This is a genomic window from Micromonospora sp. NPDC049204 (genome assembly GCF_040647935.1).
Taxonomy (GTDB): domain Bacteria; phylum Actinomycetota; class Actinomycetes; order Mycobacteriales; family Micromonosporaceae; genus Micromonospora.
In genome coordinates, this window is record NZ_JBEZDC010000012.1 from 1 (window position 1) to 57,343 (window position 57,343).

49 protein-coding genes and 1 pseudogene (1 of these 50 cut by a window edge) are annotated in these 57,343 nt (G+C 73.1%); 29 read left to right on the forward strand and 21 right to left on the reverse strand.

Features of this window, described 5'->3' with window-relative positions; translation table 11 throughout:
- Positions 1-100: 100 nt before the first annotated feature.
- From AB0A90_RS22125 to AB0A90_RS22140, 4 genes are all read left to right on the forward strand, one after another.
- Positions 101-604: a pyridoxamine 5'-phosphate oxidase family protein gene (locus AB0A90_RS22125; RefSeq protein WP_357250927.1), complete on the forward strand. Its 504-nt coding sequence runs from the start codon at positions 101-103 to the stop codon at positions 602-604.
- A 171-nt stretch (positions 605-775) separates the two neighbouring features.
- Positions 776-1,804 (forward strand): 6-phosphofructokinase, encoded by a 1,029-nt coding sequence (locus AB0A90_RS22130; RefSeq protein WP_357251422.1) that lies wholly within the window; start codon positions 776-778, stop codon positions 1,802-1,804.
- Positions 1,805-1,921: 117 nt separating this feature from the next.
- Positions 1,922-2,740: a pyrroline-5-carboxylate reductase gene (proC, locus tag AB0A90_RS22135; RefSeq protein WP_357250930.1), complete on the forward strand. Its 819-nt coding sequence runs from the start codon at positions 1,922-1,924 to the stop codon at positions 2,738-2,740.
- 112 nt (positions 2,741-2,852) lie between these two features.
- The gene (locus AB0A90_RS22140; RefSeq protein ID WP_357250933.1) at positions 2,853-3,203 is read left to right on the forward strand and encodes a DUF2203 domain-containing protein; all 351 of its coding nucleotides are present in this window, start codon (positions 2,853-2,855) and stop codon (positions 3,201-3,203) included.
- A gap of 151 nt (positions 3,204-3,354) precedes the next feature.
- Here the strand turns inward: AB0A90_RS22140 and AB0A90_RS22145 are convergent, their stop codons facing one another.
- Both AB0A90_RS22145 and AB0A90_RS22150 read right to left on the reverse strand, forming a co-directional pair.
- The gene (locus tag AB0A90_RS22145) at positions 3,355-4,059 is read right to left on the reverse strand and encodes a class F sortase (protein WP_357250936.1); all 705 of its coding nucleotides are present in this window, start codon (positions 4,057-4,059) and stop codon (positions 3,355-3,357) included.
- A complete protein-coding gene (locus AB0A90_RS22150; protein ID WP_357250939.1) occupies positions 4,029-4,898 on the reverse strand; it encodes a DUF4397 domain-containing protein in 870 nt (289 codons plus the stop codon). Before AB0A90_RS22150 ends, AB0A90_RS22145 begins: the two co-directional genes overlap by 31 nt.
- Before the next feature lie 300 nt (positions 4,899-5,198).
- Here AB0A90_RS22150 and AB0A90_RS22155 point away from each other — a divergent pair, with 300 nt between their 5' ends.
- Positions 5,199-6,800, forward strand: coding sequence for a glycosyltransferase 87 family protein (locus AB0A90_RS22155; RefSeq protein WP_357250942.1), 1,602 nt, complete (start codon positions 5,199-5,201; stop codon positions 6,798-6,800).
- A gap of 27 nt (positions 6,801-6,827) precedes the next feature.
- Here the strand turns inward: AB0A90_RS22155 and AB0A90_RS22160 are convergent, their stop codons facing one another.
- Positions 6,828-7,502 carry an NADPH-dependent F420 reductase gene (locus AB0A90_RS22160; protein WP_357250945.1) on the reverse strand — a complete coding sequence of 225 codons (675 nt, stop codon included), beginning with the start codon at positions 7,500-7,502 and terminating at the stop codon, positions 6,828-6,830.
- Positions 7,503-7,877: 375 nt separating this feature from the next.
- A complete protein-coding gene (locus tag AB0A90_RS22165) occupies positions 7,878-8,366 on the reverse strand; it encodes a glutathione peroxidase (RefSeq protein WP_357250948.1) in 489 nt (162 codons plus the stop codon).
- Positions 8,367-8,534: 168 nt separating this feature from the next.
- On the opposite strand from AB0A90_RS22165, the gene AB0A90_RS22170 reads away from it, so the two are divergent.
- The 4 genes from AB0A90_RS22170 to AB0A90_RS22185 all read left to right on the forward strand — a co-directional run bounded on the left by AB0A90_RS22170 (position 8,535) and on the right by AB0A90_RS22185 (position 13,476).
- On the forward strand, positions 8,535-10,166 hold the full coding sequence (locus AB0A90_RS22170) for a glycosyl hydrolase family 18 protein (RefSeq protein ID WP_357250951.1): 1,632 nt from the start codon (positions 8,535-8,537) through the stop codon (positions 10,164-10,166).
- A gap of 182 nt (positions 10,167-10,348) precedes the next feature.
- The gene (locus AB0A90_RS22175) at positions 10,349-10,873 is read left to right on the forward strand and encodes a hypothetical protein (protein ID WP_357250953.1); all 525 of its coding nucleotides are present in this window, start codon (positions 10,349-10,351) and stop codon (positions 10,871-10,873) included.
- Positions 10,874-10,941: 68 nt separating this feature from the next.
- On the forward strand, positions 10,942-12,348 hold the full coding sequence (locus tag AB0A90_RS22180) for a class II 3-deoxy-7-phosphoheptulonate synthase (protein WP_357250956.1): 1,407 nt from the start codon (positions 10,942-10,944) through the stop codon (positions 12,346-12,348).
- A 96-nt stretch (positions 12,349-12,444) separates the two neighbouring features.
- Entirely contained in the window at positions 12,445-13,476 is a 1,032-nt protein-coding gene (locus tag AB0A90_RS22185) for a GntG family PLP-dependent aldolase (protein ID WP_357250959.1), read from the forward strand.
- A gap of 122 nt (positions 13,477-13,598) precedes the next feature.
- On the opposite strand, the gene AB0A90_RS22190 is transcribed toward AB0A90_RS22185, so the two are convergent.
- A complete protein-coding gene (locus AB0A90_RS22190; RefSeq protein WP_357250960.1) occupies positions 13,599-14,480 on the reverse strand; it encodes a deoxyribonuclease IV in 882 nt (293 codons plus the stop codon).
- Positions 14,480-16,462, reverse strand: coding sequence for a Stk1 family PASTA domain-containing Ser/Thr kinase (gene pknB, locus AB0A90_RS22195; protein ID WP_357250963.1), 1,983 nt, complete (start codon positions 16,460-16,462; stop codon positions 14,480-14,482). The genes AB0A90_RS22190 and pknB overlap by 1 nt, the downstream gene beginning before the upstream one ends.
- Before the next feature lie 177 nt (positions 16,463-16,639).
- On the opposite strand from pknB, the gene AB0A90_RS22200 reads away from it, so the two are divergent.
- On the forward strand, positions 16,640-17,029 hold the full coding sequence (locus tag AB0A90_RS22200; RefSeq protein WP_357250966.1) for an Rv2175c family DNA-binding protein: 390 nt from the start codon (positions 16,640-16,642) through the stop codon (positions 17,027-17,029).
- A gap of 127 nt (positions 17,030-17,156) precedes the next feature.
- Here AB0A90_RS22200 and AB0A90_RS22205 read toward each other — a convergent pair whose 3' ends face one another.
- Positions 17,157-18,239 (reverse strand): polyprenyl synthetase family protein, encoded by a 1,083-nt coding sequence (locus AB0A90_RS22205; protein WP_357250969.1) that lies wholly within the window; start codon positions 18,237-18,239, stop codon positions 17,157-17,159.
- A gap of 58 nt (positions 18,240-18,297) precedes the next feature.
- The gene (locus AB0A90_RS22210) at positions 18,298-18,717 is read right to left on the reverse strand and encodes a helix-turn-helix domain-containing protein (RefSeq protein WP_357250972.1); all 420 of its coding nucleotides are present in this window, start codon (positions 18,715-18,717) and stop codon (positions 18,298-18,300) included.
- 244 nt (positions 18,718-18,961) lie between these two features.
- On the opposite strand from AB0A90_RS22210, the gene metF reads away from it, so the two are divergent.
- Both metF and AB0A90_RS22220 read left to right on the forward strand, forming a co-directional pair.
- Entirely contained in the window at positions 18,962-19,879 is a 918-nt protein-coding gene (gene metF / locus AB0A90_RS22215) for a methylenetetrahydrofolate reductase [NAD(P)H] (protein WP_357250975.1), read from the forward strand.
- Positions 19,880-19,923: 44 nt separating this feature from the next.
- Complete coding sequence (locus tag AB0A90_RS22220; protein WP_357250978.1) at positions 19,924-20,613, forward strand: CDP-alcohol phosphatidyltransferase family protein; 690 nt, start codon at positions 19,924-19,926, stop codon at positions 20,611-20,613.
- A gap of 10 nt (positions 20,614-20,623) precedes the next feature.
- On the opposite strand, the gene crtI is transcribed toward AB0A90_RS22220, so the two are convergent.
- The 6 genes from crtI to AB0A90_RS22250 are packed head-to-tail and all read right to left on the reverse strand — an operon-like array spanning position 20,624 to position 25,871.
- Entirely contained in the window at positions 20,624-22,111 is a 1,488-nt protein-coding gene (gene crtI / locus AB0A90_RS22225; protein ID WP_357250981.1) for a phytoene desaturase family protein, read from the reverse strand.
- Between the two features lie 11 nt (positions 22,112-22,122).
- Positions 22,123-23,247, reverse strand: a complete 1,125-nt coding sequence (locus AB0A90_RS22230) for a glycosyltransferase family 2 protein (protein WP_357250984.1) — start codon at positions 23,245-23,247, stop codon at positions 22,123-22,125.
- On the reverse strand, positions 23,244-24,080 hold the full coding sequence (locus AB0A90_RS22235; RefSeq protein WP_357250987.1) for a carotenoid biosynthesis protein: 837 nt from the start codon (positions 24,078-24,080) through the stop codon (positions 23,244-23,246). Before AB0A90_RS22235 ends, AB0A90_RS22230 begins: the two co-directional genes overlap by 4 nt.
- Positions 24,077-24,628 carry a GNAT family N-acetyltransferase gene (locus AB0A90_RS22240; protein ID WP_357250990.1) on the reverse strand — a complete coding sequence of 184 codons (552 nt, stop codon included), beginning with the start codon at positions 24,626-24,628 and terminating at the stop codon, positions 24,077-24,079. Before AB0A90_RS22240 ends, AB0A90_RS22235 begins: the two co-directional genes overlap by 4 nt.
- A complete protein-coding gene (locus AB0A90_RS22245; protein WP_357250993.1) occupies positions 24,625-25,386 on the reverse strand; it encodes a monooxygenase in 762 nt (253 codons plus the stop codon). Before AB0A90_RS22245 ends, AB0A90_RS22240 begins: the two co-directional genes overlap by 4 nt.
- Positions 25,383-25,871, reverse strand: coding sequence for a YbaK/EbsC family protein (locus AB0A90_RS22250; RefSeq protein ID WP_357250996.1), 489 nt, complete (start codon positions 25,869-25,871; stop codon positions 25,383-25,385). Before AB0A90_RS22250 ends, AB0A90_RS22245 begins: the two co-directional genes overlap by 4 nt.
- A 444-nt stretch (positions 25,872-26,315) precedes the next feature.
- Between AB0A90_RS22250 and AB0A90_RS22255 the strand changes: the two genes are divergently transcribed.
- From AB0A90_RS22255 to AB0A90_RS22295, 9 genes are all read left to right on the forward strand, one after another.
- A complete protein-coding gene (locus AB0A90_RS22255; protein WP_007463070.1) occupies positions 26,316-26,765 on the forward strand; it encodes an SAV_6107 family HEPN domain-containing protein in 450 nt (149 codons plus the stop codon).
- A gap of 108 nt (positions 26,766-26,873) precedes the next feature.
- Positions 26,874-27,599, forward strand: a complete 726-nt coding sequence (locus tag AB0A90_RS22260; RefSeq protein ID WP_357250999.1) for a hypothetical protein — start codon at positions 26,874-26,876, stop codon at positions 27,597-27,599.
- The gene (locus AB0A90_RS22265) at positions 27,596-29,323 is read left to right on the forward strand and encodes a DNA polymerase Y family protein (RefSeq protein ID WP_357251002.1); all 1,728 of its coding nucleotides are present in this window, start codon (positions 27,596-27,598) and stop codon (positions 29,321-29,323) included. The genes AB0A90_RS22260 and AB0A90_RS22265 overlap by 4 nt, the downstream gene beginning before the upstream one ends.
- Positions 29,324-29,365: 42 nt before the next feature.
- Positions 29,366-32,731 carry an error-prone DNA polymerase gene (locus tag AB0A90_RS22270; RefSeq protein ID WP_357251005.1) on the forward strand — a complete coding sequence of 1,122 codons (3,366 nt, stop codon included), beginning with the start codon at positions 29,366-29,368 and terminating at the stop codon, positions 32,729-32,731.
- Positions 32,732-32,824: 93 nt separating this feature from the next.
- On the forward strand, positions 32,825-33,001 hold the full coding sequence (locus AB0A90_RS22275) for a hypothetical protein (protein ID WP_357251008.1): 177 nt from the start codon (positions 32,825-32,827) through the stop codon (positions 32,999-33,001).
- An 18-nt stretch (positions 33,002-33,019) separates the two neighbouring features.
- Positions 33,020-33,769 carry a methyltransferase domain-containing protein gene (locus AB0A90_RS22280; protein WP_357251011.1) on the forward strand — a complete coding sequence of 250 codons (750 nt, stop codon included), beginning with the start codon at positions 33,020-33,022 and terminating at the stop codon, positions 33,767-33,769.
- A complete protein-coding gene (locus AB0A90_RS22285; RefSeq protein ID WP_357251014.1) occupies positions 33,766-34,932 on the forward strand; it encodes a nucleotide pyrophosphatase/phosphodiesterase family protein in 1,167 nt (388 codons plus the stop codon). Before AB0A90_RS22280 ends, AB0A90_RS22285 begins: the two co-directional genes overlap by 4 nt.
- Before the next feature lie 62 nt (positions 34,933-34,994).
- Positions 34,995-36,254: a DNA polymerase IV gene (locus AB0A90_RS22290; protein WP_357251017.1), complete on the forward strand. Its 1,260-nt coding sequence runs from the start codon at positions 34,995-34,997 to the stop codon at positions 36,252-36,254.
- 116 nt (positions 36,255-36,370) lie between these two features.
- Positions 36,371-36,769 carry a DUF3040 domain-containing protein gene (locus AB0A90_RS22295; protein WP_088988398.1) on the forward strand — a complete coding sequence of 133 codons (399 nt, stop codon included), beginning with the start codon at positions 36,371-36,373 and terminating at the stop codon, positions 36,767-36,769.
- Positions 36,770-37,060: 291 nt separating this feature from the next.
- Here AB0A90_RS22295 and AB0A90_RS22300 read toward each other — a convergent pair whose 3' ends face one another.
- The 3 genes from AB0A90_RS22300 to AB0A90_RS22310 are packed head-to-tail and all read right to left on the reverse strand — an operon-like array spanning position 37,061 to position 41,907.
- The gene (locus AB0A90_RS22300; RefSeq protein WP_357251020.1) at positions 37,061-39,538 is read right to left on the reverse strand and encodes a DUF3488 and transglutaminase-like domain-containing protein; all 2,478 of its coding nucleotides are present in this window, start codon (positions 39,536-39,538) and stop codon (positions 37,061-37,063) included.
- A 16-nt stretch (positions 39,539-39,554) separates the two neighbouring features.
- The gene (locus tag AB0A90_RS22305; RefSeq protein ID WP_357251023.1) at positions 39,555-40,853 is read right to left on the reverse strand and encodes a DUF58 domain-containing protein; all 1,299 of its coding nucleotides are present in this window, start codon (positions 40,851-40,853) and stop codon (positions 39,555-39,557) included.
- Position 40,854: 1 nt separating this feature from the next.
- Entirely contained in the window at positions 40,855-41,907 is a 1,053-nt protein-coding gene (locus tag AB0A90_RS22310) for a MoxR family ATPase (protein ID WP_357251025.1), read from the reverse strand.
- 403 nt (positions 41,908-42,310) lie between these two features.
- Between AB0A90_RS22310 and leuS the strand changes: the two genes are divergently transcribed.
- Entirely contained in the window at positions 42,311-45,151 is a 2,841-nt protein-coding gene (gene leuS, locus AB0A90_RS22315; protein ID WP_357251027.1) for a leucine--tRNA ligase, read from the forward strand.
- Positions 45,152-45,254: 103 nt separating this feature from the next.
- On the opposite strand, the gene AB0A90_RS22320 is transcribed toward leuS, so the two are convergent.
- From AB0A90_RS22320 to AB0A90_RS22335, 4 genes are read right to left on the reverse strand one after another with little or no spacing between them, the layout of a single operon-like run.
- Positions 45,255-46,040, reverse strand: a complete 786-nt coding sequence (locus AB0A90_RS22320) for a phosphotransferase (RefSeq protein ID WP_357251030.1) — start codon at positions 46,038-46,040, stop codon at positions 45,255-45,257.
- Positions 46,041-46,042: 2 nt separating this feature from the next.
- Positions 46,043-46,726, reverse strand: coding sequence for a VTT domain-containing protein (locus AB0A90_RS22325; protein ID WP_357251032.1), 684 nt, complete (start codon positions 46,724-46,726; stop codon positions 46,043-46,045).
- Positions 46,723-47,442, reverse strand: a complete 720-nt coding sequence (locus AB0A90_RS22330; RefSeq protein WP_357251035.1) for a glutamine amidotransferase — start codon at positions 47,440-47,442, stop codon at positions 46,723-46,725. The genes AB0A90_RS22325 and AB0A90_RS22330 overlap by 4 nt, the downstream gene beginning before the upstream one ends.
- Entirely contained in the window at positions 47,432-48,679 is a 1,248-nt protein-coding gene (locus AB0A90_RS22335) for a MurT ligase domain-containing protein (protein ID WP_357251425.1), read from the reverse strand. The genes AB0A90_RS22330 and AB0A90_RS22335 overlap by 11 nt, the downstream gene beginning before the upstream one ends.
- A 355-nt stretch (positions 48,680-49,034) precedes the next feature.
- On the opposite strand from AB0A90_RS22335, the gene mraZ reads away from it, so the two are divergent.
- The 7 genes and pseudogenes from mraZ to mraY all read left to right on the forward strand — a co-directional run.
- Complete coding sequence (gene mraZ / locus AB0A90_RS22340) at positions 49,035-49,466, forward strand: division/cell wall cluster transcriptional repressor MraZ (protein ID WP_357251037.1); 432 nt, start codon at positions 49,035-49,037, stop codon at positions 49,464-49,466.
- Positions 49,467-49,671: 205 nt separating this feature from the next.
- Positions 49,672-50,781, forward strand: a pseudogene (rsmH, locus tag AB0A90_RS22345) (16S rRNA (cytosine(1402)-N(4))-methyltransferase RsmH).
- Positions 50,771-51,376 (forward strand): hypothetical protein, encoded by a 606-nt coding sequence (locus AB0A90_RS22350; RefSeq protein WP_357251040.1) that lies wholly within the window; start codon positions 50,771-50,773, stop codon positions 51,374-51,376. Before rsmH ends, AB0A90_RS22350 begins: the two are co-directional and overlap by 11 nt.
- Positions 51,377-51,379: 3 nt before the next feature.
- The gene (locus AB0A90_RS22355) at positions 51,380-53,587 is read left to right on the forward strand and encodes a penicillin-binding protein 2 (RefSeq protein ID WP_357251042.1); all 2,208 of its coding nucleotides are present in this window, start codon (positions 51,380-51,382) and stop codon (positions 53,585-53,587) included.
- Positions 53,588-53,678: 91 nt separating this feature from the next.
- Positions 53,679-55,202 carry a UDP-N-acetylmuramoyl-L-alanyl-D-glutamate--2,6-diaminopimelate ligase gene (locus AB0A90_RS22360; protein ID WP_357251045.1) on the forward strand — a complete coding sequence of 508 codons (1,524 nt, stop codon included), beginning with the start codon at positions 53,679-53,681 and terminating at the stop codon, positions 55,200-55,202.
- Positions 55,199-56,596 carry a UDP-N-acetylmuramoyl-tripeptide--D-alanyl-D-alanine ligase gene (gene murF, locus AB0A90_RS22365; RefSeq protein WP_357251048.1) on the forward strand — a complete coding sequence of 466 codons (1,398 nt, stop codon included), beginning with the start codon at positions 55,199-55,201 and terminating at the stop codon, positions 56,594-56,596. The genes AB0A90_RS22360 and murF overlap by 4 nt, the downstream gene beginning before the upstream one ends.
- Positions 56,593-57,343, forward strand: the 5' portion of a protein-coding gene (gene mraY / locus AB0A90_RS22370) for a phospho-N-acetylmuramoyl-pentapeptide-transferase (RefSeq protein WP_357251051.1). Its footprint extends 374 nt past the window's final position; 751 of the gene's 1,125 nt are visible here — the first part of the coding sequence; the start codon lies at positions 56,593-56,595; its stop codon lies off the right edge, out of view. The genes murF and mraY overlap by 4 nt, the downstream gene beginning before the upstream one ends.

A 57,343-nucleotide genomic window follows, 5' to 3' on the forward strand; every position in this document is an offset into this window, starting at 1 on the left:
CCTTCGGAACCACCACGGGCAAGCAGCCATCAGCCACACCCCACCGCTCCGGGCATCCGAGACATCGATCCCGGACATCAACAATCTTATGGAGAGTGCCATGAGCAACCAGCCGACCAGCGCCGCCGAGGCTCGGGTCCGGGTCACCGAGCTGGCCCGGGCGGCGCGGATCTGCATGCTCACCACGACCGCTCTGGACGGGCGGCAGGTGAGCCGGCCGATGGGGCTCCAGGAGGCCGAGTTCGACGGCGAGCTGTGGTTCTTCGCCTCCGCCGAGTCCGCCAAGGTCCGCCAGCTCCGGGTCAACCCGGAGGTCAACGTCGCCTTCTCCGACCAGAAGCACAACGCCTGGGTGTCGATCTCCGGCACCGCCACCGAGGGGTTCGACCGGGAGCGCGCCGAGCGGCTGTGGAACCCGCTGCTCAAGGCGTGGTTTCCCGATGGGCTGGACACCCCGGGACTCACCTTGATCAAGGTGCACGCCAGCTCCGCCGAGTACTGGGACCCAGCGAACAGCGCCGTGGTCAACCTGCTCGGCTTCGCGAAGGCCGCCGTCACCGGGCGGCCTCCGAAGGCCGGGGAGAACCACGAGGTGACGTTCTGAGCAGCGCTCGTCGGCCCGCCGCCCCGGGGCGCGCTGTCGTCGTACCGGCGGGCCGACTACAGTGCGCAGTGACGGCCCGCCCCGGGCCGGCAACGGCGCCGATGGTCTGATCTGACACATATCCTGGGGCAATTCGGGCTTTACCTGATGCTCCAGGAGGATGAGCGGATCATGCGTATCGGCGTGCTCACCGGCGGCGGCGACTGCCCCGGTCTCAACGCGGTCATCCGGGCGGTGGTCCGCAAGGGCGTCGCCACCTACGGTCACGAGTTCGTGGGCTTCCGGGACGGCTGGAAGGGCCCGCTGGAGGGTCTGTCCCGGCCCCTCGGCATCGCGGACGTCCGCGGCATCCTGCCCCGCGGCGGCACCATCCTCGGCTCGTCCCGGACCAACCCGTTCAAGATCGAGAACGGCGTCGAGCGGATCAAGGACAACCTCGCCGCCCAGGGTGTCGACGCGCTGATCGCGATCGGCGGCGAGGACACCCTCGGCGTGGCCACCAAGCTCTACGAGCTGGGCGTGCACGTGGTCGGCGTGCCGAAGACGATCGACAACGACCTCGGCGCCACCGACTACACCTTCGGCTTCGACACCGCGGTCAACATCGCGATGGAGGCCATCGACCGGCTGCACACCACCGCGGAGAGCCACCACCGCACCCTGGTCGTCGAGGTCATGGGCCGGCACGCCGGCTGGATCGCCCTGCACGCCGGCCTGGCCGGCGGCGCGAACGTGATCCTGCTGCCCGAGCGGCAGTTCGACGTCGACCAGGTGGCCGGCTACGTCGAGAAGCGCTTCCAGCACCAGTACGCCCCGATCGTCGTGGTCGCCGAGGGCGCCCAGCCGCTGGACGGCCAGATGGTCCTCGCCAACCAGGAGCTGGACTCGTTCGGCCACGTCCGCCTCGGCGGCATCGGCCAGTGGCTCGCCGAGCAGCTGGAGGCCAAGACCGGCAAGGAGGCCCGCACCGTGGTGCTGGGTCACATCCAGCGCGGTGGCACCCCGACCGCCTTCGACCGGGTGCTCGCCACCCGCCTGGGTCTGCAGGCCATCGACGCGGTCAACGACGGCGACTGGGGCAAGATGGTCGCGATGCAGAGCACCGACATCGTCCGGGTGCCCCTCGCCGAGGCCACCCGCGAGCTGAAGACCGTGCCGCTGGAGCGGTACGTCGAGGCCGAGGTCTTCTTCGGCAGCTGATCGACGGTTGACGGCACGGCGGGCCCGCGGGTCCGCCGTGCCGCGACCAGACGTTCGACGGCGTACCGGGCTCGCGGCCCGCTGCGCCGCAGCGCGACGCGAGGGGGAACGGCCGACATGTCCGCCGGGGTGCACACGGTCGCGGTCATTGGCGCGGGCAAGATCGGTGAGCTGATGCTCTCCGGGCTGCTGCGCTCGGGATGGCCGGTGGACCGGCTGCTGGCCACCGCCCGCCGGCCGGCCCGCGCCGAGGAGTTGACCGCCCGCTACGGCGTACGGGTCGTCGACAACCTGACCGCGGTGGACGAGGCGGCGGTGCTCGCGGTCTCCGTGAAACCGCAGGACGCCGCCGCGCTGCTCGACGAGATCGGCCCCAAGGTGCCGGCCGACAAGCTCGTCATCTCGCTCTGCGCCGGCCTGCCCACCAGCTTCTTCAACCGCCGGCTGCCCGACGGCACCCCGGTGGTCCGGGTGATGACCAACACCCCCGCGCTCGTCGACGAGGCGATGACGGCGATCTCGGCGGGCGCGCACGCCACCGGGGCGCACCTGGCGTTGGCCGAGGAGATGTTCAAGCCCCTCGGCCAGACGATCCGGGTGCCCGAGTCACAGCAGGACGCCGTCACGGCGCTGTCCGGCTCCGGGCCGGCCTACTTCTACCTGCTCGTCGAGGCCATGATCGACGCGGGAATCCTGCTCGGGCTGCCCCGGCAGGTGGCGCACGAACTCATCGTGCAGACCGCCATCGGCTCCGCGGTGATGTTGCGGGACTCCGGGGAACACCCGGTCAAGCTGCGCGAGGCGGTCACCTCGCCGGCCGGCACCACCATCTCCGCGATCCGCGAGTTGGAGAAGCACGGCGTACGGGCGGCGCTGCTCGCCGCGCTGGAGGCCGCCCGGGACCGTGCCCGGGAGCTGGCCGCCCAGGCCGACTGACCGTCGCGCGCCGCTGTCCGGTTGGTCCGTCTCCGCCCGTGGAGCGCTCACCGTTCTGCGCCGGTGGCCCTCGGGGTGCGTCATGGGGCCGTGTGTGCCGCATACTGGCCCGGTGTTCACACTTGCCCAGGCCCGGCACCTGGTGGCCACCCTGCAGCCGCGCGTCGACGAGTTGATCCGGGTCCGGGCCGACCTGGCTGAGCTGCAAGTCGACCTGGCCGACCACGGCGTGAGCGCGCTCGGCGGGCTGGCCGAGGTCAAGGGGCTGGAAGCTCGACTGCACGCAGTCGTCGACGAGCTGCACCAGCACGACATCCAGGTCAAGGGCATCGCCCCGGTCCTGCTCGACTTTCCCGGCGAACGCGCCGGCCGCGCCGTGCTCTGGTGCTGGCTGGAGGGCGACTCCGACGTGCGCTGGTACCACCGCGCCGAGTGCGGCTTCGCCGGCCGCCGCCCGCTCTGACCCGGCCGTCACGCTGGGTCGAGCGCTTGATCCACTCGGGGTTCTGAAAGTCGCGGCATCAGGGCGCGCCGGACACCGCGACTTCCGGGAAACTGAGTTGATCAAGCCGCACGGCGGGCGTCGGGGCGTGCGCGGGCGTCAGGCCGTGTGGTCAGCCTGCGGCGGAGTCCGGCAGTACCGGGCTGGCGGCCTCGGTCACCGCGAACACCACGACGTTGTCGCGGTAGTGCCCGCTCCGCCGGTCGAAGTCACCCCCGCAGGTGACCAGCCGCAGCTCCGCGCCGGGCGTCGGCCCGTAGACCGCCTCCGTCGGGAAGTGGTCCTTGCGGGTCCGCAGCGAGCCGGTCACCCGGAACGGCAGCCGCTGCCCGCCGCGCCACACCTCGACGCGGTCACCGGGGCGCAGCTCACCGAGCCGGGCGAACACCGCCGGTCCGCTCCGCGAGTCCAGGTGCCCGGCGAGCACTGCCGGCCCGGTGTCGCCCGGGGCCGGGCCGCCGCCGTACCAGCCGGCGGTGCCGAAGTCACTCGGCGGGATCAGCGCACCGGCCTGGTCCAGGCCGAGCACGGTGAGGGTGGAGTCGACACCGATGCGCGGTACGCGTACCCGCGTGGGTGGACCGTGTGGCGCGGGCGCGGCGGCCGTCGGTGGGCACTCGTCGGTGCAGCCGGGGTGCCAGGTCGCCGCCGGGGGCGGCGGGTCGGCGTCGGCCAGCCCGATGCCGGCGCCGGCGGTCAGGCAGACCGCCGCGCCGGCCGCGACCAGCGCGGCCGGCAGTATCCGGCGGTCACGATGCCGCCGGATCGACGGATCGGCCCGGGTGGTCACCAGGTGGTGCGCCGCCGCCGGCGCCACAGCAGCAGGGTCACCGCGACGGCCGCCGCGGCCAACCCGCCGGCCACCAGGGGGTACGCGCCGAGCCCGTTGCTGGCGGTGCCGCCGGCGCCGGTGTCCACCCCGCCGGCGGGAACGACGGTGCCGCCCTCGGCGTCGCGGCGCAGCTCGGCGGTGAGCCCGCCCTGCTTCGCGTCGAGCACCAGCAGCGAGTAGACCGCGCCGCCGGTGAGCCGCACCTCGGCGTTGGTGCTCGGCCCGTCGGCACCCGCCAGCCGCAGCCGCCAACTGCCCGGCTCGACCTGCTCATACTCGGTCGTGGAGGCGAACTGCACGTCGTTGGCGATCACCGGGCCGTCCGCGGCGGCGACGTCCAGCACCGGGGTACGCACGGAAGCCTGCACGACACGCACCTTGGCGCGGCCCTGCGTGGGCGCGCTGAGGTCGTCGTTGAGCACCCGCAGGCCCAGGTCCGCGTGTCGGCCGACACCGGCCACGGTGTACGCGTCACCGCTGGTGACCGCGACTTCGGTGGTGAGCACCGCGGGTTCGGTGGCGGGAGCGCCGGCCTCCCGCATCGCCACCGCGTACCGGCCGGGCGCCAGCTCGAAGTAGTCGGAGACCACGCCGTAGCCGACCCCGGGGAAGACCCGCGGTTTCGCGGCGCCCGGCGCGGCCAGGTAGACGTCGACGGCCGGGGTGTCCGGGGAGAGGTGGGCGAGCCGGACGTAGCCGACGGTGTCCGCACCGGTCGCGGCGCTGGCCGGCATCGGCGTGCCGGCTGCGGCGAGGGCGGTGCTGAGCAGAAGAGCGCCGGAGCCGGCCAGCAGCCGGCGGGGGGCGGTACGGAGCGTGAGCATCTCGCCTCCGGGAGCACGTTTGGTGAGCGGGCGGCAACCCAGAGAACAGGGTCCCGTGTGCGGGACTGCAACGCAAGTTGCCGCATCGATGTTTTCTGTCGCCGTCCCGACCCTCGCTCGCGGGGGCTCAGGGCTGGCGGTCCGCGTGGGCGTCGTACGCCGGTGTGCTCGTCGTTCCCATCGGTCGATGCTAGGAAGCGGAGCCGTTCGTGCCGTGCCCGTTCTGCCGAGGGCAGAGACTGCCGGCGTCTGCCACCGCGGGGGCCGATGCGGGCGGCCGCGCTCGCCTATTCTCGGGCGATGCGGGATCGCCGGGTGGCGCTGGTGTGGACGGCCTTCGCCGTCGTCGCGTCGGTGTCCTGCGTGCTCGTCCTGCGGCGCGAAGACCGCCTCTCCGACCTGCACATCTACTACGGCGCACTGTCCGATCTGCTCGCTGGTCGTCCGCTGTACGAGTTCCGGGCGGCCAATGGCGGGCCGTTCACGTATCCGCCGTTCGCCGCGCTCGTGCTGGGTCCGATCACCGCCGTGAGTGAGGGCGTACTCCAGGGGATCTGGCTGGTCGCGACGTGCGCGGCGGTCGTCGCCATCGCCGGGGCGGTGGGTGTCGCGCTGACCGCCTGGCGGTCCCGGCGGCCGCTGGTGGTGGCGGTGGCCGCCACGGTGCTGATGCTCTCCGCGCCGGTGCAGAGCAATCTGCGCTTCGGTCAGGTAAGCGTCTTCATCGTGTTGATGGCCCTGCTCGACGGGATGGGCGTCGGCCCGCCCCGGCTGCGCGGGATGCTGGTGGGGGTCGCCGCGGCGATCAAGCTGACCCCGCTGCTGTTCGTGGTCTACTTCCTCGCCACCGGCCGCTATCGCGACGCCGGCCGCGCGGTGGCGAGTTTCCTGGCCGGTGCGGGTCTCGCCGCGGTGGTGCTGCCCGCCGAGAGTTGGACGTACTGGACCGAGGCCGTCCGGCAGACCTCGCGGATCGGCAACCTCGCCTCGCTGGGCAATCAGTCCCTGCACGGGATGTTGCTGCGCGTCGGTGTGGACGAGACGACGTTGCCCCTGCTCTGGGGCGCTCTGGTGGCGCTCGTGTGTGCGGCGGCGTTGCTGCGGGCGCGACAGTTGGCGGTGCGGGGCCGTCCGGGGCACGCGGCCGTGCTCGTCGGCTGCGCCACCGTCGCCGCGTCCCCGGTGTCCTGGACCCACCACCAGGTCTGGCCGGTGCTCGCCGCGATGCTGCTGATCGGCGCGTCCGGTGTCACCCAGCGGGCCGCCGGCGTGGGGTTGCTCGCCGCCATGGTCGTCTCGTTGGGTGCGGTCCTCAGCCCGGTGTCGACACGGCCGGGTGTGCAGTTCCTCTTCGAGAACGCTCGCGCGATCGGCGTGAGCCTGCTGTGTCTGGTCGGCTTCGGCGGTGTCGCGGTCGCCGCCAGCCGGACGGCTCGGCGGTCGGCCGGCGGGCGGGGCTGGGTGCGGGTGGGCGTCACGGCGACGGTGGCGCTCGCGTTCTTCGCCGTGCAGCCGCTGCCCGCCGGGGCGGACCCCACCTTCAAGGCGTACGCCCTCGACGACGTGGTCAACCCGCGTTACTTCTTCGTCTGCCGTGGCCCGGTCGAGTGCGCCGCCTACGGCACCGACGCGCCGGTCACCTTCGGCACCCGCGCCGAGAAGACCAAGGTCCGGGTCAACGGCGTGGTCTCTGCGCAGGTGACCCGCCTGGAATACTATTCCGCGCCCGGTGGGGCGCCCCGGGCCATCCCGCTGCTGGACGCGTACCCGGGCAGTCGCACGTTCTCGTTCCGCTCGGCGAACATGGCCCAGGGGCGGCTCGTCGCGTACGCCTCGGGCGGCCAGCCGATCGCCAGCTACGACGAGGAACTCGCCGCCGCCCTCCGGACGGCCACCCGGTAGGCGGTCGCGGGAGGGCGGCGGGTCAGCTCAGCGGGTCGCGGCGGCCAGGGCGGCGCGCAGCTTGTCGGCGTCACCAGGTGCCGGGTGCTCCCAGTCGGTCGGGCTGGCGGAGTAGAGCGTGCCGTACGCCGGGGTGTCCGGCTGGTAGCGCCACCCCTCGGCCAGCGGGCCGACGTCCACCGCGTCGTAGCCGATCCGGTCGAGGAAGGCGGTCACCTCGGCCTTCGCGGCGGCGTCGTCGCCGGCGATGGCGAGGGCGCTGCGATCGGCGGCACCGGACGGGCGGGGGAGCGCGGCCAGGCCCTTGTAGTAGATGTTGTTGAAGACCTTGACCACCCGGGAGTCCGGCAGGTGCCGCTGGAGCAACTCGCTGCTGGTGGTCTCGCCCGAGTCCAGCTCGGGGAAGGTCCCGTCGCGCTGCGGGTAGTAGTTGTTGGTGTCGATGACGACCTTGCCGGCCAGCGGCTCGACGGGCACCGCGCGGTACGCCTTCAGCGGCACGGTGACCACCACCAGGTCGCCGACCTGCGCCGCGTCCTGTGCCGTGCCGGCGCTGGCGTGCTCGCCCAACTCCTCGACCAGGTCCTTCAGCGTCTCCGGGCCGCGTGAGTTGCTCAGCACCACGTCGTAGCCGGCGTCCACCGCCAGCCGGGCCACGGTGCCGCCGATGTTGCCACTGCCGATCAGTCCCACAGTTGTCATGTTGGTTCCCAACTCCGTCCACCCACGACGCATTCCCGACCAGTCCGGTGGGTTATTTTCGATGCCCGCTGGCGGGTAGCCGCGCGGCCTTCGTCGTTCCGGTGGGTGCCTGGTCGCGCCGCGAGCCGCCCCGCACAACGTACTGCTCGCGCTTGTCGCCGACCGGCTTCCCGCAGACATGCCACCCGACGGTGACGGGCGGTCCGTGCGGCCGGGCGCGGTGATCGCCGGTCGTCCTGCGGCGCGGACAACCCGGCAACATCGCGCTGGATCCTGGATGTAGAGGCATCCGCACTCACGGAGGCCACTAGATCCAGGATCGAGCGTGATCAAGGCGGTGCCGGGCGAGCCGGGGCGCGCCCGGGCGCTTGGGCCTCAGGCGGGGAGGGCCTTGTCGATTGCCGCCTGGAGGTCGGTGTCCTCGGGGGTGACCGTGGGGGCGAAGCGGGCGGCGACCGTGCCGTCCGGGGCCACCAGGAACTTCTCGAAGTTCCACCGGACGTCCCCGGTGTGCCCGTCGGCGTCCGGGGTGTCCACCAGCGCGGCGTAGAGCGGGTGTCGGTTGGGGCCGTTGACGTCGACCTTCTCGGTCAGCGGGAAGGTCACCCCATAGTTGACCTGGCAGAAGTCGCTGATCTCGGCGGCGCTGCCCGGCTCCTGCCCGGCGAACTGGTTGCACGGGACACCGAGCACCACCAGACCGCGCTCGGCGTAGGTGTCGGCGAGTGTCTGCAGGCCGGCGTACTGCGGGGTGAGGCCGCAGCGGGAGGCCACGTTGACGACCAGCAGCGCCTTGCCGCGGTAGCGGGCCAGGTCGGCGGGCCCACCGTTGAGGGCGTCGATCGGAATGTCGAAGACGGTCATGGCCCGAGGCTACGCGCCGACCGGGCGGTGGCCCGGAGGCGGGCGGAGCGGGTGCAATCCACACATCAAGGGAAATCGAAACATGCACATCTTGACGAAGTGATGACGCCGTGAGTACCGTCTCACCATCTCTTTTGGAAAGTTTCCTAACAGTTCGGGAGACGCCTTATGAAAAGATCGCTCCGCCGGGCCCTCTGGGCCGGTGCCGTGGTCGCCGTGACCGTCGCCGCGGTGCCGATGACCACCGCGTTCGGCGCCGGCAGTGTCACCACCACGTTCACCAGAGCACAGGACTGGGGGACCGGTCACGAGGCGAGGGTGACGGTCACCAACGGGTCGAGTGCCACCGTCACCACCTGGCGCATCGAGTTCGACCTGCCGTCGGGCACCACCATCAGCAGCGCCTGGGACGCCGACGTGACCAGCAGCGGCAACCACTACGTCGCGGTCAAGAAGAGCTGGGCCGGTGGCCTCGCCCCGGGTGCCTCCTTCAGTTGGGGTTACAACGGCACCGGCGCGTACAAGGCGCCGCTGAACTGCACCGTCAACGGCGCACCCTGCGGCGGCGGCACCCCGACCAGCCCGCCGACCACGAGCGCGCCGACCACCGCCCCGCCCACCACGGCGCCGCCCACCACCGCGCCGCCCACCACGGCACCCCCGACCACCAACCCGCCGAACCCCGGTGGCAAGAAGGTCGTCGGCTACTTCGCCGAATGGGGCGTCTACGGGCGCAACTACCACGTCAAGAACATCCAGACCAGCGGCTCCGCCGCCAAGCTGACCCACATCCTGTACGCCTTCGGCAACACCACCGGCGGCCGCTGCTCCATCGGGGACAGCTACGCCGACTACGAGAAGGCGTACACGGCGGCGGAGAGCGTGGACGGCGTCGCCGACACCTGGGACCAGCCGTTGCGCGGCAGCTTCAACCAGCTGCGCAAGCTCAAGCAGCTGAACCCGCACCTCAAGGTGATCTGGTCGTTCGGTGGCTGGACCTGGTCCGGCGGCTTCACCCAGGCCGCGCAGAACCCGGCCGCGTTCGCGGAGAGCTGCCACAACCTGGTCGAGGACCCGCGCTGGGCGGACGTCTTCGACGGCATCGACGTCGACTGGGAGTACCCGAACGCCTGCGGTCTGACCTGTGACACCAGCGGCCCGAACGCGTTCAAGAACGTGATCGGCGCGCTGCGGTCGAAGTTCGGGTCCAGCGCCCTGGTCACCGCCGCCATCACCGCGGACGGCAGCAACGGCGGCAAGATCGACGCCACCGACTACGCCGGGGCCATCGGCAACCTCAACTGGCTGATGCCGATGACCTACGACTACTTCGGCGCGTTCGCCGCCCAGGGTCCGACGGCGCCGCACTCGCCGCTCACCTCGTACACCGGCATCCCGCAGCAGGGCTTCAACTCCGACGCGGCGATCCAGAAGCTCAAGAGCAAGGGTGTCCCGGCCAGCAAGCTGCTGCTCGGGATCGGCTTCTACGGCCGCGGCTGGACCGGTGTCACCCAGGCCACTCCGGGTGGCAGCGCCACCGGCGCGGCGCCGGGCACCTACGAGGCGGGCATCGAGGACTACAAGGTCCTCAAGAACACCTGCCCGGCCACCGGCACGGTCGCCGGCACCGCGTACGCCAAGTGCGGCAGCAACTGGTGGAGCTACGACACCCCGTCGACCATCAACGGCAAGATGACGTACGCGAACAACCAGGGCCTCGGTGGCGCGTTCTTCTGGGAGCTCTCCGGTGACACGAGCAACGGCGAGCTCATCGGCGCCATCAAGGGCGGCCTCGGCTGAGCCGAAGGTCGACGCACCACCCACACGGCGGGGAGGGGCCCGCACCGCTCCTCCCCGCCCGTGAGACGACGGCCCGGTCGACGCCCAGCGTCGGCCGGGCCGCCGTTCGTTGGGTCGGACCAGCTCGATGTGGCAGACTCGCGGCTCGGCAGGTCTCGATCGCACCGTCGACGGAGGTGGTCATGCGCCCGATCCGCCGCAGGCTGGCGCCAACCGCCGCCGGGCTGATGCTGCTGCCGGTCGTCCTGGTCGGCTGCGGGATCGGCGACGACGACGCCAAGGAGAAGCCACCGGCCAAAACCGCGCGTGCCCCCGCCGAGGAGGCCGCCGCCCGCTCCCGGGAGCGCGTGCAGGCGTACCTCGACGCGATGACCGCGAAGGACGTCGCCGCCGGCCGGAGCCAGCTCTGCGCCGTCCTGCACGACGGCTTCGACCTGGCCGCCACCGGTCCCAACGGCGACTTCGCCGATCACTTCCAGGTGCCCGAGGCGGCCATCACCGCCATCCGGTCCGGGCCGCTGGGGCAGGAGGTGAGCGTGTCGGTCTCGGTCACCTCCGGCAAGCGCACCGTCGCCCGGCCGCTGGTGTTCACCGTCACCCGCCAGGGCAGCGACTGGTGCATCGCCGGAGAGGCGCCGGGTGAGCCGGACGCTTCGTCGCCGAAGGCGTCGCCTCCACCCCGCCCTGGGTCGAGTCCGGCGGGTTGATCTCCCATCTGCCGGAACCGTCCCCCTCGCCGCCCGGTCACCCCGACCGTCGCCGTACGCTTTCTGTCATGCGCCATGAGTGGCATCAGCTGAGCCATCCCGCGGTGGGCAGCCCGGGCCTGCAGACCAGCCGACCGACAGTCGACTCCGCCGAGGACGCCGCGCTCGGCCTGGATCGATGGCGGGAGCTGCCCCGCGAGCAGGTCCCGCCGTGGTCCGACCCGGCGGCCGTGGCCGCGGTCTGCAAGGTCCTCGACACCGTGCCGTCGGTCGTCGCGCCCTACGAGGTGGACCAGCTCCGGCAGAAGCTCGCCCTGGTCTGCGAGGGCAAGGCGTTCCTGCTCCAGGGCGGTGACTGCGCCGAGACGTTCGTGGACAACACCGAGAGTCACCTGCTGGCCAACGCCCGCACCCTGCTCCAGATGGCGATCGTGCTCACCTACGGCGCGTCGCTGCCGGTGGTCAAGGTCGCCCGGGTCGCCGGTCAGTACACGAAGCCGCGCTCGCTGCCCACCGACGCGCGCGGCCTGCCCGCGTACCGCGGCGACATGATCAACTCGCTGGAGGCCGACCCGGCCGCCCGGATCGCCGACCCGCAGCGCATGATCCGCGCGTACGCCAACTCGGCGGCGGCGATGAACATGCTCCGGGCGTACCTCGCCGGCGGGCTCGCCGACCTGCACGCCGTACACGACTGGAACAAGGGCTTCGTGAAGAGCTCCCCGGCCGGGGAGCGTTACGAGGCGATCGCCCGGGAGATCGACCGGGCGCTGGCCTTCATCCGGGCCTGCGGCATGACCGACGACGAGGCGCTGCGCACCGTCACGCTCTACTGCTCCCACGAGGCCCTGGCCCTGGAGTACGACCGGGCGCTCACCCGGGTCTCCGACAGCCGGGCGTACGGGCTCTCCGGGCACTTCCTCTGGATCGGCGAGCGCACCCGGCAGATCAGCGGCGCGCACATCGACTTCATCTCCCGGATCGCCAACCCGATCGGCGTCAAGCTCGGCCCGACCACCTCCCCGGACGAGGCGATCGAGCTGTGCGAGAAGCTCAACCCGGACAACATCCCCGGCCGGCTCACCCTGATCAGCCGGATGGGCAACCACCGGGTGCGCGACGCCCTGCCGCCGATCGTCGCCAAGGTCACCGCCGCCGGCGCCAAGGTGGTCTGGCAGTGCGACCCGATGCACGGCAACACGCACGAGTCGTCCAACGGCTACAAGACCCGGCACTTCGACCGCATCGTCGACGAGGTGCTCGGCTACTTCGAGGTGCACCGGGGGCTGGACACCCACCCCGGTGGCCTGCACGTGGAGTTGACCGGCGAGGACGTCACCGAGTGCCTGGGCGGCGCCCAGGGCATCGAGGACCTCGACCTGCCCGACCGGTACGAGACCGCCTGCGACCCCCGCCTGAACACCCAGCAGTCGTTGGAGTTGGCGTTCCTCGTAGCGGAGATGCTCCGTGGCTGACGCGAGGAGTGAGCTTGCGAGCCCCGCAGTCGGCAGCCGAAGGGACAACAGTGGCTGAGCTTGCGGGCCCCGCAGTCGGCAGCCGAAGGGAAGATCATGGCTGATCTGTTCGTGGACCTGCGTTCCGACACGGTGACCCGACCTACGGCCGGGATGCGGGAGGCGATGGCCACCGCCGAGGTCGGTGACGACGTCTACGGCGAGGATCCGACGGTCAACGCGCTGGAGGCCGAGGTCGCGGCGCTGTTCGGGCACGAGGCGGCGCTGTTCGCTCCGAGCGGGTCGATGGCCAACCAGATCGCCCTGCAACTGCTGGTGTCACCCGGCGACGAGTTGCTCTGCGACGCCGACGCGCACGTGGTGACGTACGAGATCGGCGCCGCTGCCGCGTACGGCGGTATCTCCTCGCGGACCTGGCCCGCGGTCGGCGCGGACATCGAGCCGGAGAGGGTGGCCGCGATGATCCGGCCGGACGGCTACTTCGCCGTCCCCACCCGCGCGATCGCCGTCGAGCAGACCCACAACCGTGGCGGTGGCGGGGTGATCCCGCTGGCCACCCTGCGGGACCTGCGCGGGGTCGCCGACGACGCGGGCGTCGCGTTGCACTGTGACGGCGCCCGGATCTGGCACGCGCACGTCGCCGACGGGGTGCCCCTGATCGAGTACGGCCGGCTGTTCGACACGCTGTCGGTGTGTCTCTCCAAGGGCCTCGGCGCTCCGGTCGGCTCGCTGGTGGTGGGCAGTGCGGAGAAGATCGAGCGGGCCCGGATGATCCGTAAGCGGATGGGCGGCGGCATGCGTCAGGCCGGCATCCTCGCCGCCGCCGGCCGGTACGCGCTCGCGCACCACATCGACCGGCTGGCCGATGACCACGCGAGGGCGGCCCGGCTCGCCGAGGCCGTCGCGCCGTTCGGTGTGCTGGCCACCACGGTCCGCACCAACCTGGTCGCGCTGGACCTGACGAAGCACGCACTGGACGCGCGTGCCCTGGCCGCCGCCGCGCGTGCCGAGGGCGTACTCGTGTCGGTGCTCGGCCCCCGTACCGCCCGCCTGGTCACCCACCTCGGCCTCGACGACGCGGACATCGACCGCGCGGTAGCGGCCCTGCCCCGCATCCTCACCGCCTGAGCCCGCTCCTGGTGATCAAGAGGTTTGCGTCAGATTCCGGCTTCCGGATGACGCAAACCTCTTGATCAAGCCGGCGGAGGGCGGGGCGGCGGGGCGGCGGGGGCGGGCTTGGTGGGGCTTGGTCAGGTTGGCGGGGCCGGGCGGAGTCGGGTGAGGGTTTCGATGTCGGCCTCGTGGCCCTCATGTTTGTCGCCGCTCGGGGTCTCCACCACGATCGGGACGCCTGCGGTCGCCGGGTGGGTCATCAGCTCGGCGAAGGCGGGCTCGCCGATGGTGCCCTTACCGATGTTCTCGTGCCGGTCCCGGGTAGAGCCGCACAGATCCTTCGAGTCGTTGGCGTGGACCAGCCGCAGCCGGTCCGCGCCGACCGTGGCCACCAGGGTGTCCAGCGTCGCCGTCATGCCGCCCTCGGCAGCCAGGTCGTGGCCGGCGGCCCAGGCGTGGCAGGTGTCGAAGCAGACTCCGAGCATGGGGTGCCGGTCCACCGCGTCCAGGTAGGGTCCGAGCTGCTCCACCCGGGAGGCCAGGGACCGGCCGCCGCCGGCGCTCGGCTCGACGAGCAGCATCGGCCCACCGGCGTCGGCGGACCAGTCGAGAAGCGGCAGCAACTCCCGGCGGACCTGTCGCATCGCCGCCTCGGCGTGCCCCTCGTCCACCGAACTGCCCGCGTGGAAGACCACCGCCCGTGCGCCGATCGCGACGCCCCGACGCAGGGCGTGGGCCAGGGTCTGCGCCGACTTCTCGACCGTCGCCGGGGTGGGCGAGCCGAGGTTGACCAGCAGCGAGGCGTGGATGAACGCCGGAATGCCCCGCTCGGCGCAGCCGTCACGGAACAGGGCGTCCTGCACGGGGTCACCGCTGGGCAGCGCCCAGCCCCGTGAGTTGGAGACGTAGACCTGCACCACCTGGGCGCCGGTCGCGTCGACGTACGGCAGGGCGGCCTTGGCCAGCCCACCGGAGGTCGGCGTGTGCGCGCCCACCGGACGCGAGGTGACCGCCGGCATCAGAAGCACGTGAGGGTGACCGGGGTGCCCGGCGGCACCTGCGAATTCTCGCCCGGAATCTGGATCCGGACCACGGCGTTGGGGTTGACCGCGACCGTCACCGGGAAACCCTGGCTCTCCAACGCCTGCTTGGCCTGCTGACACGGCAGGTCGACCACCCGGGGCACGACGATCGCCGCCGGGCCCTTGCTGACGTCCAGCTTGACCTGGGTGCCCTTCTCCACGCCGGCACCATCGGCGGGGCTCTGGCCGAGGATCTCGTCCCTGGGCTTGTCGGAGTCCTTGTAGGTCTCCACCAGCACCAGGTTGAGCCGGGCCAGGGTGGCGCGAGCCTCGTTGAGGTTCTTGCCGACCAGGTTCGGCACCGTCACCGGTGCCCTGCCCCGGCTCAGGATGACGGTGATCTTCGCGCCGGGTTTGACCTCGGCGCCCACCTTGGGGGAGGTGTCCAGCACGACCCCGGCCGGCAGGTTGTCGTCGTAGCGGGAGGCACCCTTGGCCACCACCAGCTTCACGTTGACCAGGTCCGCCTCGGCGAGCTCGAACTCCTTGCCGATCACGTCCGGCACGGGGAAGCGTTCCGGGCCGAGGGAGAGGGTCAGGGTGATCGCGTCACCCTTGACGATCTTGGTGGAGGACGCCGGTTTCTGCTCCAGCACGCTGTCCTTCGGGGCCTGCTCGTCGAAGCGTGGCTCACCGTACTTCAGGGTGAGCCCGGCACGCTCGGCCTGCGTCTGTGCCTCGGCCTTGCTCAGGCTCACCAGCTGCGGGGCGTCCGTGTAACGGCCGACGCCGAACCACCAACCCCCGATCGCGGCCACCAGGCCGAGCGTCACCACCACGGCCGCGACGGCCAGCCGGCCGCGCGGGCTGGCCAGCAGCGTGCTGCGCAGCGCGGTGAGCCGGGATCCCAGCCCCGCTTCGGGCTCCGGGGCGGCCCGTCGCCGACCCGGCCCCTGGGCGGCGCCCTCGGGCAACCGCGCCCAGGACGGGCGGTCGGAAGGGCGGACCGTCGCGACCACCATTGTCGGCTGGGAGAGCGGCTCGCCGCTCACCGGGCGGAGCACGGCGGTGTGGCTGTTGGCGTCGCCCAGGCGATCCCGGGCGACCTGCACCTCGGCCAGCAGCGCGCCGGCGTCGGCGGGCCGCGCGTTGGGATCGCGCCGAGTGGCCCGCTGCACCAGGTCGTCGAGGACCGGCGGCAGGCCGGGCACCAGCGTCGAGGGTGCCGGTACGTCCCGGTCGACGTGCTGCCAGGCGACGTCCACCGGGCGCTCCCCGTCGTACGGCACGCGGCCGGTGAGCATCTCGAACAGCACGATGCCGGCCGAGTAGACGTCGGTACGGGGATCGGCGCGGCCCTCGGTGACCAGCTCCGGGGCGACGTACGCCACGGTGGCCATCAACTGGTTGCCCTGCTCCTCGTCGGCGCTCGCCTCGACCGCCCGGGCCAGCCCGAAGTCGGCCACCTTGACCACGCTGTCGACCAGGTTGGCCACACCACCGGTGGGGGCCTCGGCCACCAGCACGTTCTCCGGCTTGACGTCGCGGTGCACCAGGCCGGACCGGTGCGCGGCGGCGATCGCGGCGAGCATCTGCTCGGCGATGGCCAGCGCCTCGTCCGGGTTGAGCCGGCGTCGCTCGGCCAGCACGTCGCGCAGCGTACGGCCGCGGACGTACTCCATCACCAGGTACGGCAGACCGGCGTGCGTGCCCTGGTCGTAGACCGCCACCACGTTCGGGTGGGTCAGCCGGGCGATGGTCTTCGCCTCGTCGGTGAACCGGGCCACGAAGTTGGCGATCCGGGCCCTGGCCTCGGGGGCCTGGGTCGGATGGATGATTTTGACAGCGACGGTGCGCTCAAGGCGCTCGTCGGTGGCGGTGTACACGGTCGCCATGCCACCACGGGCCACGCGACCGCGAATGCGGTAGCGCCCGTCGATCAGCGAGCCCAGCAACGTGTCGGCGACCTGAGTGTCCATCGGCAGGGAGTCTATGTGTCCAGGGGGTGAAGGTTGAACAGGATGCTACAGCCGGACGTCGAACGGGTCCGTCCCGCTGCGCTCACCGCTGCCTTATCCGCGGGCCAGCGGCGCCACGAGAGCGGTCGTCCGGGGTGCCGGTGGCCCGTCGCGACGGTGGCGTGGCAGGGTGGTCGGGTGACCGAACCCGTACCCGACCAGGCCGTGCCCAGCCTGGAGCTCGCCGGACCCGCCGACCCGGCCGGCTGGCTGACCCTGCCCGACGTCGCCGAGCGCCTCGACGTGTCGATCAGCAAGGTGCACCAGATGATCCGTGACCGGGAGTTGCTGGCGGTCCGCCGCGACGGCATCCGCCGCATCCCGGCGGACCTGGTCGCCAACGAGACCGCGCTCAAGCACCTGCCCGGCGTGCTCAACCTGCTCACCGACAACGGCTACGACGACGAGGCCGCCCTGCGCTGGCTGTACGAGCCGGACGACACCCTCCCCGGCAACACGCCGGCCGCAGCCCTCTCCGGCGACCAGGCCCGCGAAGTAAAACGCCGAGCCCAAGCCCTAGGCTTCTAGCCCCCCACCCCACCCGGCCGCCCCGGCCGTTTCTGCGCGTCGATCATGAGGTTATTGCCACGCCGAGGCGGGTGGCGATAACTCCATGATCAATGCGCAGAAACGGGCCAGGGGCCGGGACGCGGGGTTAGTCGGCTCGGCGGGTTGCGGCTATGGCCAGGTCTACCAGGGCCTGGCGGGCCTCGGTGTCCAGGTCGACGGCGGTCAGGGCCGCCAGCGCGGCGTCGGTCAGCGTGACGATCCGCTGCTCGGTGCGGGCCAACGCCCCGCTCGCGGTGATCAGCTCGCGGAGCCGAGCCACTCCCCGCTCGTCCAGCTCAGGGTCGCCGAGTTGGCCCAGCAGCAGCTCACGCCCGGCGTCGTCGGTGGCCTCCACGGCCGCCGCCACCAGGTAGGTGCGCTTGCCCTCGCGCAGGTCGTCCCCGGCCGGCTTGCCGGTCAGCGCCGGATCACCGAAGACACCCAGCACGTCGTCGCGGAGCTGGAACGCCTCACCCAGCGGCAGCCCGTACGCCGAGTAGCACGCCCGTACGTCTGCCGTCGCGTCGGCCAGCGCGGCGCCGAGCAGCAGCGGACGCTCGACGGTGTACTTCGCCGACTTGTACCGGGCGACCTTGCTGGCCCGTTCCACCGAGGTGTCGCCGGTGACCTGCGTCAGCACGTCGAGGTACTGCCCGACGGTGACCTCGGTGCGCATCTCGTCGAAGACCGGTCGGGCCCGCGCCAACGACCACAGGTCCAGCCCCGCGGAGTGCAGCAGCTCGTCGGACCAGACCAGGCACAGGTCGCCGAGCAGGATGGCGGCGGCGTCGCCGAAGCCGTCCGGGTCACCGCCCCAGCCGGCCTCCCGGTGCCGTGCGGCGAACCGCCGGTGCACCGCGAGCTCGCCGCGTCGGGTGTCGGACCGGTCCATCAGGTCGTCGTGGATCAGGGCACTGGCCTGGACGAACTCCAGCGCGGCCAGGGCGGTGAGCACCTCGTCGCCGTCGAGGCCGCCCGCGCCCCGAAACCCCCAGTACGCGAATGCCGGGCGGAGCCGTTTGCCGCCGCCGAGCACGAAAGCCTCGATCGCCTCGGCCACCGGGGCCAGGGCGTCATCCACGGCGGCGAGTCGCACGCGTTGGCCGGTCAGGAACTCGCTGAGGGCTTTGTCGACGCGCTGCCGTAGGCCGGCACGGTCGACGGGAGAGACGGGGGCAGCGTGGGTCACGTACCGACGCTAGCCGGTCGCTCCGGTCCGCGCCCCGGTGCCACGCGTAGGGCCGGTGTCAAAGCCTCTTGCCGGACCGCCGTCTGGCCTCCGCCTCGGCTCGACCGAGGACTGTGCCACCGGCCCTGGTCCCGTCGGTGCGACCGGGACCGGTGCGCCCCGCCGGTCGCGTGCCGGCCGCCGCGGTGCGGCCCGGTCCGGGGGCGCGCGTGGCGCCGGCCCGGCGGGTGCCCGCGGCGGCCTCGGTGAGGGTCACCAGCGGCACGTCCAGGACGACGGCGAGCCAGCCGAGCCAGAACCCACCGGGAACACGACGCTGTCGTTCCCACCGGGACACCTCGTGCCGGCTCAACGTCGGCACCCCGGCGGCGGCGCACAACTCGGCGGCGGCCCGCTGCTGGCTCCAGCCACGGGCCAGCCGGCACCGGGCCAGCAGCGGGCCGAGCTGCGCCGGGCGCGGCGATCGGGGCGCGGTCATGGGTCCTCCTGGCGGGCGTCGGTGCGGGTGACGACCCGCCCCGACCGGACGGGACCTGCGTCACCACGTGTGGCTGACCCCCGCGCGGGACCCGGGCGCCGCCCCCGCCGCCCCTCCCACGCCACCCATTCCTACCTCCGGGGTACGACGCCCTCCGGCCGTCGGACCCGGCGGACGGTGCGGTAGGGGACCGCCAAGTGGAAAGCGTCTGGGTCGTGGTGGCGTCGCCCGCTAGAGTCGGGTCGTGGCGCTCGGTCTTCCCTCGGTACTCCCCAATCCGCAGCCGGCGATCGGGGAGCTCATTCGTGAGCGCCAACCGACCTTCTCGTTCGAGTTCTTCCCGCCCAAGACGGAGGCGGGGGAGACGCTGCTCTGGCAGGCCATCCGCGAGCTGGAGTCGCTGCGCCCGTCATTCGTGTCGATCACCTACGGTGCGGGCGGTTCGACCCGGGACACCACCGTGTCGGTGACCGAACGGATCGCCACCGACACCACCCTGCTGCCGATGGCCCACCTGACCGCGGTCAACCACTCCGTCGCCGAGCTGCGACACGTGATCGGCCGGCTCGCCGGGGTGGGGGTGCGCAACGTGCTGGCGGTGCGCGGTGACCCGCCGGGCGACCCCGGCGGGGAGTGGGTCCGCCACGCCGAGGGCGTCGACTACGCCGAGGACCTGGTCCGCCTGGTCCGCGACGCCGGTGACTTCAGCGTGGGCGTGGCGGCCTTCCCGTACAAGCACCCCCGCTCACCCGACGTGGCCAGCGACACCGCGCACTTCGTCCGCAAGTGCCGGGCCGGCGCCGAGTTCGCGATCACGCAGATGTTCTTCGACGCCGACGACTACCTACGGCTGCGGGACCGGGTGGCCGCCGCCGGCTGCGACACCCCGATCCTGGCCGGGGTGATGCCGGTGACCCAGATCGGCACCATCGAGCGGTCCGTGCAGCTGTCCGGCGCGCCCTTCCCGCCGGCGCTGGCGGCCCGCTTCGAGCGGGTCGCCGACGACCCGGAGGCCGTTCGCCAGCTCGGTGTCGAGCAGGCCAGCGAGATGAGCCGCCGACTGCTGGACGAGGGTGTGCCGGGCATCCACTTCATCACCCTCAACCGGTCCACCGCGACTCGTGAGGTCTGGCAGAACCTGAAGGTCGGCGCGCGGGTGTGAATGTCCCACCTGCGACACCTGATGCCCGGCACGACGGTTGATCCGTGGTGGGCACACAGCTGAACTGGGACCAGTACGCCACGGCATGGGCGCGGTTGCACGGCGGGTTCGACCCGCGGGTCGCGGCGCCGGTGGTGCGCGCCTGGCTGCGGTTCGCCTACCACGTGGGGTACGTGCTGGGGCGGCTGCGGGTCAGCCCCACCGCGGTCACCGTGGCCGGGGTGGTGCTCTGTTTCTGCGTACCGTTGCTGGTTACCCGGCCGGGAGACGGGCCGTTCCTCGGTGCGTTGTTCGTGCTGCTCGCCGCCGTGGCGGACAGCGTGGACGGTGCGGTGGCGGTCGCCACCGGCCGCACCACCCGGCTCGGCTACGTCTACGACTCGGTCGCCGACCGGCTCGGTGAGGTGGCCTGGCTGCTGGCGTTCTGGCTGGTCGGCGCGCCGGGAGCGCTCGTCGTCGCGGGTGGCGCGCTGTCCTGGCTGCACGAGTACGTGCGGGCCCGGGCGGTCGCCGCCGGCATGCGTGACATCGGCGCGGTCACCGTCGGGGAACGCCCCACCCGGGTCTCAGTGGCGCTGGCCGGCCTGGTGGTCGCCGGGCTGGCCGGCCTGATCGAGGCGGACCTGGCCGCCGGCACCATCACCATGGCGACCGCGGTGTGGGTGCTGCTGGCCGGTTTCGGCCTCGGGCAACTGCTCTCCAGCATCCGGCGCGCCCTGCTCGACGCCGGCTGAGCGGCTGGCCCTACCAGGCGGGGCCGATCTCGTCGGCGACGATCTGCGCGGAGAGGGTCACCATCGGCAACCCGCCGCCCGGGTGGGTGGAGCCACCCACCAGCCACAGCCCGTTCGCCGGGCCGCGGTTGGCGGGGCGGAGCAACCCGCCGGCGGTGCCGTAGATCGAACCGCCCGGCGCGCCGGTCGCCGTGCCCAGGTCGGCGGGGGTGCGGATCTCGCGGAACAGCAGCCGGTCGCGCACGTCCACGCCGCGCCGGGCCAGCACCTCCAGGATCCGGTCGGCGTACGCGTCGGCCAGCCCCGGGCGTCGCCAGTCGACCGCGCCCGCCGCGCTGCCGTGGCGGGGGGCGTTGACCAGCACGAACCACGCCTCGTGCCCGCCCGGACGGACCATCGGGTCGTCGGCCACGGTGACGAACACCGTCGGGTCGACCGCCGGCCGGGCCCGTACGCCGCGCCCGGGGTTCCCGAAGACGGCGTCGAACTCCGCGTCGTAGTCGTCCGGGAAGAAGACGGTGTGGTGGGCCAGCCCGGTGCTGCCGGAGACACCGAGCAGCAGCACGAAGCCGGCGAGGCTGCGGTCGGTCAGCCCGGCCAGCCGACGCGGGTGCGGCAGCAGGTCACGGTAGACGGTCAGCGCGTCCACGTTGGCCACCACCACGTCGGCGGGCACCGGCGCGTTGACGCCGGCGAGGCGTACCCCGTGCACCCGGCCGCCGGTGGCGTCGATCCGGGTGACCGTGGTGTCGGTCTGCACGACCACGCCGAGGTCCAGGCAGCGGGTCAGCAGCGCGTCGGCGAGGGTGCCCAGCCCACCGCGCAGGTACCAGCCACCGAAGGCCAGCTCGGCGTAGGGGACCGCGACCAGCGCCGCCGGCGCCCGGCGCGGGTCGGCGCCGGTGTAGGTGGCGTACCGGTCCAGCATCATCCGCAGCCGCGGGTCGGACAGGTGCCCGCGGCCCAACCCGCGCAGGGTGCGGCCCGGGGCGATGGCAGCCAGGTCGCCGAGCCGCCAGGCCAACGACGCGAGATCGCGGGGGGAGCCGACGGTACGGCGCAGGATGTCGCGTTCGGAGGCCCGCCACACCCGTTCGGCGCGGTGCCACAGCCGTTGCCAGTCGGCCGCCGCCCGGTCACCGAGGGCGGCCCCGATCCGGGTGGTGAACTCCGCCGGGTCGGCGCACGAGTCCAGGGTCGGGCCGCCGCCGGGAAAGACGTGCCGGACGATCGGGTCCAACGGGACCAGGTCGAGATATTCGTCGAGCTTCGCCCCGGTCGCCTCGAACAGGTCGTGGAAGACCTGGGGCAGGGTGAGCAGGCTCGGCCCGGTGTCGAAGTGGAACGGACCGGCCGGGGTGTCGTGCGCGTACCGGCCGAGCTTGCCACCGACCGTGTCGGCGGCCTCGAAGACGGTCACCTGGTGCCCGGTGGCGGCCAGCCGGGCGGCGGTGGCGAGGCCACCCACCCCGGCGCCGACGACCACGATCCGCGCCATGCCACGCCCTCCTAGCTGACCGGGCGGCCCCGCCAGGTCAGGCGGCGTCGCTTTCGCAGATGGTACGACCGTAGGGTCAACCAACCGAGGACCACGACCGACACGGGGTGTGCGAGCGCGTCGGGCCACCACCGGCCTCCGGTCGCCCGGGCGGTGAGCACCCGTCCGGCCACCCCCAGCAGGTATGCGATGAGCGCAACCATCGACACCCGCGGAGCTGTCGAGGCGAACCCCAGCGCGATCAGCGGCGGGGCGGTGTAGAGCAGCAGCAGCGCCGCCACCACGGCCGCCGCCGCGCCCGGGTGCCCGAACGACGCCCAGAGCGACTTCGCGTACCCGTCGCGCAGTTGCGGCCAGTCGTCGTACATCCGGCAGGTGGCCAGCCGGGAGCCGTCGGCCAGGGCGATCCGCCCACCGGCGCGTTTGACCGCCCGGGCCAGCTCGACGTCCTCCAGGATCTTGTCGGCGACCGCGGCGTGCCCGCCGGCGGCGGTGTAGCCGGCCCGGTCCAGCACCAGGAACTGGCCGCCCGCCGCGGCCAGCGACGGCCGCCGCGAGCGTTCCATCGCGCGCAGCGGCAGGAACGTCAACCACAACCACTGCAACAGCGGCTGCACCAGCCGGTCGGCCGCCGTCGCCGCCACGATCCGGGGGTACGGCGACAGCAGCGTCACGCGGGCGTCGCGTAGCTCGGTGACGGCCGCCGCCACCGCGTGCGGGGCGAGCACCACGTCGGCGTCGACGAAGACCAGCGCGGTGGCGTCCGGGTCGGCCCGGGTGGCCAACTGCCAGCAGGCGTGCGGCTTGCCCAGCCAGCCCGGCGGCGGGGCGACCCCGGTGAGGAGCGTGACCCGGGGATCGTCGCCGACCACCGCGCGGACCACGTCGGCGGTGCCGTCGGTGGACCCGTCGTCGAGGACCACGACGCGCAGCCCCGGTACACCGCGTTGGGCGAGCAGGGCGCGCAGGCAGGGCGTGACCCGGGCGGCCTCGTCGCGCAGCGGCAGCAGCACGGCGACCGGCTCGTCGAGGGCGTCGGGTCGGTCGGCAGGCCGGCGCAGCCAGCGGGTGGCGTTGAGCCAGGTGTGCCCGGTCAGCGCGGCGACGGCGATGAGCAGGGCGAGCAGGACGGTCATCGGGTCGCGTCGACGCCGGGGCGGTGTGGCTGGTGGGCCTTCCGACCGGAGTCACCGCCCCGGCGGGCACGCAGGAGGGTCACCGCCAGGGGTATGGCGGTCACCGACATGCCGGCCGCCCCCCAGAGCGCCGACGCGGGCAGGTCGAGGAAGACCGCGTGGGCCAGGATGCTGGAGAAGTACGTCCACAGGTAGAGCGCGGCCATCGGGTCGTCGCGCCGGTCGGTGTGCTCGGCGGCCGATCCGGCCAGCGGACGCAGGGCGCTCATCATCAGCACCGCGAAGAGCAACCAGCCCAGGTAGTTGCTGACCGGAATGCCGGCCAGGCCGGGCAACGCGGGGGTGGCGTCCCGCCAGACCCAGTAGCCCTCGGCCACCATCTGCGGGTCGAGGAAGAGGTCCCAGGCGGCCAGCCCCACGGTGGCCAGCGCGATCCGCCGTACCCACCGAGCAGCCGCCGACCCGCCGCCGCCGGTCAGCCGGACCGCCGCCAGCCAGGCCGGCCAGGCCATCCAGGTCCAGGCCAGCGGAATGATCAGCGGCACTCCGGCCAGCTTGGGACCCAGTTCCCCGGAGTAGTCGTAGCTGCCGAACGGCACACCGGTGGCCACCCCGACCGCCTCGATCGCGAACCCACCGCCGGTGGCCACCGCCACCAGCGCCGCCGCGACCCGCGGACCCCGGCTGAGCAGCGCGTGGCCCACCGAGAGCAGCCACCCGAGTACGACGGTGGCCACGGTGAGCCCGGCCCGGGTGGCGCCGGTGGTGAGCGGGTAGCAGATCTGGGCGAGCACCAGGACGGCGAGCAGTGTCCAGGAGATCCGCCGGGTCATGACGCCGGTGGCTCGAGCGGCAGATCCCGACCGAGCACGCCGAACGGTCGCTCGTCGCCGGGGAAGTGGAAGTTGCGCAGCACGTCGACGAAACCGAAGCGCCGGTACAACCGCCAGGCCCGCGAGGTCTGCTCGTCGGCCTCCGGGGTGGACAGCAGCGTGGTGTCGCCCTCGGCCATGCCGAGCAGCGCGCGCAGTTGGCCGGTGCCCAGGCCGTGGCCCTGCGCCGGTGGCCGGACGTGCAACTCGACCACCTCGAAGCAGTGGGTGAGCCAGCGCGTGCGGGTCGGGGTGTCCAGCGCCCGGTACACCTGGTCGTGCCACCACTGACCGGAGGCGCCCAGGTAGCCGTAGCCGAAACCGGCGAGGTGCCCCTCGCTGGTCAGGCTGGCGACCGCCCGGAAACCCGGCCGGCGGACGTGGGTGGCGATGTAGCCGCGTCGGGCCTCGAGCAGGTCGGTGCGGTATCCCATCGCCTCGCCGTAGACGGCCACCACGTCGTCCAGCCGCCGGACGAGATCGTCCGGCGTCCAGCGCACCAACCTCATGCCCGTCCACCCTTCACCGTTTTCGGGCCACCGTCGGCGACCCACCCGAGCACCGACCGGTCGCCGACCACGTCGCGCACCTCGAACCGGGCGAACAACTCCTCGGCGTACCAGCCCTCGGTGGGGGTTCGCATGATCGCCGCCCGGTGCTCCGGGTGACGGTACGCGAACGCCACCAGGTCTGTCGGGTCGCGCCACACGCTCACCGTGCCCTGCCAACCCAGCGGTGCCTCCCCGACCCCGAACCGGGCCAGCAACCCGGGCGCGTCGCGCAGGGCGGCGGCCACCGGCGGGATCGCCCGCCAGAAGGTGGCCGCCCGGCGTACCCGCAACCGGGCCCGGGTCAGCGCCAGCACCGGGCCGGTGACCCGGCCGCCCGCGGGCTCGCCGAACGGTCGTTGACCGGACCACTCGCCCCGGCTGCTCAGCGGACGCAGGTCGACCCGGGCCTGGGCGCGGGCGATGCGGGCCCAGGCGCGGCCGACCGGCGAGTCGTCGAAGTCGGCCGCCGAGGCGGGGGAGTCCCAGACGGTCAGCGCCGCCCACCGGGTCAGGTCGGCGTCGCCGGGTCCGAAGCCGGTGCCGGTCCCGGTGCCCAGCAGCTTGCCGAACCGGACGCCCGGGTGGGTCCGCAGCCGGCGCGGGTCCACCGCCATCCGGATCAGCGCCCGGGGCAGCGCACCGGGGGAGGTCCGCCAGACGTGCAGGGTGACCAACTCCGGTACGGCGCTGCCGGGCTCACCGGTTGGCTCGCTCACGCCACCTCGGCCGGGGTGCCGGCGGTGACCCGCAGCAGTTCGGCGTAGGTGGTCGGAAAGACCGCCTGCGGTACGCCACCCGCGGCCCAGATCTCGGGGTACGTCGCCAGCGCCGTGTCCACCAGGGTGCGCAGCGGGTGCGGGTGCCCGAGCGGGGCGACCCCGCCGATCGGCTGCCCGGTGTGCGTCCGGACGAACTCCGGGGTGGCCCGGCGCAGCCGGGTGACCCCGATCGACGCGGCCAGGCCGGCGGTGTCCACCCGGTGCGCGCCGGAGGTGAGCACGAGCAGCGGCGCGTCGTCCGCGTCGAAGATCAACGAGTTGGCGATCTGGCCGACCTCGACGTCGAGCGCCTCGGCGGCGGCCGCCGCGGTGTGCACCGCCTCGGGCAGCAGGCGGATCGTGCTGGGCTCACCGGCGCCGTCGAGCGTGCCGGCGGCGGTGAGCGCGTCCTGCACCGCCCGTACGTTCGGGTGTGGCTGCATCCCGCCATTCTTCCCGGTCCGCTGGCGCCCGGTTCAGTCGGCCGGCACGGGCGGCGCGTCACACGTTGCATTTTCGTCGGAGGGGAGGTGTACTGTCAGCAGCAGTTAGAACGAGTGTTCGATTGCCTCGAACGCCCGTTCCAACCAGCCGGAGCGCGGCGTTTCGCGGCGCCAGCTCCGGCCGGTGTGGCTCCGCGGGCCGCACCTGGGTTTCCGGGCAGTCGCGAGCCTGGTCCCGACAGGCAGGAGCGTCGCTCGCCGCCCACGACCCCCGGGCGGCGAGCGACGCACCCGCCGGTACGCCGGCCGGGTGTGGTGTGGGGAAGCGTCCACACCCGGCCGGCCACACCCGGTGCGCCTTCCTCCGCACCACCCGACCTCGGCGTCTCGTCGGTGGCATCAGCCGCCGGAGCGACGTCTCGGCCACGTGGAGGAGAGACACCCATGCCGACCAACCCGGCTCAGGCACCGACGGTGCCGGCGCACGTGCTGCCGCACCGCACCCCCGCCCAACTCCTCACGTTGGCGCGGCGCGGGCTGGTCGAGGCCGGCCAGACCCGACCCGACGGCCTGCGCTACGCGGCTGCCCACCTGGCGGCGCTGCGGGCGGCGGCTGCCCTGCTCGCCGCCCGCGCCCGGCCCGCGCCCAGTCGACGCAACCGGATCACCAGTGTCTGGGTCCTCCTCTGCGCCGTCGCTCCGGAGCTCGACGAGTGGTCCCGATTCTTCGCCGCCGGCGCCAGCAAGCGCGCCGCCGCCGAGGCCGGCATCCCCCGGGTGGTCAGCGCCCGGGAAGCCGACGACCTGCTCCGCGCCGCCGAACAGTTCGTCACGGTGGTGGAGACCGCGCTCGGCGTGGCCCACCAACCGGCCCTGGACGGCCTCGCGGCATGAGCCCGCCGTGCCACCGACCGCCCCGCGGGGGGAGCCGGGCGGGCGGTGGCACGGCGTGCCGGTCCTGAATGTGATCCACAGCAGCAGCAACGACGGGGGGTTGGTCCAATGGCGGGCCGCATGGTGGTCGGTTCCGCCGCACTGGCCGATCTGGTGCGCCCGGCGAGCGCACCCGACCCGGTCGGTGGCCATCGGGTGCTGCCGGTGGCACCCGAGCTGACCGGTCTGCTGCCCAACCGAGGCCTGCGCCGGGGGAGCACCATCGCGGTCGCCGCCGGCCAGCCCCAGCGCAGCGGCGGCACCTCGCTGATGCTGGCCCTGCTCGCTGAGGCGTCCCGGGCCGGCTCGTGGTGCGCCGTGGTCGGTGTGCCGACGTTCGGTGCGGGTGCGGCCGCTGAGCTGGGCATCGCCCTGGACCGGCTGGCCCTGGTGCCGAATCCCGGCCCGGAGTGGGCCACCGTGGTCGCCGCGCTGATCGACGGGGTGGACGTCGTGGTCACCACCGTGCCGGCCACGGTCTCCGCCTCGGTCGCCACCCGGCTGGCCGCCCGGGCCCGGCAGCGCGGCAGCGTGCTCGTCCCGTACGGCCGGTGGGACGGCGCGGACGTGACACTGCGGGTGGTCCGTGGAGTGTGGGAAGGGCTCGGTCAGGGCCGGGGGCGGCTGCGCCGCCGGGAGGTCACCGTCTCGGCGCGCGGGCGCGGGGCGGCCGCCCGACCCAAGGAGATCAAGGTCTGGCTCCCGGGTGACGAGCTGACCCGGGTCATTCCCCGCACGGTGCCGTCGACCGTGGGCCGACCGGCCGCGCCGCTTGCCCTGGTCGGTCGGGGGTGACCGGTTCTCCACCACGCACCCTGCTGCTGTGGTGCCCGGACTGGCCGGTGCTCGCCGCCGAGATCGTCGACGGGGTGCCGGCGACCAGCCCGGTGGCCGTGCTGCACGCCAACCGGGTGGTCGCCTGCTCCGAGCGGGCCCGCGCCGAGGGGGTACGCCGAGGTCTGCGTAAGCGGGAGGCGCAGGGTCGCTGCCCGCAACTCACCGTCGTGGAATACGACCCAGGCCGGGACGCCCGGGCGTTCGAGCCGGTGGTCGCCGCAGTGGAGGAGTTGGTCGCCGGCGTGGAGGTGGTCCGTCCGGGCGCCTGCGCGGTGGCCGCCCGGGGGCCGGGCCGCTACCTCGGCGGTGAGGAGGCGGCCGCTGAGCGGATCATCGAGCATGTCGCCCAGTCGTGCCTGGTGGAGAGTCAGGTAGGCATCGCCGACGGGGTGTTCGCGGCCGGGTTGGCCGCCCGCGCCGGCCGGGTGGTGGCACCGGGCGGGACACCGGAGTTCCTGGCCGGGTTGCCGGTCGAGGCGCTCGGCCGGTCGGCATTGGCCGACCTGCTGCGCCGGCTGGGGGTGCGTACCCTCGGCGACTTCGCCGCGTTGCCGGCCGGCGACGTGGTGGCCCGGTTCGGGTTCGACGGAGCGTTGGCCCACCGGCTCGCGGCCGGGCGCGACCACCGACCGCTCGCCGTCCGGCAGCCACCGGCCGACCTGACGGTGACCGCCGGGTACGACGAACCGATCGACCGGGTCGACGCGGCGGCGTTCGCGGCCCGGGCGTTGGCCGAACAGTTGCACGAGGGGCTGGCCGGGCGCGGGCTGGCCTGCACCCGGCTCGGCATCGAGGCGGTCACCGAACACGGTCAGGAGCTGCACCGGGTGTGGCGGCACGATGGCCTGCTCACGGCCGCGGCCATCGCCGACCGGGTGCGCTGGCAACTCGACGGTTGGCTCTCCGGCAGCAACGGCCGTACCGGCGCACGACCGGCCCGGCCGACGGCCGGCATCATCCGGTTGCGGCTGGTCCCGGACGGGGTGATCGCCCAGGCCGGCCTACAGGTCGGCCTGTGGGGGGAGGCCGGTGAGGAGCGGGACCGGGCACACCGGGCGTTGAGCCGCGTGCAGGGCATCCTCGGCCCGGAGGCGGTGGTCACCGCTGTGCTCGGCGGTGGTCGCTCCCCGGCCGACCAGGTGCGACTGGTGCCGTGGGGCGACGAACGTCTCCCCACCCGTCCCGGCCCGGCGCCGCTGCCCGGCGAGGCGGTCGCACGTTCTGGTTCGGTGCCGTTGTCGGGTGAGGCGGTCGCGCGTTCCGGTCCGGTGTCGCTGGCCGGTGAGTCGAGCGCCGGCGGCGCTGCCCGGGCCGGCGGTGCCGGTCGGCCTGCTGCCCGCGGCACGGGCGGGGTGCCGCCGTGGCCCGGACGACTCCCGGCGCCGGCGCCGGCGGTGGTGCTGCCCAGCCCACTCGCCGCGACCGTGCACGACGCCGCCGGCGAGCCGGTGGTGATCAGCGCGCGGCTGGCGGTGAGCGCCCCACCGGCTCGGTTGGTGGTCGGCACCGGTCAGCCGGCGGAGATCGTGGGCTGGGCCGGCCCGTGGCCGGTGGACGAGCGGTGGTGGGCCCCGGCCGAGGCCCGCCGTCGGGCCCGGTTCCAGGTCAGCCTGGCCGACGGCGCCGCCCTGCTGCTGGCCGTCGAGGCCGGGCAGTGGCTGGTGGAGGCGATCTATGACTGAGCACACGTCCCCTGGCCGTGATCGGTGCGAGGTGGCGGCCAGGTGAGCTTCCACAACCCGAAGATGCCCTGGTCGGAGTTGGAGCGGGTGCTCTCCGGGCGGGCCGGCGGCGGGCGGTCGCGTGAGGAGCGGCACCTGCACGTGGTGGACCCGCTCGCCGTGGACGCCGACGGGGGAGACTCCCCGGCCTGGAGTCGCCACCGCGAGCGGTACCAGCCGCCGGAGCTGACCCGCCCCGACGGCGTGGTGCCCTACGCGGAGCTGCACGCGCACACCAACTTCAGCTTCCTCGACGGTGCCAGTCACCCGGAGGAGCTGGCCGAGGAGGCGGCCCGGCTGGGGCTCACCGCGCTCGCCGTCACCGACCACGACGGCTTCTACGGGGTGGTCCGCTTCGCCGAGGCGGCTCGGACGCTGGGCCTGCCGACCATCTTCGGCGCGGAGCTGTCCCTCGGGCTGCCCGGCCCGCAGAACGGCGAACCCGACCCGCACGGCGCGCACCTGTTGGTGCTCGCGCACGGCCACGAGGGGTACGCCCGGCTGGCCACCACCATCGCCCGCGCCCAGCTGCGCGGCGGGGAGAAGGGCCGCCCGGTCTACGGGGAGCTGGAGCAGGTCGCCGAGGAACTGCGTGACCACGTGCTGGTGTTGACCGGTTGTCGCAAGGGGCACGTGCCGGGTGCGCTGCTCACCGAGGGCGTGGACGCGGCGGCGCGCGAGTTGGACCGGCTGACCGCGCTCTTCGGCGCGGAGACGGTCGCGGTGGAGCTGACCGACCACGGTCATCCCGTCGACGCCGACCGCAACGACGCGCTCGCCGAGCTGGCCGCCGCGGCCGGGCTGCCGACGGTGGCCAGCAACAACGTGCACTACGCCAGCCCCGGCCGGCGTCGGCTGGCCACCACCGTCGCCGCCGTCCGGGCCCGCCGCAGCCTGGACGAGATCGACGGTTGGCTGCCCGCCGCGGCCACCGCCCACCTGCGCAGCGGCGCGGAGATGGCGGCCCGGTTCGCCGCGTACCCGGGTGCGGTGGCGCGGGCCGCCGAGTTCGGCGCCGAGTTGGCCTTCGACCTGCAACTGGTCGCGCCGCAGTTGCCGGCGTACCCGGTGCCGCCGGGGCACACCGAGATGAGCTGGCTGCGCAAGCTGACCGCGGACGGCGCGCACGAGCGCTACGGGCCGCCGCAGGCGCACCCGGCGGCGTACGCGCAACTCGACCACGAACTCAACATGATCGAGGAGCTGGGCTTCCCCGGCTACTTCCTGGTGGTCTACGACATCGTCTCGTTCTGCCGTGAGCAGGACATCTACTGCCAGGGCCGGGGGTCGGCGGCCAACTCGGCGGTCTGCTACGCGCTGCGGATCACCAATGTGGACGCGGTCCGGCACCGGCTGCTCTTCGAGCGGTTCCTCGCCCCGGAGCGGGACGGCCCACCGGACATCGACGTGGACATCGAGTCCGACCGCCGGGAGGAGGTGATCCAGCACGTCTACACCCGCTACGGCCGGGAACACGCCGCCCAGGTCGCCAACGTCATCTCCTACCGACCCCGGTCGGCGGTGCGGGACGTGGCCAAGGCGTTCGGCTTCTCGCCCGGTCAGCAGGACGCCTGGAGCAAGCAGATCGACAGGTGGGGCTCGGTCGCCACGGTCGACGTCGAGAACATCCCCGAGCAGGTGGTGGAGTACGCCAACGAGTTGCAGACGTTCCCCCGGCACCTGGGCATCCACTCCGGCGGCATGGTGATCTGCGACCGGCCGGTGATCGAGGTCTGCCCGGTGGAGTGGGGGCGGATGCCCGGGCGCAGCGTGCTCCAGTGGGACAAGGACGACTGCGCGGCGGTGGGCCTGGTCAAGTTCGACCTGCTCGGGCTCGGCATGCTCTCCGCCCTGCACTACGGCTACGACATGATCGGCGAGAGCCTCGACCTGGGTGACATGACCCTGGACGACCCGGAGGTCTACGACATGCTCTGCCGGGCCGACTCGGTCGGGGTGTTCCAGGTGGAGAGTCGTGCCCAGATGGCCACCCTGCCCCGGCTCAAGCCCCGCGAGTTCTACGACCTGGTGGTCGAGGTGGCGCTGATCCGCCCCGGCCCGATCCAGGGCGGTTCGGTGCACCCGTTCATCCGGCGCAAGAACGGCCAGGAGCCGGTGACGTTCGCGCACCCGCTGATGCGCAACGCCCTGGAGAAGACCCTGGGTGTGCCGCTGTTCCAGGAGCAGTTGATGCAGCTCGCGATCGACCTGGCCGGCTTCGACGCGGCCGAGGCCGACCAGTTGCGCCGGGCGATGGGCGCCAAACGGTCGGTCGAGCGGATGACCCGCATCGCCGACCGGCTCTACGCCGGGATGGCCGAGCGGGGCATCACCGGCGAGCTGGCCGACGACGTGTACCGCAAGCTCACCGCGTTCGCCAGCTACGGCTTCCCGGAGAGCCACGCGATGAGCTTCGCCTACCTGGTCTACGCCAGCTCGTGGCTCAAGCGCTACCACCCGGCGCCGTTCCTGGCGGCGCTGCTCAACGCCCAGCCGATGGGCTTCTACTCCCCGCAGACCCTTGTCGACGACGCCCGCCGGCACGGCGTGGAGGTACGCCGGCCGGACATCAACGCCAGCGGGGCGGTGGCGGTGCTGGAATCCACCCCGGAGACCCGGTGGGGCAGCGGGCCGGGGGAGCCGCCGCACGCGTGGGGGCTGGGCGGCCCGGCCGTCCGGCTCGGCCTGTCCAGCGTGCGTACCCTCGGCGCCGACGTGGCCGAGCGGATCGCGGCGGACCGGGACGCCGGTGGGGCGTACCGGGACATGTCGGATCTGGCCCGGCGGGTCGGTCTCACCGCCGCGCAACTGGAGGCGCTGGCCACCGCGGACGCCTTCGCCTGTTTCGGGCTGACCCGGCGGGAGGCGCTCTGGGCCGCCGGCGCGGCGGCCCAGGACCGGCCGGGCCGGCTGCCCGGCACGGTGACCGGCGCGGCGGCCCCCACGCTGCCCGGGATGGAGGCGGTGGACCGGCTGATCGCCGACGTGTGGGCCACCGGGCTGTCCCCGGAGAGCCATCCGGCCCGCTTCATCCGGGGTCAGCTCGACGTGCTCGGCGCGGTGCCGATCGCCCGGCTGGGCCGGGTGGAGCCGGGGCAACGGATCCGGGTCGGCGGCATCGTCACCCACCGGCAACGTCCGGCGACCGCGGGCGGGGTCACCTTCCTCAACCTGGAGGACGAGACGGGGATGCTCAATGTCACCTGCTCGCCGGGGTTGTGGCAGCGCTACCGGCGGGTGGCCCGGACCAGCGCCGCGCTCGTGGTCCGGGGGCGGTTGCAGCGGCACGAGGGGGTGACCAACCTGGTCGCCGACCGACTGGACGCCATCGAGCCGCCGGTCAGCCCCGCCTCCCGTGACTTCCGCTGAGAGAGTGATCCACATTACGGTTTCCTGGGTCGTTGGGCGGGAGACTCGTCCCGAGCGGGCAGAGCCGCCCGTGATCCGTGAGGGAGAACGACAATGACGGGAAATCACGCGTACACCGGTGGAATCGCCAACGCCCGGCGGACCCGGCTGGGCACCGGCTGGGTGCCATCGCACCTCGCCGACCCCCGCGAGTACGAGGTGACAAACGGTCCGGTGGCCAACGAGCGCCGGTCCCGGGCCGAGGACGAGGCCGAGGGCACCGACTCCTGACCCACTAGGCTCGACCGGGTGGAGCAGACCCGAGGCCGGTTCGCCGAGCCGCCGCTGACACCCCGTACCGCCGTGATCTGGTCGGTGCTCCGTGCCGAGTTGGACCGGCGCGGAGACGCCGAGCTGACCGTGCTCGACGTGGGCGGTGGCACCGGCGGTTTCGCCGTTCCGCTGGCCCGCGCCGGGCACCGGGTCACCGTGGTCGACGCCAGCCCCGACTCCCTCGCGGCGCTCACCCGTCGGGCCGCCGAGGCCGGGGTGGCCGACCGGATCGCCGCCGTGCAGGGCGACGGTGACGCCCTCGCCGGGCTGGTCGAGCCGGCCGGCGTCGACCTGGTGCTCTGCCACGCCGTGCTGGAGGTGGTCGACGACCCGACGCCGGTGGTCGCCGCGCTGGCCACCGCGCTGCGTCCCGGCGGCGCGGCCAGTGTCCTGGTCGCCGGCCGGGCCGCCGCCGTGCTGGGCCGGGCGATGAACGGGCACCTGGACGTCGCGACCGCCCTGGCCACCGATCCCGCCGGCACGGCCGGGCCGCGCGACACGCTGCGGCGGCGCTACGACGCCCCCGGTGCCGCCGCGCTGCTCGGCGCCGCCGGGCTGGTGGTCGAGGAGATCCACGGGGTACGAGTGCTGGCCGACCTGCTGCCGGCCGCGGTCGCCGACGGGCAGTCCGCCGCCCTGGTCGAGCTGGAACGCGCGCTGGCCGCCCAACCGCCGTACCGGGACCTGGCCGCCCAACTGCACCTGTTCGCCCGCCGACCGGCATGAGCGACCCGCCACCCGGGCCGCCGCTGGCGGTCCTCGGGCCGCACCACGGCGGTGGCCGTCTCGCGGACGTGCTGCCCAGCGCGCTCGCCGTGCTGGGCGTGCCCGGCTCGGCCGACCCGCTCGGGCTGGCCCCCACGCTGGCCGGGGTGCGCCGGATCGCCGTGCTGCTGGTCGACGGGCTCGGCTGGTACCAGGTATCGACCGCCGCCCCGTACGCGCCGACGCTCGCCGGGCTCGCCGCGACCACGGCCCGGCCGCTCATCGCGGGTTTCCCGTCCACCACCCCGACCAGCCTGGTGTCGCTGGGCACCGGTGCCCCGCCCGGCGCACACGGGGTGCTCGGCTTCACCGTGCGGGTGCCGGGCACGGACCGCGTGCTCACCCACACCGACTGGGCCGGCGATCCGTCGCCGCTGAGCTGGCAGCCGGTGACCACCCAGTTGGAGCGCGCCCGCGCCGCCGGTGTGACGACGACTGTGGTGAGTCGGCCCGAGTTCGGCGGCAGCGGGTTGACCCTGGCGGCCAACCGGGGCGGCGACTTCCGGGGCGCCGCCGGTGGGGACGCGGTGGCCACCGCCATGCTGGCCGCGCTGTCCGCCGGCGCCGGGCCGACGCTGGTCTCCGGCTACCACGCCGACCTGGACCGGCACGGCCACCTCAGCGGCGTCGACTCGGCACCCTGGCGGGCCGCCGCCACCGAGGTGGACGCGCTGGTCGCCCGACTGGTCGACGGCCTCCCGCCGGACGCGGCGCTGCTGGTGACCGCCGACCACGGCCAACTCGACATCCCCGCCGAGCACCGCTTCGACCTGGACGCCGATCCCCGCCTGCGCGACGGGGTCCGGGTGGTCGCCGGTGAGGCCCGGGTGCGGTACCTGCACGTCGCGCCGGGCGCGCTCGACGACGTGGTGGCCACCTGGTCGACCGTGCTCGGCGACGCCGCGCGGGTACGCACCCGCGACGAGGTGGTGGCCACCGGCTGGTTCGGGCCGGTGCCCGAGGACCACCTCGGGCGCATCGGTGACGTGGTGGTGATCTGCAACGACACCTACGCGGTCATGGCCAGCCGCACCGAGCGGCCGATGGCGTCGAAGCTGGTGGCGTACCACGGGTCGGACACCGCCGTCGAGCTGACCGTGCCGCTGCTGGTCGTGCGCGGCTGACCGGCGCACGGTCCGGCCCGCCGGCGGCTGGTGGTGTCGTACCTTCGGGTTAACCTGCCCGGATGGGCCGCAGTCAGTCGTTGCCCCGGGGTGGGGATCCGCGCTTCGGGCCGGATGCCGACGACTCCGGCAGCCCGATCCTGCACGTCGACATGGACGCCTTCTTCGCCGCCGTCGAGGTGCGCCGCCGACCGGAGCTGCGCGGCCGGCCGGTCGTCGTCGGCGGGGTGGGGCCGCGCGGCGTGGTCAGCTCGGCCAGCTACGAGGCCCGCCGTTACGGCGTCCGCAGCGCGATGCCGACCAGCCAGGCTCGGGCGCGCTGCCCGCACGCGGTCTACCTGCCACCGGAGTTCAGCGCCTACACGGCCGCCTCCCGGGCGGTGATGCAGATCTTCCGGGACATCACCCCGCTGGTCGAGCCGCTCTCCCTCGACGAGGCGTTCCTCGACGTGAACGGCGCCCGTCGGCTCTTCGGCTCCCCGGCCGCCATCGCCCGACTGATCCGCCAACGGGTCGCCGACGAGCAGGCGCTCACCTGTTCGGTCGGGGTGGCGCCGAGCAAGTTCGTGGCGAAACTCGGTTCCACCCGAGCCAAGCCGGACGGCCTGCTGGTGGTGCCCTCGGGGCAGGTGCTCGACTTCCTGCACCCGCTGCCGGTGGACGCGCTCTGGGGAGTGGGGGAGCGGGCCGCCGAGTCGCTGCGCAGGCTCGGCCTGGCCACCGTCGGCGACCTCGCCGAGGCCCCGTTGGGCCTGCTCCGCAAGGCGGTCGGCGCGGCGTCGGCGGCCCACCTGCACGAGCTGGCCTGGGGACGGGACCCACGCCGGGTCAGCCCCGAGCACGTCGACAAGTCGATCGGCGCCGAGGTGACCTTCGACGTCGACGTGGCCGACCCTTTGGAGATCCGCCGCGCGTTGCTCGCGCTCAGCGCCAAGGTCGGCGTCCGGTTGCGTGGCTCCGGGCAGGTCGGGCGCACCGTCGCACTCAAGGTGCGGCTGGCCGACTTCCGGACCGTCAGCCGCTCCCGCACCCTCGACGTGGCCACCGACACCGCCCGCGAGATGTTCGACACGGTCTGGGCGCTCTACACCGCACTGGACCCGGGCGAGCGGATCCGGCTCGTCGGTGTCCGGGTGGAGGGGCTCGCCCCGGCGCAGGGCGCGCACCGACAGCTCACCCTCGGCGCGCCCGAGCGCGGTTGGCGGGAGGCGGAGGCTGCCGCCGACGCCGCCGCTGCCCGATTCGGGCGGTCCGTCATAGGTCCGGCCAGTCTGATGGGCGACCGCGACGCTCAACGAAAGGAAAATCCACCCCACCCGTAGGTCGTCCCGCTTTCCGACGCGCGACCCCCCTCGTAGACTTGCGGGTAAGCAGTCGGATGGCTGCCACGGTCTGTCGGCCCGAGTGGGCCCGACCAACGTGACCGGGGAGGAGTGCCGTGCCGCTCTCGGAGCACGAGCAGCGGCTGTTCGAGCAGATCGAGCGGTCGCTTGCCGAGGACCCCAAATTCGCCTCGGCCGTGCGCGCCAGCGATCCGCGCTTCCATGCGCGGCGTCGCCTGCTCGTCGCCGCCGGCGTCATCATCGCTGGCCTGGCTCTACTGGTCTACGGGGCGGTGATCAAGACTCCACCGCTGGCGGTGGCGGGCTTTGTCGTCATGCTGGCCTCGGCCGCGTTCGCGGTGCAGTCGCACCGGCGAGCACAGTCACCCGACCTGCACGTGGTGGGCGGCACGACAAGTCGTCGTCGTCCCCGCGGTGGCCGGTCCGGTCGCCGGTCGTCGCTCCTGGACCGCATGGAGGACAGGTGGCGGCAGCGCCCGGAGGGGCACCGCTGAGTCAGTCCCGCCTCTGAGGCGGGCCGAACGCCGCGACGAGCGGGTCGCCGGGCGCAGCTCCCGGCGACCTGCGTCGTAGCCGCGCGCCCCTATCCCATTTCCGCTGCCCGCAGCGCCCTGCTCATGCGTCGACCCCGCACGTCCTGATCATGCGCTTGGCCTTGATCAAGCGAGTTGACGGCACCCGGAGTCGGCGGGGGAGGCCTGATGTGGCGGGACGGGCTGTCGGGCGGGGTGGCGGTCGGTGGACCGCCACCCCGGCCCTGGACGGGCGTCGCTCAGCTCGGCAGGTCAGCGGGCCGCTCGGTCCGCCAACAGCCGTCGAGGGTTCCAGCGCAGCAGCCGGTACCGGGCCCGCCCGGTCAGCGCCACCATCCGGCCGGATGTGTCCGCCATGGTGGTCCGCCACCGCAGCAGCACCGACGGCGGCAACACGGCGGCGACCAGGCGGGTGCGTCGGTCGGCCCGTGCGGCGAGCGCCCCACGGACCGCGCGTAGCGCCGGCAGCAACCGCTCACCGGTCAGCGGGTCCCGTGCGTAACGGGCCCGCTCCTCCGCCTGGCCGAGCAGCCGCGCCGACCCGGTCGCGGCGGTGTCGTCGCCGAGGGTGTCTCGGACCAGCCGGTCGGCGGTGGCCCGGGGCGTCTCGGTCAGGTCGACCGGGACCCGGAAGTCCACCATCGTGTCGAGCAGTTCCGCCCAGGCGGCGTGTGCGTCCGCGCGGGCACGGTCGGCGTCCACGCCGACCACCACCACCCGCGACCCCGGCTCGACACCGTCGCCGACGGCTGCCGTGGCGGCCATCGCGGCGCTCGCCGGCTGGCCACCCCGTCGACGGCGCAGCATCAGCCGGCGCAGCGCGGGAATGGCGAGCAGCGCCAGCAGGGCCAGCAGGCCCGCCGTCCACCACGGCCAGACCGGTGGCTGCTCGGCCGGCGTGGTGCCGCCCAGGGACAGCCCGTCGTCGACGTCCCGGTCGGCGTTGTCCGGCCCGGCCGGACCGGCCGACTCCTCCGGGCCCGCCGGGGCGTCCGTGACGCCGGTGCCCGGGGTGGACGGCTCCGGCGCGTCAGTGTCCGGCGCCCAGGCCGAGCGGGTGGACCCCGGCACCCCGTACGTCGGGGTGGCGTCGAACGGCACCCAGCCGACCCCGTTGAAGAAGACCTCGGTCCAGGCGTGCAGGTTGAGGTTGGTCAACGTGAACGTGTCACCGTCGCGCTTGCTGCCGTTGGTGAACCCGAACGCCACCCGGGCCGGAATGCCCGCCGAACGGACCAGCCAGGCCATCGCGGCGGCGTACTGCTGGCAGTAGCCGACCTTGTTGGTGAGGAAGTTGACGATGTCCTGCCCGCTGCTGCCGCTCTCGGTGCTCAGCCGGTAGCTGAACCCGTTGTCCGCCGAGAAGTGCTGGTAGATCGCCAACACCTTGTCGTAGTCGGTGCGCTTACCCTGGGTCAGGCCGTTGACCAGTTCCTCCACCTCGGGCACCGGCCCGGGGGTGGCGGTCATCTGCCGACGTACCGGGTGGTCGGTCGGCAGCGATTGGACGGCCCGCAGCGTCGCCGGCGTGTACGTCGAGCGGACGTAGTCGAAGGAGTACTTCCGGCCCCGGGAGTTCTCCCGGTTGGAGAAGACGACCTGCTGGGTGGGGTCGTAGAGCCAGTTGCCGCTGAGGTCGTCGGTGCGCACCGGCTCGGCGTACACCGGCATGAGCGACATGCTCAGGCTCTTGGTGACCTCGACGGTGGCCCGGTAGCTGGTCTGCTGCACGCCGGGGCGCGCCCGCTCGGCCGGGTTGGGCAGGTCCCGGTTGGCCGGCCGGCCGCTCGGGCTGCGCGCCTGGAAACCGTTCGGACGCAGCTCGTCGGCCACCGCGTAGCGCAGGTAGAACGGGTCGCGTTCCGAGGTGGTGACCTTGACCAGGTCGGCGACCTGGGACTGGTTGAGCTGACCGGCGAGCGAGGCGAAGAGGTCGATCCGACCCGAGGTGCCGCCCGAACCGGACCCGTTGCCGTTGCCGTTGCCCGGACCTCGACTGAGGGAGTCGAGGAGCCCGCCGCTCATGCCGGGCACCGCCAACGGCAGCGCCACCGCCAGCACCACCCCGACCACCGCGAGCCGACGGCCAGCCGACGCCAGCGGCGAGGCCTCCCACACGTTGACGTCTCGGCCGTCGCCGGTGAACCGACGCCCGAACCGGCGTACCCGGTCGACGTTGTCGGTGACCAGCAGCCAGAGGTAACCGGCGGCGCCCACCACGAACGGCGTCGCGGGGACGCTGTCCACGTAGACGGCGACCGGCACCGAGTAGATCGCGAGCATCGGCAACCCCGCCAGCGCGGGCCGGCGCAGCCCCACCGCCAGGACATCCACCAGTACGGCGACCGCGCCGACGCCGAGCACGGCGATGAACAGCAGCGGGTCGGTGTCCGGGACCTCGACCCCGTACGTGCGCATGTCCTGCAGGGAGGCGTTGAGCAGGTCGGCGAAGTGCGCGAACGTGCTCGGCGTGGGCACGACGGCGAGCAGTTCCTGGTCGCTGGGGAACATCCAGGTCAGCGCGAGGGCCAACCCGGCAAGCATGCCCAGCACCTGACCCCACAGTGGTGCCCGGACCAGCCTGGTCAGCGCGGCGGCCCCGGCCACCACGGCGACCGCGATGATCGACTCGACGAGCCACGTCCAGCTCTGGAAGATGGCCGACAGCGGCGCGGCGGCCAGCAGCGTGGCCGTGGCCGCCACCAGGCCGATGTGGCGACTGGCGATCATGAGGGGACCCTTCCGTTCATCGCACGCCGCCGGCGACCGTCTCCGCCAGCGCGGCGCGCAGGGCGAAGCCCTGGGAGCCCCGACCGGTCTGCGGCCACAGCGTCGGCAGTCGGGCACCGTGGTCGACGCCGACGACCCGCCAGCCACTCTGCAACATGGCGAGGACGGCGGCGGCGTGCGCGTGCTCCGCCTCCGCCCGGGCCTTTTCCGGCAGGCTGAGCCAGGTGGAGCTGTTGAGCAGGAAGCCGATGCAGGTGGCGCCGTTGCCCCGCAGCCCGGCCAGCAGCTCGGCCTCGGCCACGCTCACCGTGCCGAACAGCCCGATGATCAACCCGCCGTCGGCGCGCTGACGGACCCGCTGCACGAGACCTGTCACCTCGGCGCGCTGATCGAGGCGCACCTCCGCGAGGTGGTCGAGCAGCGCCCCGTCACCGCCGGCCTCCGACGCGTCCACGTCGACGCCCGAGCCGGTGACCAGGCGCAGCTTGTAGCCGGCCTGGCGCAGGTGGACGGCGATGCTCGCGGCGGCGGAGACGGACCACTCGAAACTGGCCGTCGGCCCCTCGCCGCGGTGACCGTACGCCCGGGTGTCCAGCACGACGGTGGCTCGGCTCTCCCACGGCTGCTCCTCGCGGCGCACCATGAGCTCGCCGGTACGCGCGGTGGACTTCCAGTGCACCCGACGCAGGTCGTCGCCGCGCCGGTACTCCCGGGTCGCCGCGTCGTCCTCGCCGTGCACCGCCACCGACCGGGCGCGGCTGTCGCCGCTGCCCGCGTACTCCCCGGGGAGCCGGACCGACGGCAGGGGAGTGACCTGCGGGATGACCGTCAGGTGGTCGGTGCTGGGGAAGGACCGGGTGAGTTCGCAGAGGCCGAACGGGTCGGTTATCCGGACCACCAGCGGACCCACGTCGTACCGGCCCCGCACATCGGCCCGCACGGTGTACGCCACCGAACTCGCCTGGTGCGCGCCGAGCCGCTCCAACACCACCCGGGGTCGGCTGCCCAGGGCGTAGGGCAACCGGTCCTCCAGCAGGAGGGTGCCGGTCGGTAGCCGGGAGAGGTTCTGCAGACGCAGCACCACGCGGGAGTTGGCACCGACCGGAACCCGGTGCGGGTCCAGGGACCTGTTGCAGGCCAGCTTGTAACGGCTGCGCCCGACGTAGGCCGCGGCCAGCAACGGCAGGACGGCCAGCAGCACCGCCACCCGCAGCAGGTCCCTCTCGCCGAGGATGCCGGACGAGATCGCCGCCGCGGCCGCGGCGGCGAGGAAGGAGCGCCCGCGGGTGGTCAGCCCGCGCAGCCCGGCACGCACGTCATGGCCTCCGCGGCTCGTAGGGCGCGCGGCCGTTGCCGGAAGCGGGCCGGGTGTCGTACGGGTTGCGCTGCCGGTCGTGCGGCAGCGGCAGGCGGTGCACCAGCTCGGAGACGATCGCGTCGGTGGTGCGCCGGGCGAGCTGCGCGTCGGCGGTCGGGATGATCCGGTGCGCGAGCACCGGCACCGCCAGGGCCTGCAGGTCGTCGGGGAGCACGTAGTCGCGGCCCTCCAGGGCGGCGACCGCCCGGGCGGTGCGCAGCAACTGCAGGGTGGCCCGGGGGGAGGCGCCGAGCCGCAGGTCGGGGGCCTCGCGGGTGGCGGTGACCAGGTCGATCGCGTACTGCTTGACCGCGTCCGCGACGTGCACCTGCCGGACGGTGGCGATGAGCTGCCGGACGATTGCCGCGTCGGAGACCGCTCGCAGCTCGTTCAGCGGGTCGGTGGCACCGTGGCCGTCGAGCATGGCCAGCTCGGCGTTGGAGTCCGGGTAACCCATCGCGATGCGGGCGGTGAACCGGTCGCGCTGCGCCTCGGGCAGCGGGTAGGTCCCCTCCATCTCGATCGGGTTCTGGGTGGCGATGACCATGAACGGGGTCTGGAGCTGGTACGTCACCCCGTCGACGGTGACCTGCCGCTCCTCCATGCACTCCAGCAGCGCGGACTGGGTCTTCGGCGAGGCCCGGTTGATCTCGTCGCCGACCACCAGGTTGGCGAAGACGGCACCCGGGCGGAACTCGAAGTCGTGCGTCTCCTGGTTGTAGACACTGACCCCGGTGACGTCGCTGGGCAGCAGGTCGGGGGTGAACTGGATCCGTCGTACCGTGCAGTCGATGGACCGAGCGAGGGCCTTGGCCAGCTTGGTCTTGCCGACACCGGGAACGTCTTCGATCAGGAGGTGACCCTCGGCGAGCAGGACGGCCAGGGCGAGCCGCACGGTGGCGGTCTTACCCTCGATGACCTGCTCGATGTTGGCCACGATGGCCTCGCTGGCGGCGCGGAACTCGTCGTGCGGCAGTAGGCCGCCCACCTCGTCCCAGGTCTGTTGTGTCACGGGCCTCCTCCTCGTCGCCGTCACGGCAGCTCTCTAGAGAGCACCTGGACCCGCCGTTGGGTTCGCGACGTCGAGCCTCGTTTGCCGCAGGATTCTCACTAGCCTCTCAGGCTAACCATGTTTGTCGTTATCGCCGACCCCCGCAGGTAGTCCGTCGGTTACGCCCCGATATTCGCCGCCTCGGGGGACCCGGCCCGGCGTACCCCTGCGGCCGGCGGGGCGGGCGGCCGGCGCGGTACACTGCGGAACATGGCCGGAGTCTTCCTGCTTCTTACCGGGCCGTGCTGATGCGCTGAACGCAGCGACAGCACGGCGGCCCCTCCTGTGCGAGGGGCATTTTTGTGCCCGCCGCCGGCCCGGCCCGGCGACGCCGAGACGAAGCGAAGCGAAGCGAGGAGAGACGATGAGTGAGGCAGCCGCACCGGCGGGCGACATTCCCCCGTTCCGGTACACCGCAGCCCTGGCCGACGAGATCGAGGTCCGTTGGCAGGACACCTGGGCGCGCGAGGGCACCTTCCACGCACCGAACCCGACCGGCCCGCTGGCCGACCCGACCCACCCCCGCGCCGGCGCGGAGAAGCTGTACGTGCTGGACATGTTCCCGTACCCCTCCGGAGCCGGCCTGCACGTCGGCCACCCGCTGGGCTACATCGGCACCGACTGCTACGCCCGCTACCAGCGGATGGCCGGTCGCAACGTGCTGCACGCGATGGGCTTCGACGCGTTCGGCCTGCCCGCCGAGCAGTACGCGGTGCAGACCGGCACCCACCCCCGGACCACCACCGTGGCGAACATCGAGCGGTACAAGGCGCAGCTGCGCCGGCTGGGGCTGGCGCACGACGAGCGCCGTTCGGTGGCCACCATCGACACCGACTTCTACCGCTGGACCCAGTGGATCTTCCTGCAGATCTTCAACTCCTGGTACGACCGCGACGCCGGCAGGGCCCGTCCGATCGCCGAGCTGATCGCCGAGTTCGAGGGCGGTAACCGGCCCACCCCGGACGGCCGCGCGTGGGCCGAGCTGAGCGTCGCCGAGCGCCGTCAGGTCGTCGACGACCACCGCCTGGCGTACGTCTCGTACGCCCCGGTCAACTGGTGCCCCGGGCTGGGCACCGTGCTGGCCAACGAGGAGGTCACCGCCGACGGGCGCTCCGACCGGGGCAACTTCCCGGTCTTCAAGCGCAACCTGAAGCAGTGGAAGATGCGGATCACCGCGTACGGTGACCGGCTGCTGGACGACCTGGACGCGCTGGACTGGCCCGAGCCGATCAAGCTGATGCAGCGCAACTGGATCGGCCGCTCCACCGGTGCCCACATCGACTTCGCCACGGAGCAGGCGCCGGTGCGGGTGTTCACGACCCGGCCGGACACCGTCTTCGGTGCCACCTACATGGTGCTGGCGCCCGAGCACGAGCTGGTCGACACGCTGGTGCCGGCCGCCTGGCCGGACGGCACGAGGGACGCCTGGACCGGTGGGCACGCCAGCCCCCGGGTGGCCGTCGAGGCGTACCGCAAGGCGGCGGCGGCCAAGACCGACGTCGAGCGGCAGTCCGACACCAAGGAGAAGACCGGCGTCTTCATCGGCGCGTACGCCACCAACCCGGTCACCGGCGGGCAGATCCCGATCTTCATCGCCGACTACGTGCTGGCCGGCTACGGCACCGGCGCGATCATGGCGGTGCCGGCCCAGGACGAGCGGGACTGGGCGTTCGCCGAGGTCTTCGAGCTGCCCATCGTGCGCACCGTGCAGCCGGCGGAGGGCTTCGACGGCAAGGCGTACACCGGGGACGGCCCGGCGATCAACAGCGCCGCGCACGACCGCGGCCTGGACCTGAACGGCCTGGGGGTCGCCGACGCCAAGGCGGCGACCATCGCCTGGCTGGAGGCGAACGGGCACGGCACCGGCGCGGTGACCTACCGGCTGCGCGACTGGCTGTTCTCCCGCCAGCGGTACTGGGGTGAGCCGTTCCCGATCGTCTACGACGAGACCGGCGCGGCCATCGCCCTGCCGGAGGAGATGCTGCCGGTCGAGTTGCCGGAGGTGGACGACTTCTCCCCGAAGACGTTCGACGCCGACGACGCCAACAGCGACCCGGAGACCCCGCTGTCGCGGCGGCGCGACTGGGTCGAGGTCGAGTTGGACCTGGGTGACGGGCCGAAGCGCTACACCCGCGAGACCAACGTGATGCCGCAGTGGGCCGGCTCCTGCTGGTACGAGCTGCGCTACCTGGACCCGACGAACAGCGGGCGGTTCGTCGACGCGGAGAACGAGCGCTACTGGATGGGCCCGCAACGCGAGGGTGACTGCGGGGGCACCGACCTGTACGTCGGTGGCGCCGAGCACGCCGTGCTGCACCTGCTGTACGCGCGGTTCTGGCACAAGGTGCTGTTCGACCTGGGGCACGTGTCGTCGTTCGAGCCGTTCCGCAAGCTGTTCAACCAGGGCATGATCCAGGCGTACGCGTACACCGACTCGCGCGGCAGCTACGTGCAGGCCGAGGAGGTCATGGAGCGCGACGGCGCCTACTACCTGGGCGACCTGACGGTCAACCGCGAGTACGGCAAGATGGGCAAGTCGCTGAAGAACGTGGTGACCCCCGACGACATGTGCGCCGCCTACGGCGCGGACACCTTCCGGGTGTACGAGATGTCGATGGGTCCGCTGGAGGTGTCCCGCCCCTGGGAGACCAGGGCGGTGGTCGGCTCGTACCGGTTCCTGCAGCGGGTCTGGCGGGCCGTCGTCGACGAGGAGACCGGCGAGCCGCGGATCACCGAGGACCCGGCCGACGAGGCGACCCGCCGGCTGCTGCACACGGTGATCGACGGGGTCCGCGGCGACATGGACGGCATCCGGTTCAACACCGCGATCGCCAAGCTGATCCAGTTGACCAACGGGCTGACCGGCCTGTCGGCCACGCCGCGTGAGGTGGCCGAGCCGCTGGTGCTGATGGTGGCGCCGTTCGCCCCGCACGTGGCCGAGGAGTTGTGGCGCAAGCTGGGCCACGACACCTCGCTGACGTACGCGGACTTCCCGACCGCCGACCCGGCGCTGCTGGTGGCCGACACGGTGACCTATCCGGTGCAGGTCAACGGCAAGGTCCGTGGCCGCATCGAGGTCCCCGCCGACGCCGCCGAGGAGACCGTCCGCGCGGCGGCCCTGGACGCGGTGGCCGCGACCCTGGCCGGCAAGGAGCCCCGCAAGGTCATCGTGGTCAAGGGCCGAATGGTCTCGGTAGTCGCCTGACCGGCGTCGATCATGGAGTTGTGGTGCCTGGTATGCCCCTTGGCAGGGGTTTGATCCCCCACCACAACTCCATGATCGACCCGGGTGGTGGGTGGGCGGCCGGTCAGGCTTTCAGCGCGGCCGTAACGACCTCGCGGTGGGTGTGCAGCCAGTCCTGCCAGCGGCGTATCCCGTCGACCGTTCCCTCGTCGCGCAGCCGGCGCATGCCCGGCTCGTCGCGGTCGGCGCCGGCGTCGATGCCTCGCCAGGTGCTCTCGATCTGGTCGAGCATCACGCCCACCAGCTCACCTCGCGCCAGCCTGCCCGGTGCGGTCTCGTTGGACGCCGCGTCGTAGGCGTCGCAGAGGATTCGGCAGCGCCTGCCCAGCTCGACGGGGTCGGCGCCGTCGCCCAACGCGGCCCAGTGCCAACCGGCGAACGCGACGTCCTCGATTCGCCGGCCCGGGGCGGCCAGGTCCCAGTCGACGAAGACCACTGGGAGCGGCCCGGCGGGGAAGTCGCGGTACACCGTGTTCTTCGGCGACAGGTCGCGGTGACACACCGTCTCGGCGTCGCCGGCCAGCTCGGTGCCCGCGCACGCGTCGTGCAACCGTCGGATCAGCTCGGCCAGCCGCACCAGCGCCGGGTCGCTGAAGAACGCCGGATCCTCCTGGTTCCGCCACGGCACCCGCCCCGCGACGTAGCTGAGCATCTGCCGGCCGCGGTCGTCGACGCCCAGGTGGCGAGGCGCGAGGTCCGCGCCCACCTCGGCCAGGTGGCGCAGCAACGCACCGGCGAAGTCCAGGTTGACGGGCGGGGTACGTCGTACCGTGTCGCCGATCCGGACCACGTCGGTGACGAACCCGCCGGACAGGGGCTCCTCGGCCGGATCAGCGGTCGGCTCGGGCACGGTCAGACCGGCATTCGTCGACGTCGGCGCTCAGCGCGCCACCACTGGTGAATGAGCACCACGCCGGCGATCAGGCCGAGGCTGGCCGGGGCGGCGGCGTACCAGTTGATGTCGCCCGGGGAGCTGACCGCGGCGCCGATCGCCGCGTAGCCGAAGGCGGTCGGCGCGGAGGCGATGACGCTCCCGGCCAGGAACGGCAGCACCCGGGCGCCGGTCGTGCCGTAGCCGTAGCTGACCAGCCCGAAGCCGGCGATGGGTAGCAGCCGGACGGTGACCACACCGACCACGCTCTGCCGGGCGAACCAGCCGTCGAGGCGGGCCAGGCGACCACGGACCCGTTCGGCGACGAACTCCCGGCCGAGCAGCCGGCCGACCCCGAACCCGATCGCCGCGGCCACCAGCGCGGCGCCCAGGGCGTACGCGGCGCCCTCCAGCGGGCCGAAGATCGCGCCCGCGGCGAGCGTGACGAAGGTCCGGGGGACCAGGGCGACTAGCAGCAGCGCGCCGCCGAGGATGGCCGCCACCGGGGCGAGGTCCCCCAGCCGGTCCGCCAGCAGGGGTAACTGCGCCGGATCCGGCCGGGGCACCAGGAGCAGCAGGAGCCCGCAACCGCCGATCAGCAGGACGAGCAGGGCGAACCGGGCGGCCGACGGCTGCCGGAGCAGCCGCCGGACGGCTCGGATCATGCCCGGGCGGGGGCCACTGCGGAGCGGCGCTCGTTGCGGAGCCGGTCCGACCAGGTGTCGTCCAGAGGGGGGAGCTGGTGTGCGCCGGTGGCCCAGCGCAGCAGCAGGTCGGCCAGGGCCGGGTTGCGGGCCAGTGCCGGGCCGTGCGAATACGTGCCCAGCAGCTTGCCGCGCCACGCGCCCTCGGTGGCGCCGTCGTTGCCGACCCCGACGCTGACCCGGGCCAGCGGGGCGACCTCCGGACCGAGGTGGGTGCGACCGCCGTGGTTCTCGAAACCGGTGAGCGGGGGCAGACCCAGCCGGGGGTCGATCTCACCGGCCAGCTCGCCGACGGCCCGGCTCTCGCCCCGGTCGGACTGCAGGTCGAGCAGCTCCAGCCCCCGACACTGCACACCCTTGGCGAAGAAGGAGGTGCCGAGCAGTTGGTAACCGGCGCAGACGCCGAACACCACCGACCCCTGGGCGACCGCCCGGTGCAGGCCGCCGTCGGCGATCAGCCGCTGGGCGCCCAACGCCTGCGGGCCGTCCTCGCCGCCGCCGACCAGGTAGATGTCGGCGGTCGCGGGCAGCCGCTGGTCGGAGCGGACCTCCAGCACCTCGACCGGCATGCCGCGTTGGCGGGCCCGGCGGGCGAGGATCAGGGCGTTGCCCCGGTCGCCGTAGGTGGACAGCAGGTCGGGATAGATCCAGACGATGCGCAGGCTCTCAGATGACACGGTCCAACTCCGCTCGGATGTCCTGGAACGCGGTGTAGTTCGCGATGACCTCCAGCCGCCCGGGCGGGACCGACCGGAGCGCGTCGTCGAACGTGCGGACGTGCTGGAACGGGACGTCGTTGACGTCCAGTCGAACCGCCAGGTCGTATGCCCGGTCGCCGGTGATCAACACCTGCCGGCCACGGAGCGGGGCGAAGTCGACGTCGTAGAGCCAGGAGGTGTCCAGACCGTCGGGGTCGCGCGCGTTGATGGAGAGCAGGGTCGGCGCGTCGTCGGCCATGTCGAACGCCTCCAGCCAACTGGCCGGGTTCTTGGCCAGCAGCAGCCGGATGTTGCGCCCGTCCTTGTCGACCTGCGCGTAACGGCCGGCCACCGAGGTGACGATGCCGAGGCGGGACACCGCGTCGACCGGGCGTACGCCGAACTCGGCGGCCACCGCCAGCGCGGTCGCCGCGTTGCCGAGGTTGACCTTGCCGGGCAGCTGGAGGGAGACCTTGTGCCAGGCTCCGGTGGGGTCGAGCACGCCCTCGTCCTCGACGACCCAGTTCGGCTCCGGTCGGCGCAACGGGCAGCCGGTGCACCACCACTGCTCACCGGAGCGCTGGATGGTGGAGCCGCACTCCGGGCAGACCCAGGAGTCGTCGTGCCAGCGCTGGCCGGCGCTGAACCAGGTCACCGGCGGCGGGTTGATGCCCCGGGCGGGGTCCCCCGGCGGGGTGGCCGCCCAGACCACGAGCGGGTCGTCGGCGTTGGCCACCACCCGGACGTTCGTGTGCCGGACCAGCGCCGCACGCCAGAGCTGCGCCATCATGGCGACCTCCTTGGCGCGGTCGAGCTGGTCGCGGGAGAGGTTGAGCAGCGCGACCACGTGCGGCTCGGTCGCCTCCAACACCTGGGCGAGGTAGTGCTCGTCCACCTCCAGCACCGCGTACGGGGTGCTGCCGGCCTTGGCCAGTGCCGAGGTGTGCCCGCTGGGCATGTTGGCGCCGAACGAGTTGGTGGCGACCCGGCCGAGCACGCCGACCGCCGCGGAGGTCAGTCGGGTGGTGGTGGTCTTGCCGTTGGTGCCGGAGACGAGCGCGATCGCACGCCCGGCCGACAGGTGGGCCAGCAGGTCCGGGTCGATCTTCAGGCCGATCCACCCGCCGATCACCGAACCGTCGCCACGGCCGGCCGCCCGGGAGAGCGCCGCGGCGGTCCGTGACACGGAGCTGGCCACCTTGGCCCGTAGGGGCATTTTCGCGTCCGTCACGCGAGCGAGGTTACCGGACCGTCCGCCCCGCCAGATCGCCGCCGACGGTGAACCGTTCGGCCGTGGCAGCGGCGCGGGCGGCCGGGAGGGCCTCCACCGGACGGAGTCGATCTATGTCGGAAAGCGGACCACGCCGGCGGGCCGCCGCGGCCCTCCACTCCGCTCCACCCCTCGTGACGTGCAGTTTTGCCACCGGATCGGACACGCCGCGCGGGCCAATCTGGTTGCAGGTGGAGGGAAGTGGAGTAGAGTGGGGGCCAATGGTGAGGCCGGGAGGGCTCACCGGCCCGGGGGGTCAGCGGCGCCGCGAACGCCGCTCAGGGGCGAGGGGGTAGGGCCGGTGTTTCTCGGCACCCACACTCCACGCCTGGACGAAAAGGGCCGGTTGATCCTTCCGGCCAAGTTTCGGGATGAGCTGGCGGGGGGTGTCGTGGTAACCAAAGGGCAGGAGCGCTGCCTCTACGTCTTCCCGACCCCTGAGTTCCAGCGGATCGCGGACCAGTTGCGCGCGCAGCCGATGACGCACAAGGCGTCCCGGGCCTACAGCCGGGTCTTCTTCGCCAGCGCGCACGACGAGGTTCCGGACAAGCAGGGTCGGGTAACCATTCCGGCCCACCTGCGGGCGTACGCCGCGCTGGACCGCGACCTGGTCGTGATCGGCGCGAGCACGCGGGTGGAGATCTGGGACAAGGCAGCCTGGGAGACCTACCTCGCCGACAGCGAGGACGACTTCGCCGACATCTCGGAGGGGGTGCTGCCCGGCGGTCTGTAGGGCGGAACGGCGCCCGACGTACTGCGAGATCTCCAGCCGCTTTCGAGTTCCTGGCACCCCTTCCCCGGTGCCAGGCGCACGATCCAGTCATCGGGCGACGGTCCGGTGTCCGGCGGGAGCGGATGGGGATCTGGCGGTACGACGGCAGCGCCGTCCGACGACAGGCGCACGAGGAGAACGGACGTTTCAACCAGTGGGGGTCAACATGGGGGAGTTGCGCGGCACGCACGTGCCGGTGCTGCTCGAGCGGTGTCTTGAGCTGCTGGCCCCCGCGCTGGGTCGAGGCGGCCGGACGGTCCACGTCGACGCGACGCTCGGTCTGGCCGGGCACGCGGAGGCGGTGCTCGAGGCACACCCGGAGACGGTCCTGATCGGGCTCGACCGGGACACCGAGGCGCTCGCTCACGCGCGGGTCCGGCTGGCCCGGTTCGCCGATCGGGTGCATCTGGAGCACGCCGTCTACGACGAGTTGCCCGAGGTACTGGACCGGCTGGGCTATCCGGGCATCGACGGCATCCTGTTCGACCTGGGTGTGTCGTCGTTGCAGTTGGACGCGCCCGACCGCGGGTTCGCGTACGCCCAGGACGCGCCACTGGACATGCGGATGGACCAGACCCGGGGGGTGACCGCCGAGGAGGTGGTCAACACCTACGCGCATCCGGACCTGGCCCGGGTGCTGCGGGTCTACGGCGAGGAGAAGTTTGCCGGCCGGATCGCCTCGGCGATCCTGCGGGAGCGGGAACGCGGCCGGATCACCTCGTCCGCGCGGTTGGCGGAGCTGGTCCGGGAGTCCATTCCGGCGCCAGCCCGACGAACGGGCGGTCATCCGGCAAAGAGAACGTTTCAGGCTTTACGGATCGAGGTAAACAGAGAGCTGGCGGCGCTGGAGTCAGCGCTGCCATCAGCACTCGACGCACTGACCGTGGGCGGTCGCATGGTGGTCCTGTCCTACCACTCCCTGGAGGACAGGCTCACCAAGGTGGCGCTCGCGGACCGGGTCCGCAGTAAGGGCCCGGTCGACCTCCCGGTCGAGCTTCCCGGGTCGGGTCCGACGTTCCGGCTGCTCAGCCGGGGCGCCGAACTGCCCGGGGAGGCGGAGGTCGCCGTGAACCCGCGGGCCGCCTCGGTGCGGCTGCGGGCCGCGGAACGACTCGATCCGAACGCGACAGAGCTTGGGCGGACCGACCGCGAACGGTCTCGCCGACGGGTGAAGGGAATGCACCAACCGGGCCCGGGGTCCGCCTGATCCGTGGGGGGTCAGGGGCACCGGGACGGCAGAGGGACGGACGTTGAGGGGGAGGGACATGAACATTGACAAGCGCGGCCGCCGGGACGTCACCGGCGACGGGCAGCGCGCACCGCGGTCGGGGGGCCGGACCGCGGCGGAGCGGGCTCCGCGCCTCGGAAACGGTACGCCACGCATCGATCGAGTGAACCAGCAGGGGGAGACTCGCGCCCGGGGGGCGCGCGAGTTCCCGACCCAGGGCGCCGCCGCGCTGCGGCCGGTCGAGAAGGCCGCCAGCGCCTCCAGCGCCCGGCCGCCGCGGCTGCGGGTCGCACCGCCGTCGCCGATCTCGGTGCCGCGTGCGCCGTTCGCGGCGCTGATCGTGGTGCTGGTGGTCGGCGGGGTGCTGGGCATCCTGGCGGTCAACACCAAAATCAACGAGAACGCGTTCCGGCTGGAGCGGTTGCAGCAGCAGCAGGCTCGACTGGACCTGGAGAAGCAGCAGTTGGACAAGCGGATCGCCGAGTACGAGGCGCCGGGCAACCTGACCGCCGAGGCGCGGCGGCTGGGCCTGGTGGACGCTGGCGAGCCGGGCTACATCCGGCTGCCGGACGGTAAGACCATCGGTGTGCCGCAGCCGGCGACCGGTAAGCCGTCGGTGACCAGCCAGGGTGCGGGAGGCTGACCCGTGCCACGAAGGTCGGACGAGCCGCGCCGGGACCCCACAGGGTCCCGGCGCGGTTCTTCGCGTGACGCCAGCCCCACCGACTCCGAGCCGCGCACCGGCGAGCCCGGCATCGGGGGCATCTCCGGCGCCCGCGCGTACACGCCACGGGGTCGGACCGTCCGCGACGAGCGCGGCACGCCGCCGCGCGCGGTGGGCGCCGAGCAACGGCGTACCCCGCGCAGCACCCGATCCGGCGACCCGTTCCGGCCCGCGTTGCAGGTGCTCGACGGTGGTCGGGCCGCCGCCCGGGCCGGTCGCCGCGACGCCCCGGCCGCCGGACGGGGTGGCGTGGTGCGCACCGTCGCGCCGCGTACCCCCCGAGGACCGGGCGTCGACGAGCCGCCGCCACGCCGACGGACCACGCCGCGCGCGCCACGCCGCGCCGACCGCCCGACGGCCCGGCGGCCGTCCCGCAAGCCACCGCGCCCGCCGAAGCTGGCCGACTCGCGGCTGCGGCTGCGGCTGGGCACCGCCCTGGCCCTGACGTTGTTCGCGAGTATCGGGATCCGGCTGATCTTCCTCCAGGCGGTCGACGCCCCGGCGTATGCCGGGGGCGGCGTCATCGACCGCACCCGCACCGTGGAACTGCCGGCGGCGCGGGGCGCGATCTACGACCGCACCGGCGCCCCGCTGGTGCGCAGCGTCGAGGCACGGTACGTGTTCGCCGATCCCACCGAGGTGAAGGACCAGGCCGGCACCGCCCAGGCGCTCGCACCGCTGCTCGCCATCCCGGCGTCGAAGCTCACCGGGCTGCTCAAGCCCCGCAAGTTGGAGAACGGCAACGACTCCCGATTCGTGTACCTGGCCCGGGGGGTGGAGATCTCGACCGCCAAGCAGGTGCAGGCGCTGGAGCTGCCGGGGATCGGGGTGCACCGCGACGAGCGTCGCGAGGTGCCCGGGGGTGACCTGGCGGCCAACCTGATCGGCTTCACCAGTCAGGACATGGTCGGGTTGGAGGGGCTGGAGGCCCGCTACAACGACGTGCTCGCGGGTCAGGACGGCAAGCGGAGGTACGAGGCCGGCCGCCGTGATCTCGACGCGGCGATCCCGGGCGGTTACAGCCTGACCACGCCCGCCAAGCCGGGCAGCTCGCTGTGCCTCACCATCGATCGTGACCTGCAGTTCCGGACGCAGCAGATCCTCAGCGAGGGCATGGCCCAGGTGCGGGGCGGCACCGGCGCGGCCGTGATCATCGAGATTCCCTCCGGGGAGGTGTTGGCCCAGGCCAGCAATCCCACCTACAGCGCGGCGAAACCGTTCCCGAGTGACCCGGTCGCCCGGGAGGACGCGGCGACCAGCTTCGTCGTCGACCCCGGCTCGGTGCACAAGGCGATCACCTACGGCGCTGCCCTGCAGGAGGGAGTGATCACCCCGGAGACCACGCTGCCCATCCCCAACAGCATCAAGATGGGTGACACCCCGTTCTCCGACACGCATCCCGCCAACGGCAAACGGATGAGCATCCCCGGGATGCTCGCCTACTCGTCGAACGTCGGCACCATCACGATCGCCGAGAAGCTCGGCCGGGACCGGTTGATCGACTACCAGAAGCGGTTCGGGCTGGGCAAGCCGACCGGCGAGGGAATGCCGGGGGAGGCCAGTGGGCGAGTGCTGCCCGCCGACGAGTGGAGCGAATCGTCGCACGGGTCGGTGCCGATCGGGCACAGCGTCGACGCCACGCCGCTGCAGATGGCCGCCGCGTACGCCGCCATCGCCAACAACGGCACGTACGTGCAGCCGCACCTCATCAAGGAGGTGATCGGCCCGGACGGCAAGCGCACCCCCGCGCCCGCCCCGGTGACCCGGTCGGTGCTCAGCCCGCAGAACGCGGCGGCCCTGCGCACCATGCTGGAGGCGGTCACCACTGTCGACCACGCCACCGGCGTCAACGCCGCGGTCCCCGACTACCGGGTCGCCGGCAAGACCGGCACCGGCTCGCGGGTGGTCAACGGCAAGATCGAGACCGACAAGGTGTCCTCCTTCATCGGCATGGCCCCCGCCGAGAACCCCCGCTACGTGATCGCCGTCTTCGTGTACTCGCCCGACGGTGGGGGCGCGGCGATCGCCAATCCGGCGTTCCGCGACATGATGCAGTTCACGCTGCGTCACTACCGGGTGCCGCCGTCCACCGGCGGTTCGGCACCCAAGTTCGTGGTCTATCCGCGCTGAGCAGCGATGGCGGGACATCATCGGTGAGTGCCGACGAACCACCGGGGCGGCTGTACGGCCGGAACCGGACGACCGGGTAGGGTCTGACGCCGTGCCTGGCAATCCACGTCCACGTACCGTGACCGGAGTCCGGCTCGGTGCTCTCGCCGTCCGGCTCGCCGTCGACCTTCCGGCGGACGCCGCCACGGTGAACGTCACCGGGGCCACCCACGCCAGCCAGGAGGTTCGCCCCGGCGACCTGTACGCGGCGTTGCCCGGCGCCCGCCGGCACGGCGCGGAGTTCGCCGCCGCCGCCGCCGAGGCTGGCGCGGTGGCCCTGTTGACCGACCCGGCCGGCGCCGAGCTGGCGGCGGCCAGCGGCCTGCCCGCCCTCGTGGTGCCCGACCCCCGCGCCGTCCTCGGCGAGCTGGCCTCGGCGGTCTACGGCGACCCGACCGCCGCGCTCACCGTGGTCGGCGTGACCGGCACCGCCGGCAAGACCTCCACCGCGTACCTGGTCGAGTCGGGGTTGCGGGCCGCCGGGCACACCACCGGGTTGATCGGCACCGTGGAGACCCGGCTCGGTGACCTGGTGATCGACAGTGTGCGCACCACCCCCGAGGCGACCGATCTGCACGCCATGCTGGCCACCGCCCGCGAGCGTGGGGTCACCGCCGTGGTCATGGAGGTCTCCAGCCACGCGCTCGCCATGGGCCGGGTGGGCGGGGTCCGCTTCGCCGTCGGGGGGTACACCAACTTCGGCTCCGACCACCTCGACTTCCACGCCGACAGCGACGACTACTTCGCCGCGAAGGCCCAGCTCTTCGACGGCCGCTGCGCGGTCGAGGTGCTCAACCACGACGACCCGGCGTTGCAGCCGCTGCACAAGCCGGCGACCGTCACCTACTCGGCGGCCGGTGACCGGGGCGCGACCTGGTGGGCCGACGGCGTGGACGGCGAGGGATACGCCCAGCGCTTCACCGCGCACGGCCCGGACGGGGTGGTCCTGTCCGCCGGGGTGGCGCTGCCCGGCCGGCACAACGTGGCGAACGCGCTGCTGGCCATCGCCGCGCTGGTCGGCGTCGGGGTGGACCCGGCGACCGCGGCGGCAGGCGTGGCCGCCTGCGGTGGCGTACCCGGCCGGTTGGAGCTGGTCGACAGCGCCGGGCCGGTGCGCGGGGTGGTCGACTACGCGCACAAGTCGGACGCGATCGTGGCCGCGCTCGCCGCGCTGCGCGAGCTGAGCGTCGGTCGGTTGATCTGTGTGATCGGCGCCGGCGGAGACCGGGACCGCGGCAAGCGGCCGGTGATGGGCGCGGCCGCCGCCGAGGGCGCCGACGTGGTGCTGGTGACCGACGACAACCCGCGTACCGAGGACCCGGCGGAGATCCGCGCCGAGGTGCTGGCCGGGGCGTACCGGGCCGGCACGGCAGCCCGGATCATCGAGGTGTCCGGTCGGCGTGCCGCGATCGACGAGGCGGTCCGGTTGGCCGAGCCGGGCGACGTGATCGCGCTGCTCGGCAAGGGGCACGAGCGGGGCCAGGAGGTGGCGGGCGAGGTGTATCCGTTCGACGACAGCGTCGAGCTGGCCGACGCGTTGCGGGCCCGCTTCGGAGACCTGGCGGGTCGGCGATGATCGCGCTGAGCCTGGCCGAGGTCGCCGCGGCGGTCGACGGGCGGCTGGTGGGCGCCGACCCGGCCGCCACCGTCACCGGTTCGGTGGAGTTCGACTCGCGCAAGGTGGGGCCGGGTTCGCTCTTCGTGGCCTTCCCGGGGGAGAAGGTCGACGGGCACGACTACGCGGTGACGGCGGTCCAGGCCGGGGCGGTGGCGGTGCTCGGCAGCCGCGAGGTGCCCGGGGTGCCGATGGTGCTCGTCGACGACGCCCTGACCGCGATGGGCCGGCTGGCCCGCGCCGCGGTGGACCGGCTGCCCGGGTTGACCGTGATCGGCGTGACCGGCTCCTCCGGCAAGACCACCACGAAGGACCTGATCGGTCAGCTCACCACCCGGCTCGGGGCCACGGTGGCGCCGCCCGGGTCGTTCAACAACGAGCTGGGGCACCCGTACACCGCGTTGCAGGCCGGGCCGGACACCCGCTACCTGGTGATGGAGAAGGGCGCGCGCGGGATCGGGCACGTCCGTTACCTGTGTGAGCTGGTGCCGCCCCGGATCTCCGTGGTGCTCAACGTCGGCACGTCGCACATCGGCGAGTTCGGCTCGCAGGAGGCCATCGCGCAGGCCAAGGGCGAGCTGGTCGAGGCCCTGCCGCCGGACGGGCTGGCCGTCCTGAACGCCGACGACCCGCGGGTGGACGCGATGGCGAGCCGGACGCGGGCCCGGGTGGTCCGCTACGGCGAGGCGCCCGACGCCGACGTACGCGCCGAGGACGTCACGCTCGACGAGCGGGGGCACCCGTCGTACACCCTGGTCACCCCGGAGGGGCGCGTGCCGGTGCGGCTCGGGTTGGCCGGCCGGCACCAGGTCGGCAACACCCTCGCCGCGGCGGCGGTGGCCCGGGAGTTGGGCATGCCGCTGGACGAGCTGGCGCTGGCCCTCGCCGAGTTGGGGCTGGTGTCGACCCGCCGGATGGACGTCTTCGACCGTCCCGACGGGGTGACTGTCATCGACGACTCGTACAACGCCAACCCGGCCTCGATGGCGGTGGCGGTGCGGGCGCTCGCCAGCATCGGCCAGGGTCGGCGTACCGTCGCGGTGCTTGGTTACATGGCCGAGCTGGGTCCGTTCGAGTACGACGGCCACGCCGAGATCGGCCGCCTCGCGGCTGACCTGGGTGTCGACCGGCTGCTCGTGGTGGGCGAGCCGGCCGCGCCGATCCATGAGGGCGCGACAGCGGTAGCGAACTGGGGAGGAGAGTCGGTGTTGCTCACCGATCAGGCGGCGGCCGTCGAGGTGCTGCGGGGCGAACTACGACCGGGTGACGTCGTCCTGGTCAAGGGCTCCCGGTACCGGACCTGGGAGGTGGCCGACGCCCTGCGCGCCGACGCCGGTGCGGAGTCCAGCCGATGAGGGCGGTCATCGTCGCCGTCGGGGTGGCCTTCATCGTGTCGCTGTTCGGCACCCCACTCGCGATCAAGGTGTTCACCCGGCTCAAGGCCGGTCAGCCGATCCGGTCCGACGGCCCGGCCATGCACCAGGGCAAGAAGGGCACGCCCACGATGGGTGGCGTGGTCTTCATCCTGGCCACGGTCATCGCGTACGTGGCCGGGCACCTGGCGCTGACCACCCTGCCGGACAAGCAGATCGCGCAGGTGGAGCCGACCATCACCGCGCTGGTGCTGCTGGGGCTGATGGTCTTCTCCGGCGCGGTCGGTTTCCTCGACGACTTCCTCAAGGTGCGCAAGCGCAACAGCGCCGGTCTGAACAAGCGCGGCAAGCTGCTCGGTCAGATCCTGGTGGGCGCGCTCTTCGGCGTGGTCGCGTTGTGGTTCCCGAGCACGATGACCGACGGTTCGGGCAAGGCGACCAACACCGAGACGGTGGGCAGCACCACGCTGAGCTTCATCCGGGACATCGACGCCCTGGAGCTCAGCAAGGTCGGCGCGGTGATCATCTTCATCTTCGTGGTGATGGCCACGACGAACGGCGTGAACCTCACCGACGGTCTGGACGGTCTCGCCACCGGGGCCTCGGTCATGGTGCTGGCCGCGTACGCGTTGATCGCGTTCTGGCAGTACCGGCACTGGTGCGCCGACCCGAACTACACGCAGCCGTACTGCTACGAGGTCCGCGACCCGTTGGAGATCGCGCTGATAG

What these genes read in the sequence shown, in the direction of transcription:
- AB0A90_RS22170 (WP_357250951.1), top strand. Translation starts at nt 8,535, where the DNA reads ATGAAAAGATCGCTCCGCCGGGCCCTCTGGGCCGGTGCCGTGGTCGCC.
- pknB (WP_357250963.1), bottom strand. Translation starts at nt 16,462, where the DNA reads ATGGACACTCAGGTCGCCGACACGTTGCTGGGCTCGCTGATCGACGGG.
- AB0A90_RS22210 (WP_357250972.1), bottom strand. Translation starts at nt 18,717, where the DNA reads ATGACCGCGCCCCGATCGCCGCGCCCGGCGCAGCTCGGCCCGCTGCTG.
- AB0A90_RS22290 (WP_357251017.1), top strand. Translation starts at nt 34,995, where the DNA reads ATGGGCCGCAGTCAGTCGTTGCCCCGGGGTGGGGATCCGCGCTTCGGG.
- AB0A90_RS22165 (WP_357250948.1), bottom strand. Translation starts at nt 8,366, where the DNA reads ATGACCGTCTTCGACATTCCGATCGACGCCCTCAACGGTGGGCCCGCC.
- AB0A90_RS22160 (WP_357250945.1), bottom strand. Translation starts at nt 7,502, where the DNA reads ATGACAACTGTGGGACTGATCGGCAGTGGCAACATCGGCGGCACCGTG.
- AB0A90_RS22185 (WP_357250959.1), top strand. Translation starts at nt 12,445, where the DNA reads ATGGCTGATCTGTTCGTGGACCTGCGTTCCGACACGGTGACCCGACCT.
- AB0A90_RS22255 (WP_007463070.1), top strand. Translation starts at nt 26,316, where the DNA reads ATGCCGACCAACCCGGCTCAGGCACCGACGGTGCCGGCGCACGTGCTG.
- AB0A90_RS22230 (WP_357250984.1), bottom strand. Translation starts at nt 23,247, where the DNA reads ATGACCGTCCTGCTCGCCCTGCTCATCGCCGTCGCCGCGCTGACCGGG.
- murF (WP_357251048.1), top strand. Translation starts at nt 55,199, where the DNA reads ATGATCGCGCTGAGCCTGGCCGAGGTCGCCGCGGCGGTCGACGGGCGG.
- AB0A90_RS22335 (WP_357251425.1), bottom strand. Translation starts at nt 48,679, where the DNA reads ATGCCCCTACGGGCCAAGGTGGCCAGCTCCGTGTCACGGACCGCCGCG.
- AB0A90_RS22275 (WP_357251008.1), top strand. Translation starts at nt 32,825, where the DNA reads ATGACGGGAAATCACGCGTACACCGGTGGAATCGCCAACGCCCGGCGG.
- AB0A90_RS22325 (WP_357251032.1), bottom strand. Translation starts at nt 46,726, where the DNA reads ATGATCCGAGCCGTCCGGCGGCTGCTCCGGCAGCCGTCGGCCGCCCGG.
- AB0A90_RS22150 (WP_357250939.1), bottom strand. Translation starts at nt 4,898, where the DNA reads ATGCTCACGCTCCGTACCGCCCCCCGCCGGCTGCTGGCCGGCTCCGGC.
- AB0A90_RS22235 (WP_357250987.1), bottom strand. Translation starts at nt 24,080, where the DNA reads ATGACCCGGCGGATCTCCTGGACACTGCTCGCCGTCCTGGTGCTCGCC.
- AB0A90_RS22155 (WP_357250942.1), top strand. Translation starts at nt 5,199, where the DNA reads ATGCGGGATCGCCGGGTGGCGCTGGTGTGGACGGCCTTCGCCGTCGTC.
- AB0A90_RS22250 (WP_357250996.1), bottom strand. Translation starts at nt 25,871, where the DNA reads ATGCAGCCACACCCGAACGTACGGGCGGTGCAGGACGCGCTCACCGCC.
- AB0A90_RS22285 (WP_357251014.1), top strand. Translation starts at nt 33,766, where the DNA reads ATGAGCGACCCGCCACCCGGGCCGCCGCTGGCGGTCCTCGGGCCGCAC.
- AB0A90_RS22260 (WP_357250999.1), top strand. Translation starts at nt 26,874, where the DNA reads ATGGCGGGCCGCATGGTGGTCGGTTCCGCCGCACTGGCCGATCTGGTG.
- AB0A90_RS22130 (WP_357251422.1), top strand. Translation starts at nt 776, where the DNA reads ATGCGTATCGGCGTGCTCACCGGCGGCGGCGACTGCCCCGGTCTCAAC.
- crtI (WP_357250981.1), bottom strand. Translation starts at nt 22,111, where the DNA reads ATGGCGCGGATCGTGGTCGTCGGCGCCGGGGTGGGTGGCCTCGCCACC.
- AB0A90_RS22350 (WP_357251040.1), top strand. Translation starts at nt 50,771, where the DNA reads ATGAACATTGACAAGCGCGGCCGCCGGGACGTCACCGGCGACGGGCAG.
- AB0A90_RS22125 (WP_357250927.1), top strand. Translation starts at nt 101, where the DNA reads ATGAGCAACCAGCCGACCAGCGCCGCCGAGGCTCGGGTCCGGGTCACC.
- AB0A90_RS22180 (WP_357250956.1), top strand. Translation starts at nt 10,942, where the DNA reads ATGCGCCATGAGTGGCATCAGCTGAGCCATCCCGCGGTGGGCAGCCCG.
- leuS (WP_357251027.1), top strand. Translation starts at nt 42,311, where the DNA reads ATGAGTGAGGCAGCCGCACCGGCGGGCGACATTCCCCCGTTCCGGTAC.
- AB0A90_RS22300 (WP_357251020.1), bottom strand. Translation starts at nt 39,538, where the DNA reads ATGATCGCCAGTCGCCACATCGGCCTGGTGGCGGCCACGGCCACGCTG.
- AB0A90_RS22190 (WP_357250960.1), bottom strand. Translation starts at nt 14,480, where the DNA reads ATGCCGGCGGTCACCTCGCGTCCGGTGGGCGCGCACACGCCGACCTCC.
- AB0A90_RS22175 (WP_357250953.1), top strand. Translation starts at nt 10,349, where the DNA reads ATGCGCCCGATCCGCCGCAGGCTGGCGCCAACCGCCGCCGGGCTGATG.
- proC (WP_357250930.1), top strand. Translation starts at nt 1,922, where the DNA reads ATGTCCGCCGGGGTGCACACGGTCGCGGTCATTGGCGCGGGCAAGATC.
- AB0A90_RS22240 (WP_357250990.1), bottom strand. Translation starts at nt 24,628, where the DNA reads ATGAGGTTGGTGCGCTGGACGCCGGACGATCTCGTCCGGCGGCTGGAC.